The 53,538-nt window shown below is 63.1% G+C and carries 21 protein-coding genes and 2 riboswitches; of the genes, 10 read left to right on the top strand and 11 right to left on the bottom strand.

What is annotated here, in order from left to right:
• Nucleotides 1–51: 51 nt before the first annotated feature.
• The gene (locus GIW28_RS21320) at nt 52–693 is read right to left on the bottom strand and encodes an FMN-dependent NADH-azoreductase (protein WP_236447096.1); all 642 of its coding nucleotides are present in this window, start codon (nt 691–693) and stop codon (nt 52–54) included.
• Nucleotides 694–786: 93 nt separating this feature from the next.
• Here GIW28_RS21320 and GIW28_RS21315 point away from each other — a divergent pair, with 93 nt between their 5' ends.
• The gene (locus GIW28_RS21315) at nt 787–1,641 is read left to right on the top strand and encodes a LysR family transcriptional regulator (RefSeq protein ID WP_236447097.1); all 855 of its coding nucleotides are present in this window, start codon (nt 787–789) and stop codon (nt 1,639–1,641) included.
• A gap of 3 nt (nt 1,642–1,644) precedes the next feature.
• Here GIW28_RS21315 and poxB read toward each other — a convergent pair whose 3' ends face one another.
• The 3 genes from poxB to GIW28_RS21300 all read right to left on the bottom strand — a co-directional run bounded on the left by poxB (nt 1,645) and on the right by GIW28_RS21300 (nt 5,668).
• On the bottom strand, nt 1,645–3,369 hold the full coding sequence (gene poxB, locus GIW28_RS21310; RefSeq protein ID WP_236447098.1) for a ubiquinone-dependent pyruvate dehydrogenase: 1,725 nt from the start codon (nt 3,367–3,369) through the stop codon (nt 1,645–1,647).
• A 162-nt stretch (nt 3,370–3,531) separates the two neighbouring features.
• On the bottom strand, nt 3,532–4,026 hold the full coding sequence (locus GIW28_RS21305) for a DUF934 domain-containing protein (RefSeq protein WP_017136920.1): 495 nt from the start codon (nt 4,024–4,026) through the stop codon (nt 3,532–3,534).
• Nucleotides 4,010–5,668: a nitrite/sulfite reductase gene (locus GIW28_RS21300; protein ID WP_017136919.1), complete on the bottom strand. Its 1,659-nt coding sequence runs from the start codon at nt 5,666–5,668 to the stop codon at nt 4,010–4,012. Before GIW28_RS21300 ends, GIW28_RS21305 begins: the two co-directional genes overlap by 17 nt.
• Before the next feature lie 422 nt (nt 5,669–6,090).
• On the opposite strand from GIW28_RS21300, the gene GIW28_RS21295 reads away from it, so the two are divergent.
• A complete protein-coding gene (locus GIW28_RS21295) occupies nt 6,091–7,158 on the top strand; it encodes an ABC transporter substrate-binding protein (protein WP_169987678.1) in 1,068 nt (355 codons plus the stop codon).
• Here the strand turns inward: GIW28_RS21295 and GIW28_RS21290 are convergent.
• The 3 genes from GIW28_RS21290 to metH form a co-directional block, all read right to left on the bottom strand.
• Nucleotides 7,155–7,373: a DUF2970 domain-containing protein gene (locus GIW28_RS21290; protein WP_017136917.1), complete on the bottom strand. Its 219-nt coding sequence runs from the start codon at nt 7,371–7,373 to the stop codon at nt 7,155–7,157. The two genes, GIW28_RS21295 and GIW28_RS21290, sit on opposite strands and share 4 nt — an antisense overlap.
• A gap of 125 nt (nt 7,374–7,498) precedes the next feature.
• Complete coding sequence (locus tag GIW28_RS21285; protein ID WP_236459073.1) at nt 7,499–12,328, bottom strand: dermonecrotic toxin domain-containing protein; 4,830 nt, start codon at nt 12,326–12,328, stop codon at nt 7,499–7,501.
• Nucleotides 12,329–12,698: 370 nt separating this feature from the next.
• On the bottom strand, nt 12,699–16,409 hold the full coding sequence (metH, locus tag GIW28_RS21280; protein ID WP_170040251.1) for a methionine synthase: 3,711 nt from the start codon (nt 16,407–16,409) through the stop codon (nt 12,699–12,701).
• 164 nt (nt 16,410–16,573) lie between these two features.
• On the opposite strand from metH, the gene GIW28_RS21275 reads away from it, so the two are divergent.
• Both GIW28_RS21275 and nfuA read left to right on the top strand, forming a co-directional pair.
• A complete protein-coding gene (locus GIW28_RS21275) occupies nt 16,574–18,865 on the top strand; it encodes a fatty acid cis/trans isomerase (RefSeq protein ID WP_236447867.1) in 2,292 nt (763 codons plus the stop codon).
• A gap of 94 nt (nt 18,866–18,959) precedes the next feature.
• On the top strand, nt 18,960–19,544 hold the full coding sequence (gene nfuA, locus GIW28_RS21270) for a Fe-S biogenesis protein NfuA (RefSeq protein ID WP_017136914.1): 585 nt from the start codon (nt 18,960–18,962) through the stop codon (nt 19,542–19,544).
• Between the two features lie 194 nt (nt 19,545–19,738).
• Here the strand turns inward: nfuA and cobM are convergent, their stop codons facing one another.
• From cobM to GIW28_RS21250, 4 genes are all read right to left on the bottom strand, one after another.
• Entirely contained in the window at nt 19,739–20,485 is a 747-nt protein-coding gene (gene cobM, locus GIW28_RS21265; RefSeq protein ID WP_099549117.1) for a precorrin-4 C(11)-methyltransferase, read from the bottom strand.
• Between the two features lie 69 nt (nt 20,486–20,554).
• A complete protein-coding gene (locus tag GIW28_RS21260) occupies nt 20,555–20,947 on the bottom strand; it encodes a cobalamin biosynthesis protein (RefSeq protein WP_176991883.1) in 393 nt (130 codons plus the stop codon).
• Nucleotides 20,944–21,645, bottom strand: coding sequence for a CbtA family protein (locus GIW28_RS21255; RefSeq protein ID WP_236447868.1), 702 nt, complete (start codon nt 21,643–21,645; stop codon nt 20,944–20,946). Before GIW28_RS21255 ends, GIW28_RS21260 begins: the two co-directional genes overlap by 4 nt.
• A gap of 11 nt (nt 21,646–21,656) precedes the next feature.
• On the bottom strand, nt 21,657–21,845 hold the full coding sequence (locus GIW28_RS21250) for a CbtB domain-containing protein (protein WP_017136910.1): 189 nt from the start codon (nt 21,843–21,845) through the stop codon (nt 21,657–21,659).
• Nucleotides 21,846–21,942: 97 nt separating this feature from the next.
• Nucleotides 21,943–22,160, bottom strand: a riboswitch (cobalamin riboswitch).
• A gap of 42 nt (nt 22,161–22,202) precedes the next feature.
• A riboswitch (cobalamin riboswitch) is annotated at nt 22,203–22,402 on the top strand.
• 92 nt (nt 22,403–22,494) lie between these two features.
• On the opposite strand from GIW28_RS21250, the gene cobW reads away from it, so the two are divergent.
• The 6 genes from cobW to GIW28_RS21220 all read left to right on the top strand — a co-directional run.
• On the top strand, nt 22,495–23,556 hold the full coding sequence (gene cobW, locus GIW28_RS21245) for a cobalamin biosynthesis protein CobW (RefSeq protein WP_329606467.1): 1,062 nt from the start codon (nt 22,495–22,497) through the stop codon (nt 23,554–23,556).
• 3 nt (nt 23,557–23,559) lie between these two features.
• Entirely contained in the window at nt 23,560–27,321 is a 3,762-nt protein-coding gene (gene cobN / locus GIW28_RS21240) for a cobaltochelatase subunit CobN (RefSeq protein WP_236447992.1), read from the top strand.
• A gap of 129 nt (nt 27,322–27,450) precedes the next feature.
• Nucleotides 27,451–28,449: an ATP-binding protein gene (locus GIW28_RS21235; RefSeq protein WP_177032904.1), complete on the top strand. Its 999-nt coding sequence runs from the start codon at nt 27,451–27,453 to the stop codon at nt 28,447–28,449.
• 53 nt (nt 28,450–28,502) lie between these two features.
• Nucleotides 28,503–29,105 (top strand): vWA domain-containing protein, encoded by a 603-nt coding sequence (locus tag GIW28_RS21230; RefSeq protein ID WP_138449550.1) that lies wholly within the window; start codon nt 28,503–28,505, stop codon nt 29,103–29,105.
• Nucleotides 29,106–29,319: 214 nt separating this feature from the next.
• Complete coding sequence (locus GIW28_RS21225; protein WP_236447155.1) at nt 29,320–42,225, top strand: non-ribosomal peptide synthetase; 12,906 nt, start codon at nt 29,320–29,322, stop codon at nt 42,223–42,225.
• A partial coding sequence (locus tag GIW28_RS21220; RefSeq protein WP_236490411.1) for a non-ribosomal peptide synthetase occupies nt 42,222–53,538 on the top strand: 11,317 nt, incomplete at its 3' end. The genes GIW28_RS21225 and GIW28_RS21220, both read left to right, overlap by 4 nt.

Below are 53,538 nucleotides of genomic sequence, written 5' to 3'. Positions count from 1 at the left end.
CATCGCAGGCAAGCCAGCTCCCACCCTTGACCGAGTATGGCTCTGCAGGCCCTAACCCCCAGCCGACCCCAATCGATCAGCAAGCTTCAGCGCCATCCCCGCACTTTCAAGGCGCGACACCTGATCCACCTCCGCCCCCAAAATAGTTTTTTCCACATATAGCGAATGCACATCGGTCACCCCGATAAACCCCAGCCACGCCTCCATATAGGGCTTCTGAAAGTCCATCCCCTGCGCACCAGGTGCCGAAAAATCCATCCCCCGTGCATACACATTCACCGCGATCTTGTCATGCAACAACCCCCGCACTCCATGCTCCGGGCTGAACTCAAACAGCACGTCCTTCTGTGATACTACGTCGATAAAGTGCTTGAGCTTGTAGGGAATCGCGAAATTCCACAGCGGCACCGAAAACACCAGCACATCAGCTTGATGCAGGTGAGCCGCCAGCGCTGTGAGTGTCGTCCAGGCAGCGCTTTGTTCTGCGCTTAACGGCGTACCCGCGATGCCCGCGTATTTGGCGTCTATCACTGGCCCGTTGAACTCCGGCAATTCCAGCGCCCATAAATCCAAGGTCACCACCTGGGTGTCCGGGGCGTTCTGCTGATAGCGAGCGATAAACTGACGAGCGATCTCCAGGGACGCGGAGCGTTGTTTGCGCGGCGAGCATTCGATGTGCAGGAGTGTGGTCATGGTGGCCTCGGGAAAGTTGACCTGGGCATTGCAACATAGCGAGCATTGAAATATAAATCGTATTTAAATCATCTATTGATCACAAATCAGAATATGTTAGATGCCTTGTTGCTCAAAACCTTCGTCACAGTGGTCGATGAGGGCGGTTTCAGCCGCGCCGCAGAGCGCCTGCACCTGACCCAGTCGGCCGTCAGTGGGCATTTGCGCCGCCTGGAGGAACAGGTGGGCAAACCCTTGCTCACCCGCACCACCCGGTCCCAGCAATTGACGCCCGATGGTGAACGGCTGATGGCCTATGCCCGTGGCATCCTCGCGTTGAACCGGGACGCCTGGGCCGAGCTGACGCGCTCGGCGATTAAAGGCAACCTGCGCGTAGGCGTATCGGAGGAGTTCGCGGATGCGCGCCTGTTACGTGAACTGCAAAACGTCGCGGCGCAATACCCTGGCATGCACATCAGCGTGCAAGTGGGCATTCCCGGTTCGTTGTTGAGTTTGATGAAGCAGGGTGAGCTGGAGGTGGTGGTCGGCTCGTTGTGCGAATCCAGTGAGCCAGGTTTGGCACTATGGCGTGAGCCGTTAGTGTGGGCCTGGTCCGGGCAGCCGCTCGTAGCCTTGCCGAACCCGTTGCCCCTGGCCTTGTTTCCCGAGCCTTGCCCGTATCGCGAGGCGGCGCTGACGCGTCTTGCCCAAGCGGGCATCGCCCAGCGCAGCGCCATGCAGTGCAGCAGTTACGCGGCGCTGCATGCCGCCGCAGCGGCCGGGTTTGCGATTGCACCGATGGCGCAGAGCCAGGTCGGGCCGGGCTTGGCGATACTCGGCGCCGAACACGGCTTGCCCGCGTTGCCCGATGCCGAGTTCCGCCTGTTCAGCGCCCCGGAGGCGGACCCGCGCCTGGTCGAGGTCGTCACCCAGGTGGTGGTCCGCTACGGCGCTGTTCGCTGGCACTGAGGCTCAGCGCAACCAGTTGGTGCGCGCCAGTTCGATCACTTCATCGCCACGCCCGCTCATCACCGCCTTGAGCATATACAGGCTGAACCCCTTGGCCTGTTCCAGCTTGATGGTCGGCGGCATCACCAGTTCCTGGGTAGCGGTAACCACGTCCACCAGCACCGGGCCGTCATGGGCCAGGGCGCGGCGCAAGGCCGGTTCCAGGTCTTCGGACTGCTCCACGCGAATGCCGAGGATGCCCATGGCGTTGGACATGGCGGCAAAGTCCGGGTTTTTCAGCTCGGTGCCGGTGTCCAGGTAACCGGCGGCTTTCATCTCCATGGCGACAAACCCGAGTGACGAGTTATCAAACACAATGACCTTCACCGGCAATTTCAACTGCGCCAGCGAGATGAAGTCGCCCATCAACATGGCAAAGCCACCGTCGCCGGACATCGAGATCACCTGCCGTCCAGGAAATGCTGCCTGTGCACCAATGGCTTGTGGCATGGCATTGGCCATCGAGCCGTGGTTGAACGAGCCGATCAGGCGGCGTTTGCCGTTCATCTTCAAATACCGCGCAGCCCAGACGGTGGGCGAGCCGACGTCGGCGGTGAAGATCGCATCGTCGTCGGCCAGCTCGCTGAGCAAGCGCGCCACGTACTGCGGGTGAATCGGCCGGTCGGCCTTCGATGGCTGCGCCAGGTCATCCAGGCCTTGGCGGGCTTTTTCATAGTGCTTGAGCGAGGTGTCGAGGAAGCTGCGGTCGGCCTTGCGCGTCAGGCGTGGCAACAGCGCGTCAATTGTCTCGCCAACATCGGCGGCGATGCCCAGGTCCAGGGTGGCGCGACGGCCCAGCGCCTGCGGGTTGCGGTCGACCTGGATGATCCTGGCGTCGGTCGGGTAGAACTGGCGATAGGGGAAGTCGGTGCCGAGCATGACCAGCGTGTCGCAGTTGAGCATTGCGTGGTAACCGGAGCTGAAGCCGATCAGGCCGGTCATGCCCACATCAAACGGGTTGTCCCACTCCACATGCTCCTTGCCGCGCAAGGCGTGCACCACTGGCGCGCCCAAAGCATCGGCCAGGGCTACCACCTGGTCGTGGGCGCCGGCGCAGCCGCTGCCGCACAGCAGGGTGACTTTCTCGCTGCTGTGCAGGATCTCGCTTAGGCGCTGCAGGTCTTGTTCCGCCGGCAAAGTGCGCGGTGCGTGCAGGGCCGGCCAGGGCTTGAGTTTGTCTTCGACTTCCAGCAGCGAGATATCGCCTGGGATCACCACCACCGCCACGCCGCGGTTGAGGATCGCTGAACGCATGGCGCGGTGCAGCACCTGGGGCATCTGCGCAGGGTTGGTGACCAGCTCGATAAAGTGGCTGCACTCTTTGAACAGTTCCTGCGGGTGGGTTTCCTGAAAGTAGTTCAAGCCGATCTCGGAGGAGGGGATTTGCGCCGCGATAGCCAGCACCGGCACATGGTTGCGATGGCAGTCGAACAGGCCATTGATCAAGTGCAGGTTGCCTGGCCCGCAGCTGCCGGCGCATACCGTCAGCTCGCCGGTGGCGGCTGCTTCGGCGCCGGCGGCGAAGGCGGCCACTTCTTCGTGGCGCACGTGCATCCACTCGATGCTGTCCATGGTGCGCAGGGCGTCGGTGAGGCCATTGAGGCTGTCGCCGGTCAGGCCCCAGATGCGTTTGATGCCCGCCTGTTCAAGGGTGGTCGCCAACTGCTGGGCCAGGTTGATTTTCGCCATGAAGAACTCCAATCGTCAGTGAGGTTAAAGGCTGCTGATCAGTAGAGGACAGTTCCAACACCGCGGATGTTCACCCTTAAGTGTGAAGATTGCGTCACGGGGCCGACTAAACGCCGCGCATAAAAAAACCCTGGCAAGCCAGGGTTTTTCACAGCAGCAGGCTCAGCGGCGACGGAACAGCGGCAACGGTTCATCCGTGGCAGCCTGGTACGTGACCGAGAAGTCCTTGAGGCTTTCCAGCGCTTCATACGGGTCTTTGTCGGCGCGCAGGGCGAAGGCATCGAACCCGCAACGACGCAGGTAGAACAGCTGGTCGCGCAGCACATCGCCAATCGCACGCAGTTCGCCCTTGTAACCATAACGGTCACGCAGCAGGCGCGCGTTGGAATAGTTGCGCCCGTCGGTGAAGGCCGGGAAGTTCAGGGCGATGACCTGGAAGTGCTGCACGTCGTCGCCGATCTCTTCGGCTTCCTCGTCGGCGTCCAGCCACACACCCAGGCCGCCGTCGCGGGCCTTGAGGGCGTGCCCGTGTTCACGCCACAGGGCCAGCGGCACAATCAGGTCGTCACAGTTGGAGATGCCGTCGAAGCTCGCGTCCTTGGGCAGCAGGTGCCAGGTTTCGTCGAGGACTTCGTTGTTCTTAATGATTCGCTGCATAGACGCGCTCCTTGAACAGGTCGATGCCAATGCGCTGGTAGGTGTCGATGAAACGCTCATCTTCGGTACGCTGTTCGATGTACACGTCGATCAGCTTGCCGATCACCTCAGGCATGGCTTCCTGGGCGAAGGACGGGCCGAGGATCTTGCCCAGGCTCGCATCGCGGCTGGCGCTGCCACCCAGGGACACTTGGTAGAATTCTTCGCCTTTCTTGTCCACGCCCAGGATGCCGATGTGGCCGACGTGGTGGTGACCACAGGCGTTCATGCAACCGGAGATGTTCAGGTCCAGCTCGCCGATGTCGAACAGGTAGTCCAGGTCGTCGAAACGGCGCTGGATCGATTCGGCAATCGGGATCGACTTGGCGTTGGCCAGGGAGCAGAAGTCGCCACCCGGACAGCAGATGATGTCGGTCAGCAGGCCGATGTTCGGCGTGGCAAAACCGCCTTCGCGCAGTTCGCCCCACAGGGTGAACAGTTGGCTCTGCTCGACGTCCGCGAGAATGATGTTCTGCTCGTGGGAGGTGCGCAGTTGGCCGAAGCTGTAACGTTCGGCCAGATCGGCGACGGCGTCCAGCTGTTTGTCGGTGATATCGCCCGGGGCAACACCGGTTGGCTTGAGCGACAGGGTCACGGCCACATAGCCCGGCTTTTTGTGCGCCAGGGTGTTGCGCGTGCGCCAGCGGGCGAAACCTGGGTGTTGCTGGTCGAGGGCAGCCAGTTCGGCGTCCTGATTGCTCAGGGCTTTGTACTCAGGGTCGACGAAGTGCTTGGCTACACGGTGTACTTCGGCTTCGGTCAGGGTGGTCTGGCCGCCGCGCAGGTGTTCCATCTCGGCGTCGACCTTCTGGGCAAATACCTCAGGGGTCAGCGCTTTGACCAGGATCTTGATCCGGGCCTTGTACTTGTTGTCACGACGGCCATAGCGGTTGTAGACCCGCAGGATGGCGTCGAGGTAACTCAACAGGTCCTGCCACGGCAGGAACTCATTGATGAACGCACCGACTACTGGTGTACGGCCCAGGCCGCCACCGACCAGCACACGGAAACCCAACTCGCCGGCGGCGTTGTGCACGGGCTCAAGGCCAATATCATGCACTTCGATCGCTGCGCGGTCCGAGGTCGAGCCATTGATGGCGATCTTGAACTTGCGCGGCAGGTAGGCGAATTCCGGGTGGAAGGTGGTCCACTGGCGCACGATTTCGCACCACGGGCGTGGGTCGATCAGCTCGTCAGCGGCAACGCCGGCAAATTGGTCGGTGGTCACGTTGCGCAGGCAGTTACCACTGGTCTGAATGGCGTGCATCTGCACGGTGGCCAGCTCAGCCAGGATGTCCGGCACGTCTTCCAGTGCCGGCCAGTTGAACTGTACGTTCTGGCGGGTACTGATGTGGGCGTAGCCTTTGTCGAAGTCGCGGGCAATCTTGGCCATCATGCGCGTCTGGCGCGAAGTCAGTTGGCCATAAGGCACGGCAACCCGCAGCATCGGCGCAAAGCGCTGAACATAAAGGCCATTTTGCAGGCGCAGAGGGCGGAACTCTTCTTCGCTCAGTTCACCTGCTAGGTAGCGTCGGGTCTGATCACGGAACTGCTTGACGCGGTCCTCGATGATGCGCTGATCGTATTCGTCGTATACGTACATATAGGTCCTGTTCTCGGCAAATCTGCGCGCACGGCCGCGCACTCCCAACGGAGCCGGCGCACGATACCAGTTTGCGTTTATGCGCAAAAGTGATGTTTGAGTATATGTAAATAACCAAATTGACTAATGAGAACCGTTATCGCGATACCCACATTTGTCATGCGGGCAATCATGATCTTTACTGTCGTCGAGTCTTAGTGCAATCACCTATAAAACCGACAAGAGGCGATGCGATGAGCAATTCAACCAAAGCACGTAAACCTGACAGTACCGTTGATGCCTGGGCCATTCTGTTTCTGATAATTTTGGTGGTTGGAACCGCCGTGTTCTGGGTTAGCCACCAATAAAGAAGGTTGATTGAACCTCGATTGACTGTCTCATTGCCATTATGATGGCGATCAACATTCGAGGCACAAACAACCATGCTGAAGGTTCTGATTGCGTGTGTGGGGTTGCTGGGCGTGGCCTATGGGGCGATGGCCCAGGCTACCTCAGTGGTGTTTCTCAACCCGGGCACGTCCGCTGAAAGCTTCTGGGTCAGCTATGCGCAATTTATGCAGGCCGCTGCCAAGGACCTCGGCCTGGATTTGCGCGTGCGTTATTCCGAGCGCAGCGCCGCTAACACCTTGGCCCAGGCCCGCGAAGCACTGCAAGGCAGCGAGCGGCCCGATTACCTGGTGCTGGTCAACGAGCAATACGTCGCCCCGCAGATATTGCGCTTGGCCCAGGGCAGTGGGGTCAAGTTGCTGATCGTGAATAACGCACTGACCGCCGATCAGGTGCAATTGCTCGATGCGCATAAAGATGCCCGCTGGATCGGCAGCCTGGTGGCCGACGACGAGCAAGCCGGTTACCTGATGCTCACCGATTTGTTGCGCAACCACGGCCCGGTGACGCCGGGCACTTCGTTGGACCTGCTGGCGTTTTCCGGCGCCAAGAACACGCCAGCCGCACAGTTGCGTGAACAAGGGTTGCACCGCGCCTTGGCCGAACACCCCGAAGTGCGCCTGCGCCAGTTGGTCTACGGCGAGTGGAGCCGCCAGCGCGCCTTTGAACAAGCCACGCAACTGTTCAAACGCTACCCACAGACGGCGCTGGTGTGGTCGGCCAATGATGAGATGGCATTGGGCGCCATGCAGGCGCTGCAAGACAGCGGTCGTGTGCCGGGCAAGGACGCGCTGTTCAGCGCGATCAATAGCTCGCCCGACATCCTCAAGGCACGCCTGGATGGGCGCCTGAGTACTTTGGTCGCAGGGCATTTCACCCTGGGTGGCTGGGCGATGGTGCTGATCAATGATGACGCCAAAGGGCTTGATATTGGCGCCTACGGCGGGCGTGACCGTAAAGAGGCGTTATTCCAGCTGATTGATGCCAACCAATCAAAACGTTTGTCAGGGCCAATGCCAGCGGTGGATTTCCGCGCACTGTCAGCCGTGGGTAAGCCCGCGTCCTACCGTTACCCGTTCAGCCTGCAACTGCTGTTGCATTAAACCCCGGCCAGGTGCAGTACCAGCTTGACGATGCCAAATAACGTCAGCGCAAACACCGCCGTAAACACAATACCCAGTACGACAAAATGACTGGGTTTGCCATGGGTGAAATCTCGAGCGCGGTTTTTGCCGCTTTGTACACCGAAGGCCGCCGCCATGATGCTGTGCAGCATCTGCCAGAAGGTCGGCGGCTTGTTGTTGGCTGGATCGTTCATAAATCCCTCGTCCGCAAGGCTGTCCTACAGAGCATAGACAATCGGGCAGCCCGCGACTGGCTTGTATCATCCCTCTGGACTCTGCCTTTTGATCGTTCCCACGGGAGGGAACGATCAGAACAACCTTACACTTCCAGGATCAAGAACAGTTTCTGATCCAGCGGCGCCTCAATCAGGGCCTTGTCCAGGTTGATCACGGCGCGGTTGTTTGCCCTGGCTTGATCAATCAGTTCCTTGCGGGTAAAGCGCCGCTCCGCCGGGGTCTTCAAGTGGCCGAAGTCAGGTTTTGATGCCGGCGACTCGACGGATCGGTAATGGAAATGCGCGAACCACAGGTCCGCATCTTCCGACCGTTGCCCGGGCTTGATTTTGCGCTTGTCGCGTATGACATATTCGGTGAGGTAGTCGCCGGCCTTCAGCGGCACGCGTTTTTTCACCAGGTTGATGTCGACAAAACCATGAGTGTGCAGATAGTCGACCTTAGCGGCTTTGGGGCGTTGCAGCAGGTAACCTTCGGCGCACAGCTGCCGAGCCTGGGCTGTTGCGGCTCTGGCCTCTTCGCGGTAGCTATTCCTCAAGTCAATGGCGGGTTCGTCGGTCGCGCTTTTGAGTTCCTCGGCAAGTGCTTCGAATTTGGCCGCGTGCTGGCTCAACATTACATCCCAATCATGGGGATCGACTTCCTCACGTTGACTGGGCTCCAACAGTTTGCGCTGCTGGAAGCGAATGCTGGCATCAATGCCTGCGCGCTGAGCCTTGATGGCTTGGGCATCTGCCCTGATTCTTCTCAATGGGCGAGCCGCGGGCGTGGGCGCTTTGGTCGGCACGCTTGCGGGCTCGACGATTTTCCACACGCCTTCGCTGGCGTGTTCGTGGTACGTAGCGACGATGGCGCCGGTAAGCGTGTCGACAATGTCGACGTAATTGCCCGGTTCATCAGCCTGGCCGGTACGCACGTCGCCGACCAGGCTTTTCTTGTCGGCGGTTTTGATGACCCGTCGGCTGGCCGGTTTTTGTCGCTTGGCTTTGTCGCGGGCGGGCCTGGGGGCCAGCCGTTCTTCAACCAGGATCAAGTTGGCCAATTGCGCTTCGAGGCTGGTGCGGGCCTCGCTCAGTTGCTGCACAAATAGCGCGCGGTACTGCTCTCGCAGCAGCGCACAGCCCATGTCCGTCAGCGAGAGAACGGCGTTTTCCAGGCTTTCATAGTGCTGCAGCACATCCTTGAGTACGTTGATTTGCTCAGTCTCGGAGTAACCGGCAGTCCTGCGCATTTCCGTGTGTGCGTTGACAGTAGCGTAGATCTGGCGGTCGGCGAGGAGTTCCAGGAACGGACGCTCTTGGGGTTTATCGGCGTCAAGCGCGCGATTGAGCAGCACCTCGACCAGCGATAACAGGATGTGCTGCTTGATGACGAGCGAGGAAATGTTTTGGAATTCTGGATGCTCTTTCAACAAGCTTTCACGCAGTGCCGGGCTGGCTTGTTGCATGATGGCTTCGCATTTTTCTGCGCTCTCGAGCAGTTCATTGAGCGCCTCCAGTCGCTGCGTTGCGGCGCTGATATATTCGTCATAGCCATCAGTGATGTAGTTGGGCAGTTCCCTGTCGATACGTTTGAGCAACGCTGAAAAGCTTTCGCCGCGCTGGGTCTCCAGCGTGTCGGCGATTTTTTGATGCTGGTGCGCATAAGTCGCCAACCAGTGCTTGTAAATATTCGACGTCGCGTTATCGCGTGCCTCTTTGTATGTCGGCTCTGTTCTGTCCAGCTCCATCATTTCCGTCGCCATGGCTTCGCTCTGTTGCAGCCCGGTTAGAAGCCCCTGCGCATTTGTGCGGTAATTGTCGACGGCGATATCCCATTGAACTCTGGCGCGCGCCGTGGAGCGTTGGCGTTGCGCATGGCGCTCGGCGATCCGGGGTTGCAATGCCGGCAACAGTCCGGGGTTGTTGAGCATTTCCCAGTCCTTTCTGAGGGCGAGTTTCTGTTCAGCCAATTGAGTGCGCGCCATGGTCACGGCTTGAAGAAGCTGCTGCAGATGGTTCGCCATCGGCGTTAATTCACGGCTATGAACTTCCAGCATTGGGTTCAGTTGTGCCAGCCGTTGTTTCTTGCGATCGATTAACGCAGCCACTCTTTGTCTGGGCATGCCGCCCTCCAGCCTGGCATGCCGGTCCAGCCGCCAATGCCCTTGGCCGTCGCTGAGCAACCTGAAGCCGGGGCGCTGCGGGTGCTGCGGATGCACCAGGTAGACCTCGTTGAAACCCGGTACCACGCTCACCTGGAACAGCAGGCCGCCGACGCTGGCGTGCCAGGCCCCGTCAATGCGGTACAGCCCTTTAAGCGCACCGCTGAGCTGCACGGGCGGCAACGTTTCAGGCCATGGCACCCGTACTTCCAGTAACGCGTTGAGCAGCTTGGCGCCGGCCCGGGGGCTGGCAATCGAGCGGCTGAAGTCCAGAGCCGTGTGGCCGGTGGCGGGTGGCTCGCCGGGCAGCGCCACGGCGCCATGGCGCACCTGTGGCGCCGCTTGCGCCGGTGGCCGTCCCGCCGCGCGGCGCCAGGCTTCCAGTTGCAGGGCGTGCTCCTGCGCGGAGGGTTGGGACAAGGGCTGTTGGGACCGATTGGCGGGCGCGGCGGCATGCAGCAGCACCATCGCGGTATTGAGCAACAGATCGATCAGTGCCAGCTCGCGGGTGGTGGGGTTATCGCTGTCCAGGCCGGCCAGATCCTGCTCCAGACTGCTGACCAGCACCAGGAACCAGCCAGCCAGCATGGCCGGGCCCTGCACCAGCGGTAACAGCAGGGTATTGAACAGCAGCCATGCGCCTTCCATCACCACGGCCCAGCGGCTTTCATGGTTGGACACCGACTCGCGGTCCGCCAGGTCGACCAAGGCCCGTGCCGTGCTGCCGAACAGATGATTGAGCAGTTGACCGTTGACTTGCGATTGCAGCCATTCGCCTGCCCCTTCATCCACGGCCAGGGTCGCAGGTGCCGGATTTTCAGGGAGGCTGAATTCGTCCCCAGGCAGGAAGCGAATGATGTGCGGTTCCTTGATGCCGCCATGCTCGTAGATGGGGCGGACCTTGTCGCTCAGCCACGCCAGCACTGTGTCTTGCAGCGCGCCGGATGCGGCCAGTGCGTCGAGCAGGGCCTGGCGGGTCGGGTATTCATGCAGGGCGTCGGCATACAGCGGCTGGTACAGCAGGTGCGGGCCGACACTCGTATCACGCGGCTCGATAATGAACGCGTTGTTGACTTCATCCGGCGCGGCCCCGGGTTTGCGGCACAGGGCCAATGGGCGCAAAACAATCTCCTGCTCGTCGACGACCCTGTCCGAGGGCATCTCGCCCATCAACGCCTTCACATAGCGATAACCGGTGACGGTGACGCCATGCTGCCCGCGGATCTTGTATTCCAGCGCCTGCATCGGCAGCTTGACCTTGAGTTCACGGGTAAACAGGGTTTCCCGGCGCCGTGCGTCAACCGTGTCGGACAACAAGGTGTCTTTGATTTTTTGCGGGTACATGGTGCCGATATCGACGCGCTGGATCAGCCCGGTACTGCCCAACAGATAGTCTGCGTTGAGCCAGCTTGGAAGGGGCGTTGCATTTTTGGAAAACAGCGTGAGTGTGCCTTTAGGCTTGCCGGCGAGGTTCTTCAGCGCCAGTTCCGTCAGCGACATGCGCACATGCTCGATAATGCCAGCACCGCCTGGGTAGCCGGCAGCCACGGCAAAGTCCAGCACTACCTCATCGGGGTCGCAGTCGCCATGATCGGTTTGCATCTGCTTGCGCAACGCATCGCGACTGAAGCTGTAGATGTTTTCTATGCCCTCATTGAACGCCTGACCCTGGTTTTGCCGCATCACCTGTGCCATGTCTTGCAGGTGGCGATGGTAGGCAAAGCGGTCAGCGTCGTTGGCTTGAGCGAGCCACGGTGGCAGGTGCTCATCGACCTTTTGCAAGGTCGCCGTTGCGGCTGTCGGCACCTGGGTAAACAGCAGCGCCGGATCGGTGAGTTTTTCCAGGCGTCGCCCAAGGGTTACTTCGTCCTGGCCCTGAAACTTCAACGTCGCCAGGTCTTCCAGTTGCTGATTGAGGATCAGGCCGGCCTGTTGCTCGAACACGTTGCCATCGGGTTCATTGCGTCGCCAGGTGAGGCTGTCGAACTGGAACCGCGTCTGCATGCTGGTTGCCCAGGCCTGGCCGAATTCATCCAGGCCGTCAAACACCTGAATATCCCCGGCCACGCTGTACAGCAGCACCTGCTTGTCGCGCACCAGCAGCAGGTCGGGTGTCAGCAGGCGAACTTCCTGGTCGGCATTGACGAGTGTGTTCTCAACAAAATAAACATAAGTGGCGGGCGAAGATTTGGGGAGACGCTCGGTCTGTGTCGGCCAGGTGGCGACGACCCTGAGCATGTCCTGCTGGGTCGGGTTCAAGCTCGATCCGCTCGTGGCACTCGCGGTCATCCGGCCGTTGAGAAACTCGCCCAGCCACTGCCAGCGGCTGCTGCCATGGCTGTCGGTTTCGCTCCAATAGTCGGCCAGCGCCGCCTGGAAATACAGGTGAATCGATTCGGGCAGGTCATCAATGATGCTTGCGATTGCCTGCATGTCGATCAGCGTCGGGGCATCAGGCTTGAGGATCGTGGGGATCTGTTGCGTCAGATAGTACGCCAGTTCGCGTTTGGGCCGCAGGTCGAGCAACTGCGGGTTGAGCACATGGGTGATGGCGACTTCCATCAGCGGTCGGTAGGTGTACACACCCTCCGGGTGTGGAATAGCCAGCTTAAGCGTGGACAGGTCCAGTTTGAGTGTCGGATAGCGTTCCAGGATGCGGCTGCGCAGCGCATTGAACACCACGGAATACAAGGCCGGGCGCGTAGCGAAATGCGCATGGATGGCCTGGGCGGGCAGGTGGCTCAGGGCCATGGGGGAACTCGGGGTGGGCATGATGAAATCCTTTTGCCTGTTTGATGGGGAAGCAACAGGAAATCGGATTTGGTCGCGGTGAAGGCGTTACAGGAGTACCACCGACGCGCTGTACCACCCTAGGCGAGCGGCACATCCTGGCATACACCAGTCATCTACCGCTCGGACGCCAATAGCCACCAGCTGGACTATGAAGCGCTCGGGCGGTTCGAGTCGAAAAGCTTATGGCCCGCAAACAGAAATTGATGGAGGTATGCCGCACGGCGCATCAGCGTCTGGCAGGCAGTCAGCCGGGGGGCTGGTGCAATGTCCGCTTTCACCTCAACCGGTCGGTCATCACGTCCCTGAGATGACCATTACCTGGGTCGAATGGTATGCCCGCTGATTGACCTCAGTTGTCATACCCCAGGTTCGGCGCCAGCCAGCGCTCCGTCACGCTGAGGTCCTGGCCTTTGCGCGCGGTGTAGCTGGCGACCTGGTCTTTGTCGATCTTGCCCACGGCAAAGTACTGCGCCTGCGGGTGGGCGAAGTACCAGCCGCTGACGGCCGCCGCCGGGAACATGGCGTAGTGCTCGGTAAGGAATACACCACTGCGCCCGGCGTGCATTTCCTGGGCCTCGGGGTCCAACAGTTGGAACAGTTGGGCTTTCTCGGTGTGGTCCGGGCATGCCGGGTAGCCGGGGGCAGGGCGGATACCGGTGTATTGCTCTTTGATCAGTGCCTCGTTATCGAGCTGTTCGTCCCGGGCGTAACCCCAGTGCTCTTTACGCACTTGCTGGTGCAGCCATTCGGCGCAGGCCTCGGCCAGGCGATCGGCCAGGGCTTTGACCATGATCGAGTTGTAGTCGTCGCCAGCGTCTTGATAAGCCTTGGCGACTTCTTCGGCGCCGATGCCTGCGGTGGTGATAAAACCACCGATGTAGTCGGTCACGCCGCTGTCTTTAGGCGCGACGAAGTCGGCCAGGGAGAAGTTCGGCTTGCCGTCGGTCTTGATGATCTGCTGGCGCAGGTGGTGCAGCCTGGCAATCGGCTGGCCATCGTCGCCATACACCTCCAAGTCATCGTCCTGCACCTGGTTGGTCGGCCAGAAACCGAACACGGCGCGGGCGCTGATGAGCTTTTCGTCGATCAGCTTGTTGAGCATTTCCTGGGCATCGGCATACAGCGCAGTAGCGGCTTCACCGACCACTTCGTCTTCGAGGATGCGCGGGAATTTGCCGGCCAGGTCCCAGGAGATAAAGAACGGCGTCCAGTCGATGTATTCGGCCAGCACCTTGAGGTCGATATTGTCCAGCACCCTGGAGCCGGTGAAGGTTGGTTTGACCGGCGTGTAGCTGCTCCAGTCGAACTGCGGCTTCTTGGCGATGGCGGCCGGATAGCTCAGGCGCTCGGTGCGCGCACTGCGGTTGGCAGTACGTTCGCGCACGTCGATGTATTCCAGGCGGGTCTTTTCGACAAAACCGGCCTTCAGCTCCTTGGACAGCAACTGCGTGGCCACACCCACGGCACGCGAGGCGTCGGTGACGTAGATCACCGCGTCGTTGCTGTACTTGGGCTCGATTTTCACTGCCGTGTGCGCCTTGGAAGTGGTGGCGCCGCCGATCATCAAGGGCAGGTGGAAGTCCTGGCGCTGCATCTCACGGGCCACGTGCACCATTTCATCCAGCGACGGCGTGATCAGGCCGGACAGGCCGATGATGTCGCACTTCTGCTCCTTGGCCACCTGCAGGATCTTCTCCGCCGGCACCATCACACCCAGGTCCACGATGTCATAGCCGTTGCAACCGAGCACCACGCCGACGATGTTCTTGCCGATGTCATGCACGTCGCCCTTGACCGTGGCCATCAGGATCTTGCCCTTGGCCTCCGGCTTGTCACCTTTTTCCAGCTCGATAAACGGAATCAAGTGCGCCACGGCCTGCTTCATCACCCGGGCTGATTTAACCACTTGAGGCAGGAACATCTTGCCGGCGCCGAACAGGTCGCCGACGATGTTCATGCCGGACATCAGCGGGCCTTCGATCACTTCGATCGGGCGTGCGAACGACTGGCGCGATTCTTCGGTGTCTTCGACGATATGCGTGGTGATGCCCTTGACCAGCGCGTGCTCCAGGCGCTTGTTGACGTCCCAGCCGCGCCATTCCTCGGTCTCGGCTTCCTTGACGCTGCCGTCGCCCTTGTACTTGTCGGCAATCGCCAGCAGGGCGTCGGTGCCTTCCGGCGTGCGGTTAAGCACCACGTCTTCCACCGCGTCACGCAGCTCCGCCGGGATCTGGTCGTAGATCTCCAACTGGCCGGCGTTGACGATGCCCATGGTCAGGCCGTTGCGGATCGCATACAGCAGGAACACCGAGTGGATCGCTTCACGCACCGGGTTGTTGCCGCGGAACGAGAACGACACGTTGGACACGCCACCGGAGGTCAGCGCATACGGCAGCTCGTCGCGGATGTAGGCACAGGCGTTGATGAAATCGACGGCGTAGTTGTTGTGCTCTTCGATGCCGGTGGCGACCGCGAAGATGTTCGGGTCGAAAATGATGTCTTCCGGCGGAAAGCCGACTTCATTCACCAGAATGTCGTAGGAACGTTTGCAGATCTCTTTTTTGCGCGCTTCGGTGTCGGCCTGGCCGGCTTCGTCGAAGGCCATCACCACCACCGCTGCGCCATACCGCTTGCACAGCTTGGCGTGGTGGATGAACTGCTCGACGCCTTCTTTCATGCTGATCGAGTTGACGATGCCCTTGCCCTGGATGCACTTGAGGCCGGCTTCGATCACGTCCCACTTGGAGGAGTCGATCATGATCGGCACACGGGAGATGTCCGGCTCGCCGGCAATCAGGTTGAGGAAGGTCACCATGGCCTTCTTCGAATCGAGCATGCCCTCGTCCATGTTGATGTCGATCACCTGCGCGCCGGCTTCCACCTGCTGCAGGGCGACTTCCAGGGCTTCGGTGTAGTTGTCTTCACGGATCAGCCGGGCGAACTTGGCGGAACCGGTGATGTTGGTACGCTCGCCGACGTTGACGAACAACGAGCTGCGATCAATGGTGAACGGCTCCAGGCCCGACAGGCGGCAGGCCTTGGGAATATCCGGGATAACACGTGGCGCATAACCGGCCACCGCCTTGGCGATGGCCTCAATGTGGCCCGGCGTGGTGCCGCAGCAGCCGCCGACGATGTTGAGGAAACCGCTCTGGGCGAACTCTTCGATGACCTTGGCGGTTTGTGACGGCAGTTCGTCGTACTCGCCAAACTCGTTGGGCAGGCCGGCGTTCGGGTGCGCCGACACATGGGTGTTGGCCTTGTTCGACAGCTCTTCCAGGTACGGGCGCAGTTCGCTGGCGCCCAGGGCGCAGTTGAGGCCGACCGAAATCGGCTTGGCGTGCGCCACCGAGTTCCAGAACGCTTCGGTGGTCTGGCCCGACAGGGTACGGCCGGAGGCGTCGGTGATGGTGCCGGAAATCATGATCGGCAGTTCGACATTCAATTCCTCGAACACGCCTTGCACGGCGAAGATCGCGGCCTTGGCGTTGAGCGTGTCGAAGATGGTCTCGATCAGGATCAGGTCGGCGCCGCCTTCGATCAGGCCTTTGGTGGCCTCGGTGTAGTTTTCCACCAGTTCATCGAAGGTCACGTTGCGGTAGCCGGGGTTGTTCACATCCGGCGACAGCGAGCAGGTGCGGCTGGTCGGGCCAAGCACGCCGGCGACAAAACGCGGCTTGGCCGGGTTCTCCAGGGTCTTGGCATCGGCGATCTTGCGCGCCAGGCGTGCGCCTTCCACGTTCAGTTCATAGGCCAGTTCTTCCATGCCGTAGTCGGCCATGGAAATACGCGTGGCGTTGAAGGTGTTGGTTTCCAGAATGTCGGCGCCGGCATCCAGGTAAGCCTTTTCGATACCGCCAATTACGTCCGGGCGGGTAAGTACCAGCAGGTCGTTGTTGCCTTTGACGTCACTCGGCCAGTCGGCGAAGCGTTTGCCGCGATAATCCTGCTCTTCGAGCTTGTAGCTCTGGATCATCGTGCCCATACCGCCGTCGAGGATCAGGATTCGGTCCTTGAGGGCTTGATGAAGGGCTTGCAGACGAACGCTACGGTCGGACATGGGGCTACTCTGGTCAGGCATTTCGGAGGGCGTGAATCATAACAAACCTGTGCCGATTTAGAGCATGTCCTGGTTTTGCATGAATATCGTTCATGTTGGTGCAGGTCTTGGCCCGGTAGAATTGCCGGCACTTATAGCGCACGCATTGAATCGGGACCGGATACATGTCACTTCGTTTACTCACCAGCGCCGTCCTGGCACTGGTCGCCTGCGTTGCACAGGCCAACGGAACCGCCCCGGCGATTTCCTATACCCGCGACATTCAGCCGATCTTCACCGAAAAGTGCGTGGCCTGCCATGCCTGCTACGACTCCGCGTGCCAATTGAACCTGGGCAGCGCCGAGGGTGCGTCCCGTGGCGCGAGCAAAACCCCTGTGTATGACGGCGAGCGCAGCCAGGCCACGCCGACCACGCGTTTGTTCTACGACGCATTCGGCAAACAGGCCTGGCAACAAAAAGGCTTCTATTCGGTACTCGACGCCCAAGGCAGCCAGGCCGCATTGATGGCGCGCATGCTGGAGCTGGGGCATAACGCGCCGCTGCAACCCAATGCCAAGTTGCCCGATGAGATTGTGTTGGGCCTCAACCGCCAAAACATGTGCGCCATGCCCGGCGAGTTCAATGCCTACGCCGGCAGCCATCCCAAGGAAGGCATGCCGCTGGCGGTCACCGGTTTGACCGACCAGCAATACCAAACCTTGCAGCGCTGGCTCGCCTCCGGTGCGCCGATTGACGAGCAAGGCCTGGCGCCAAGTGCCAGAGAAGCCCTGCAAGTACAGCAGTGGGAAAACCTGTTCAACCAGCCTGGCGCCCGTGAAAGCCTGGTGGCGCGCTGGCTGTACGAGCATTTGTACCTGGCGCATATTTATTTCGAAAACGGTGAGCCGGGGCATTTCTTCCAATGGGTGCGTTCGCGCACGCCAAGTGGCCAGCCCATCGACCTGATCGCCACCCGTCGACCCAACGATGACCCGGGCACCCAGGTGTATTACCGCCTGTGGCCGGTGCAGGGCGTGATCGTGCATAAAACCCACATCACTTACCCGTTCAGCGCGGCGAAAATGGCGCGGATCAAAGACCTGTTCTATTCCGGCGACTGGCAGGTGAGTGCCTTGCCGGGCTATGGCCCCGGTCGTCGTGCCAACCCGTTCGAAACCTTTGAAGCCATCCCGGCCAAGGCGCGCTACCAGTTCATGCTCGATAACGCCGAGTATTTTGTACGCACCTTCATTCGCGGGCCGGTCTGTCGTGGTCAGATCGCCACGGACGTGATTCGCGATAACTTCTGGACCCTGTTCCAGGACCCGGACCACGACCTGTACATCACCGATGCACGCTATCGCGGCCAGGCTACTCCGCTGCTGGCGATGCCGGGGCAGAACGATGACGTGGGCAGTGTGCTGAGCCTGTGGCTGGCCTATCGCGACAAGCGCAACCAATATGAAGCCTTGCGCCGTGACAGCTACGCGGACGTGCCGCCGCCGAGCTGGTCGACCTTGTGGGCGGGTAATGACAACGCCTTGCTGACGATTTTCCGGCATTTCGACAGTGCTTCGGTGACCAAAGGCTTGATTGGCGAAGTACCGCAGACGATGTGGTTGTTCGACTATCCGCTGCTGGAGCGCACCTATTACCAGTTGGCGGTGAATTTCGATGTGTTCGGCAATGTGTCGCACCAGGCCCAGACCCGGCTGTATTTCGACCTGATCCGCAACGGCGCCGAGCAGAACTTCCTGCGCCTGATGCCGGCCGATACCCGCGATGACTTTATGGATGATTGGTACCAGAACAGCGGCAAGCTCAAGCTGTGGCTGGACTACGAGGCGATTGACGACGACAAGCCAAGCGGCTTGCATCTGGATGAAAAAGACCCGAAACGTGACTTTGCCAACCAGTTATTGACGCGTTACGGCAATTTGAATGCCAGCCCGGATCCGATCAACCGCTGCACGGGTGCTTATTGCTCGCGCGATGGTATCGACCCGGCGTTGCAGGACGCGGAGCAGGCATTAAGCCGGCTGACATCACGCCCGGCGGCGGGGCTCAAGGTGATTGATCAGTTGCCTGAGGCGACCATGCTGCGTATCGAGACCGCCAGCGGCAAGCGCGTGGTTTACAGCCTGCTGCGTAACCGCGCGCACAGTAATGTGGCGTTCCTGCTGGGTGAGGCTTATCGCTATCAGCCGGGGTTGGATACGGTGACGATCTATCCGGGTGTGCTTAGCAGTTATCCGAACTTCATCTTCAATATCCCTGCGCAAGAGGTGCCCGAGTTTGTGGCGGCCATGGAAAACACCAGGGATGCCAAGCGGTTTGAGAAGATTGTTGATCGGTGGGGTGTGCGGCGCAGTCATCCGTTGTTCTGGCAATACTTTCACGACCTGTCGCAGTACATCCGTGAGACTGCGCCGTTGGAAGACGGGGTGCTGGATATGAATCGGTATGAGAATCTCTGATGAGTTGGTTGGGCCTTTTCCGACAAAATTACTCGGACTTTGTACCTGCGTAATATTTTGGCGTAAACTGCCGGCAAGCCTGTGAGGAGTTTCCATGACTGCCATAACCATTACCGACGCCGCCCACGATTACCTGGCTGACCTGCTGTCCAAGCAGAACACCCCAGGCATCGGCATCCGCGTCTTTATCACCCAGCCCGGCACCCAGTACGCCGAGACTTGCATCGCCTACTGCAAGCCCGGGGAAGAGAAACCTGAAGACACCGCCCTGGGGCTCAAAAGCTTCACTGCGTACATCGACAACTTCAGCGAAGCCTTCCTCGATGACGCCGTGGTCGACTACGCCACCGATCGCATGGGCGGCCAGTTGACCATCAAGGCGCCCAACGCCAAGGTACCGAACGTCAACGCCGACAGCCCGGTCAACGAGCGCATCAACTACTACCTGCAAACCGAGATCAACCCTGGGCTGGCCAGCCACGGCGGTCAGGTCAGCTTGATCGATGTGGTCGAAGACGGTATTGCCGTGCTCAAGTTCGGCGGCGGCTGCCAAGGCTGCGGCCAGGCGGACGTGACCTTGCGTGAGGGCATCGAGCGCACCTTGCTCGAACGTATCCCGGAGCTCAAGGGTGTACGTGACGTGACCGACCATACGCAGAAAGAAAACGCCTACTACTGAGTAAGGTGTTCACTGCGAAGAAAAAAACGGCGCCCCGTGAGCGCCGTTTTTTATGCTTTAAATTCAGTGTCTTGCGAAGTCTACTTAACAAAGTAGATCAACTGTGGGAGCTGGCTTGCCTGCGATGACGGCCTATCAGCCAACAAATCCGGTGGCTGATACACCGCTATCGCAGGCAAGCCAGCTCCCACACTTCAGGGGCGATATAGGTGCGCATGGCCCGCCCGATACAGCGACGATTCGCTGAAACCATCACTGGCCAGCACCCGACCCACCACAATCAACGCCGTACGCCGAAACCCTTTGGCCGCTACTTTCTCGGCAATATCCGCCAACGTGCCCAGCACCCAATCCTGATCCGGCCACGTTGCGCGGTGTACCACGGCAATCGGGCAGTCCGCGCCGTAGTGCGGCAGCAGTTCGGCGACGATTTTCTCCAGGTGGTTGACCCCCAGGTGAATCGCCATCGTTGTGCCATGCTGCGCCAAGCTGTCGAATGCCTCACCCGCCGGCATGCTGGTTTTATCGGCATAACGGGTCAGGATCACACTCTGGGCGATGTCCGGCAGGGTCAGCTCTGTTTCCAGCAACGCGGCGCAAGCCGACACTGCAGTCACCCCAGGGATGATCTGGAACGGTATGCCCAACTCACGCAAATAACGGATTTGCTCGCCAATCGCGCCATACAGGCTCGGGTCGCCGGAGTGTACGCGCGCCACATCCTGGCCGTTGGCGTGGGCTGCCTTGATCAGCTCAATGATCTGTTCCAGGTGCAATTCGGCGCTGTTGACTACCTGTTCAGCCTGATGACCTTGCAATACCGCCGCCGGCACCAGGGAGCCGGCATAGATGATCACCGGGCAGCTGCGGATCAGCCGCTGGCCCTTGACGGTGATCAATTCCGGGTCGCCGGGGCCTGCGCCGATAAAGTAGACGGTCATGGGAATTCCTGTTGAAAAACGGGCGAGCATGAAAGTTGCTCATGATCGAGGAGGGCAATTATCGGGATTTTAGTCGGCGCACGCCAATGCAAAGGTGGCCTGGGCGGTTTTTTTGCGCGTGATCAACAGGCGGGCAGGGCGCTGGGAGAGCTGTTCAGCCAGGGCCAGGGCGGCGCTTTCGGCGATGCCATAGCAACCTGTATGCGCAAAAGCGACGGCTGACTTGTGGCTCAAGCGCTGTTCATAACCGGCCAATTGTGCAGCACTGAAACACTGCAAAGGCAGCTCCAGCAGTCGGGCCAGGGCCAGCAGGCCGGGTTCAGCGTGTTTGCGATCAATGCTCGCCAACGCGGTGATGCGTTGGCGTTCAATGCCGCCGTCGGCGAGGGCTGCGTCAAGCAGGCCGAGCAGGGTGTGAACATCACAGCCGCGCTGGCAGCCCAGGCCGACCACCAGTGTCATGCCGAGTATTGACTGTCGCGGTTGCGACGAAACAGCCATGCGCTGATCCAGCCCAAGGCCAGCCAGAAGGCCACGTTAGTCAGGTGCGAGGCGATTTTGAACTGTGCTTCCAGGGCTTCGGGTGCCAGCATCGAATGCACTTGCGGTTGCGGCGCGCCGATCACGTGGGGCACGGCCAGGATCGCCACGCCCAACACCTTGAGCAGCCAGCTACGACCAAACACCAGCAGTGCGATACCGGCGGCGGTGGAGGCCGCGGTGCCGATCCACCAGATCTGCCGTTGCGCCAGGTCGGCGGCAGCCGTGCCCGGCAACTCCGGCGGCAGCCCCAGGGTGGGCGCCAGTACAAACGTCGCGTAACCGGCCAAGCCCCAGAGCAACCCTTGAGCCGTGCGGGTCGGCGCGCGCAAGGTGTAGAGACCGGCCAGCATCAGCGCGAAACCCACCGCTACCACCAGGTTGCCGCCGGTGGTCGACAGCACACGCTGCCAGCCATTTTCCGGCTCCCAGGCTTCGGCGTCGTGGGTGTGGGCTGCGGCGCCAGCGGCGTGTTCGTGCGCCACTTCGGCGGCCGGGGCATTTTCAAAGGTTTCCGCCTGCAGAATCAGCGGGGCGACCCAAAAGCTTTGCAGCAGGGTCAGCAACAGGGCGGCCAGCAGGCCAGTGAAACCTGCGGTTTGGGCAATACGCTTGATCATGTCGGGAGGCCTCAGTGGCACGGGAACGCGGCGCTGTGGCGGGTATCGTGGGCGGCGTTGTGCACCGCTTCGATATGCGAGAAACCGGCGAAGTACACCAGGCACGCGCCGAGGATCGACGCGCCGATGGCGGCGCCCAGGCGCTGGCTCAAGGTAGTGGTGCTGCTGGCGGTGTGCGAAGTGCTGCTGATGATCGACATGGCGCGTCCCTTCAGGGGTTCAGGGTGACGCAGGCGCATGAAAACCCCGCGAGGCAGGCACGCAGGGTTCCGAACAGCGCCCGCCCACCGCGGGTTTGTTATCTGATTTTTTCGGGCCGGTCTCCGGGCTTGCGAGGGGCGCTCTTGGGAAAAGAGGTGGGCCGTATCAAGCATCTCCTTCCCATGCACAGGCACAGTGGATTTGATGCTTCGCTCGCTTACCGTTGCGGGGGCAGCACCGGACTCGTCATCACGCGATGACTCACCGGTTTCCCGTTTCACCCTGTGAAGGGCACCCGAAACAAGATGTGTAGGAGAGCATGGGCGGGCGACGGTAGTCAAATGGCGCGAGCCCCTGTAGCCTTGCACCTTCGAGGTTCTTCGGCCCACGCCGAAGCTAAGAAGGGAACGCGGTCCAAGCCGCGGCTGCCCCCGCAACTGTGAAGGGTTCAGCTGCCTGCCACGCCACTGCCATAACGGCGGGAAGGCGCAGCCAGCGCGGGTCGCAAGACCTGCAAACCCCAAGCCAGGAGACCTGCCTCGCAACCGATTTTCTACTTAACCGGGCGGGGTGATCCGGTGACGAAATCCGCTGCTGCGCGCCGTCGCAGGGTCTATCGTCCCGTCTGCCCGCCCCCAAGGGCATCCGATGAAAACACTGGCCAAACTCCCCGTCACCATCGTTACCGGCTTCCTCGGTTCGGGTAAAACCACCTTGCTGCGCCATATGCTCGACAACGCTCAAGGCCGTCGCATCGCCGTGATCGTCAACGAATTCGGCGAACTGGGCATCGACGGTGAGATCCTCAAGCAGTGCTCCATCGGTTGCACCGAAGAAGAAGCCAACGGCCGCGTTTACGAACTGGCCAACGGCTGCCTGTGCTGCACCGTGCAGGAAGAGTTCTTCCCGGTGATGCGCGAGCTGGTGGCACGTCGCGGCGACCTCGACCATATCCTTATCGAAACCTCGGGCCTGGCCCTGCCAAAACCGCTGGTGCAAGCCTTCCAGTGGCCGGAGATTCGCAGCGCCTGCACGGTTGACGCGGTAATCACCGTGGTCGACAGCCCGGCCGTGGCTGCCGGCACCTTCGCCGCCTTCCCGGACCAGGTTGACGCCCAGCGCAAACTCGACCCGAACCTGGACCACGAATCGCCGCTGCACGAGCTGTTTGCCGACCAGTTGGCCAGCGCCGACCTGGTGATCCTCAACAAATCCGACCTGATCAGCGCCGAAGACCTGGCCCGCGTGCGCCTGGAAGTCGCCGAAGAACTGCCGCCGGCCGTAAAAATCATCGAAGCCAGCAGCGGTCGCCTGCCATTGGACGTGCTGATCGGCCTGGGCGCGGGTTCCGAAGAACACATCGACGGCCGCCACAGCCATCACGATCATCACCATGAAGGTGAAGACGATCACGACCACGATGCGTTCGACTCCATCTCCATCGACCTGCCGCAAGCGGACGAAGCGCTGCTGCTCGACGCCCTGACCCAGTTGGTGGTGCAACACGGCATCCTGCGCGTCAAAGGCTTCGCGGCGATCCCGAACAAGCCGATGCGCCTGCTGATCCAGGGTGTGGGCACGCGTTTCGACAAACATTTCGATCGTGCCTGGGGCGCCGACGAAGCGCGCATCACACGCCTGGTGCTGATCGGCCAGGAGCTGTATGCGGCGGGCCTCGAAGCGCAGCTGCGCGCAGCGCTCAGCGTTTAACCCATGCACCTGCTCAGGACTCAGCCGGGTGGTTTTGTTTCGGACGACAATATTGCCGACCTTGGGCAAACCCCTGCCGAGCTGGTGATCCTGTGCAGCGGTGATTCCAGCCTTGCACTGTTGGCCGAGGCCGGCCAGCAGTTACCCGATGACTACCCCAGCTTTCGCCTGGCCAACCCCATGCAGGTGCAAAACCACGCCTCGGTCGACCTCTACGTCGACGAGGTGCTGCGCCACGCCAAGGTCATCCTGATTTCGCTGCACGGTGGCATCGGTTATTGGCGCTACGGCATCGAGCGCCTGGTGGAGTTGGCCGAGCGCGGCGTGCAGTTGATTCTGGTGCCGGGCGATGATCGCCCCGACCCGGAACTCAGCGGCTTAAGCACCGTTGGCATGGCTGAGCGCGACCGCCTCTGGCACTTCTTGCGCCAGGGCGGTTTGGGCAATGCGCTGGATTTCTATCGTTGCCTGGCCAGCAGCCACCTGGGCCGCGACTACGCCTGGGACGAGCCGCAAACCCTGGCGCGCACGGCGATTTATCACCCGCATAAACCCCACCCACGGCTGAACGACTGGCAGACCGATTGGCACGCCGACTGGCCGGTGGCGGCGGTGTTGTTCTACCGCTCGCACTTGCAGGCGGCCAATACCGGTTTTATCGATGTGTTCTGCCAACGCTTGCAGGCGGCGGGTCTTAACCCGCTGCCGATGGCGGTGGCCAGTTTGAAAGAACCCGGCTGCCTGACAGTGGTCGAGGACTTGCTGGATGCAGTGCAGGCGGCGGTGATTTTGAACACCACCGGTTTTGCTCAGTCCAGCCCTGAAGCCCCGCACCTGCGGCCGTTTCGCCGCAATATCCCGGTGATCCAGGCGATCTGCGCCCAGGACAATCAGCCTGGTTGGGAGGCCAGTGAACAGGGCCTTGGCCCGCGTGATCTGGCCATGCACATCGCCTTGCCGGAGCTGGACGGGCGCATTATCAGCCGGCCCATCAGCTTTAAAGATTTAGCCTGGCGCAGCGAGCGCAGCCAATCCGACGTGGTGTGCTACCGCGCAGCGCCGGAACGCATGGATTTTGTCGCTGAACTGGCGCGGCGTTGGGTCGAACTGGCGCGAGTACCCAATGCCGACAAACGCATTGCGCTGATCCTGGCCAATTACCCGACCCGCGACGGCCGCATCGGCAATGGCGTGGGCCTGGATACGCCGGCAGCGGCGCTGAATATCCTGCGTGCGCTGCAAGCCGAAGGTTACCCGGTGCCGAGTGAGTTGCCCGCCAGCGGCACTGCCTTGATCCATGAATTGCTCGGCGGCGTCACCAACGACCTCGACAGCCTCGACCTGCGCCCGTGCCATCAAAGCCTGAGCCTGGACGCCTACGAGGCGATGTTCCAGCGCTTGCCCGAAGCCAATCGCCAGGCCGTGTTGGAGCGCTGGGGCGCGCCGCACAACGACCCGATGTGCCGCGACGGGCGCATGATGATCGCCGGCCTGCGCCTGGGCCTGACCTTCGTCGGCATTCAGCCGGCACGCGGTTATCAGGTGGACCACAGCGCGGTGTACCACGACCCCGACCTGGTGCCGCCCCACGGCTACCTGGCGTTCTACTTCTGGTTGCGCCACACCTACGGCGCCCATGGCGTGATCCATGTGGGCAAGCATGGCAACCTTGAATGGCTGCCGGGCAAGGGTGTCGGGCTGTCGCAACATTGCTGGCCGGATGCGCTGCTCGGGCCATTGCCGAATATCTACCCGTTTATCGTCAATGACCCAGGCGAGGGCGCCCAGGCCAAGCGCCGCACCCAGGCGGTGATCATCGACCACCTGATGCCGCCGCTGACCCGCGCCGAAACCTATGGCCCGCTGCGTAACCTGGAGCTGTTGGCAGACGAATATTACGAAGCGCAGTTACTTGACCCACGCCGTGCCCTCGAGCTGCAAAAAGACATTCTCAAGCTGGTGCGCGAAACCCGAATCGACCAGGAACTTGAGCTGGATAACGACGCCGACGCGGCGGTCTGGCTGCCGCGCCTGGACACCTACCTGTGCGACTTGAAGGAGTCGCAGATCCGCGACGGCCTGCATATTTTTGGCGAGTCGCCCGAAGGCCGCCTGCGCATCGACACCTTGCTGGCCTTGCTGCGCATTCCCCGTGGCGATGGCCGTGGCCCGCAATCGAGCCTGCTGCGGGTGTTGGCCAAAGCCTTCGACCTGGGTTTCGACCCGCTCGATTGTGCCCTGTCCGAGCCCTGGACCGGGCGCCGTCCCGAGGTGTTACAGAAGATCGATGCGCAGCTGTGGCGCACCGCCGGTGACACCCGTGAACGTCTGGAACTGTATGCCGCGCGACTGATCGAGCAGGCACTGGAAGGGCCGCTCGAACAGCTCGAAGAACCCGGTTGGGAGGACGTGAAGTCGGTCATCGAAGGCCTGCGTATTGTTGTCGCGCCGCGCCTGGACGCCTGCGGCCCCGCCGAAATGCGCGGCCTGCTGGATGCCCTGAGTGGCCGTTTCGTACCTGCTGGCCCCAGCGGTGCGCCAAGTCGCGGGCGCCTCGACGTGCTGCCTACCGGGCGTAATTTCTTCAGCGTGGATGTGCGCAACCTGCCCACTACCACGGCCTGGCGCATCGGCTTTCAATCCGCCAACCTGATCCTTGAGCGGCACTTGCAAGACCACGGCGACCATCTGCGCCAGCTCGGTCTCTCTGTATGGGGCACTGCCACCATGCGCACTGGCGGCGACGATATCGCCCAGGCCATGGCGCTGATGGGCGTGCGCCCGGTATGGGCCACCGGCAGCCAGCGTGTGGATGACTTTGAAATCCTGCCGATCAGCTTGTTGGATCGCCCACGGGTGGATGTGACGCTACGCGTGTCCGGGTTCTTCCGCGATGCGTTCGCCAACCTGATCCGCCTGTTCGATGCGGCGGTGCAGGCGGTGGCGGCGCTGGATGAGCCAGACGACATGAACCCGCTGGCGGCCAAGGTGCGCAGTGAGCGTGAAGCGTTGCTCGAGTCGGGCCTGGATGAAGCGGCCGCGGCAAAGCAGGCCGGCTGGCGCATCTTTGGCGCTAAACCCGGTGCCTATGGCGCGGGTGTGCAGGGCGCGATTGACGGCTGCCTGTGGCAAAGCCGCGAAGACCTGGCCGAGGTCTACCTGAATTGGGGCGGCTACGCCTATGGGGGCGCCGACGAAGGCACCGCCGCCCGCGACCAATTCGCCCAGCGCCTGAGCCAGGTACAGGCGGTGTTGCACAACCAGGACAACCGCGAACACGACCTGCTCGATTCCAACGATTACTACCAATTCCAGGGCGGCATGCTCGCCGCCGTGGAAACCCTGAGTGGCGACAAAGCCTCCAGCTACCATGGCGACCACAGCCAGCCGGACCTGCCGAAGATCCGCACCTTGAAGGAAGAGCTCAACCGGGTGATCCGCTCCCGTGCCGCCAACCCCAAGTGGATCGACGGGGTGAAACGCCACGGTTATAAAGGCGCATTCGAGATGGCGGCCACGGTGGACAATTTGTTCGCATTCGACGCCACCACTGCACTGATCGACGATCACCAATACGCCTTGCTTGCCGACGCTTACCTGCTCGACGCCGACACCCGCGCCTTTGTGCAGCAGCACAACCCGGCGGCATTGCGCGACATGACCGAACGCATGCTCGAAGCCCAGCAACGCGGCATGTGGCAGGAGCCGGGCGCGTACCGCGAGGCGTTGGAAAACCTGTTGCTGGACATAGAAGAAGACAGCTGACCGATCGTTCCCACGCTCCGCGTGGGAATGCAGCCAGTGACGCTCCGCGTCACAAAAGCGGACGCAGAGCGTCCAGTGAGGCGTTCCCACGCGGGAGCGTGGGAACGATCCAATTTAAAGAGAGCAGGTATGACTGATATTCCCCATTTCCCGCTGTCCGCCGTGGTCGGCGCCGATGAGCTGAAACTGGCGCTGTGCCTGACCGCCATCGACCCGAAAATCGGCGGTGTGCTGATCGAAGGCCCGCGTGGCATGGCCAAGTCGACCCTGGCGCGTGGCCTGGCGGATCTGTTGGCCAGCGGCCAGTTCGTCACCTTGCCGCTGGGCGCCACCGAAGAGCGCCTGGTTGGCACTCTGGACCTGGACGCCGCGCTGGGCGAGGGCCGGGCGCAGTTTTCCCCCGGCGTATTGGCCAAGGCCGATGGTGGTGTGTTGTATGTCGATGAAGTCAACTTGCTGCCCGATCACCTGGTCGACCTGCTGTTGGACGTGGCCGCCAGCGGCACCAACCTGATTGAGCGCGATGGCATCTCACATCGCCATTCGGCGCGTTTTGTGCTGATCGGCACCATGAACCCGGAGGAGGGTGAGTTGCGCCCGCAACTGCTCGACCGTTTCGGCTTTAATGTGGCGCTGAGCGGGCAGACTTTGCCGAGCGAGCGCGGGCAGATCATCCGGCGCCGCCTGGATTTCGACAGCAACCCGGCTGCGTTCTGCCGCCAATGGGCCGAACCGCAGGCGGCGCTGCGTGAGCGTTGCACCCAGGCGCGCCAGCGGCTCGACAGTATTGAACTGGACGACCAGGCCCTGGCGCAGATCACCGAGCGGTGCTTTGCCGCTGGCGTCGATGGCTTGCGCGCCGACCTGGTCTGGTTGCGTGGCGCGCGCGCCCATGCTGCCTGGCGCGGCGCGAGTGCCATCGCCGAGGAAGATATCGAAGCGGTGGCCGAGTTCGCCTTGCGTCATCGCCGCCAACCGCAAACGCCGTCGACAAGCCCGCCCGATCCAGGCCAGGCTGCAAAACCGTCTGACCCATCACCCGGCCAGGGCCAGTGGGGCGATATGCCCGCGCCCGCATTGCCCACGGGCGCCCGCCGGGAAGTACCCACCTGGCCAAAAAAGCCCTAGGCATTCGCCCTCGACCTGACGCGGGGGCGGATGCCCGGCCCAAGGCAGGGCGACTGGAACATGGCAGGCACGGCAAGGCACGCAGCGCCCAGCGTGGCGCGATCAATTGGCCGGGCACCTTGCTCGGTGGCCGGCCGCAGTGCCGTGAGGATCTGCTTTATCACCTGCGCAGCCGCGCGGCCCATGAGTTGTGGCTGGTGATTGTCGATGCCTCGGCGTCCACCCGCCGCCATGGCGCGCTGAGCGACGCCAAAGGCCTGCTCGCCCAGCTGTTTGACGACGCCTACCGGCAGCGCGCGCGCATGGCGTTATTGACCGCCAGCGGGCACTCGCCTAAATGGCAGGTGCAGGGGCTCAAGGCCGCCAAAGGCTTGAGTGGCTGGCTGGCGCAGCTGGGCGCCGGTGGCGGCACACCGTTGCTGGCGGCGTTGTCCGAAGCTGGCCAATGGCTGCACGCGCGCCGCCGGCGTTACCCGGTCGAGCAGCAGCGGCTGCTGGTGATTACCGATGGGCGGCTCAAGGCTATCGCTGGGTTGCCCGTGCTCGATTGTCCTGGGCTACTGGTGGATATCGAGCGCGGCCCGATCAGGCTGGGCCGCGCAAAACAGCTGGCGCTTGAGCTGCATCTGGACTATCGGCCTATCGATAGTTTGTAGGCTTGATAAAACTGAACGCTGCCTGATTCCCGCTTGTCCCCGCTTCCCATGTCACCCCCTGCCTGCCAAATCCCTTAATTTTCCAAGCCTGCCGGACGCCACTCCAGGCCCTCGGCTGTGCCCGCGATTTTTTCCCGGCGCCAGCACACCCGCTTCAAACGGCAGCTGAATACGGACGTTCTACTCAACCGTGACTTATCAGGCAGGTTACCCCATGCAGTTCAGTGAATTATTGGCAGCGATTTCCACCCATGCGATCCGTCTTCAATTGGAAGAAGGCGACCTGATTATTCTCGGCGATGACGAAGCCCTGGATGACGATCTGTGGGATCAACTGATCGCGCACAAACCTCAATTGCTTGCCTTCGTGGCTGAACACGGCGGTGACTGGCTAAGCCCGGCTTACCGCATTACCCCCGACATGCTGGCACTGGTCACGCTCGACCAGCCGGCCATCGACCGCATTGTCGCCGCCATCCCCGGTGGCGCGGCGAATGTGCAGGATATCTACCCGCTGGCGCCGCTGCAGGAGGGCATGCTGTACCACCACCTATCGGCGCAGCAGGGTGACCCCTACGTGTTGCACGCGCAGTTTGTGTTCGACAGCCGCGCGCGCCTTGACGCGTTTGCCGAGGCGCTGCAATGGGTGATCGACCGTCACGATATCCTGCGCACGTCCATGGCCTGGGAGCGTCTGGACGAACCGCTGCAAGTGGTGTGGCGCAAGGCGACCCTGGCCTGCGAAGAAGCGCATTTTGCCGACGGCGACCGCCTGGCGCAGTTGCTCGCCCGCTATGACGCCCGCGCCTATCGCATGGACCTGGGCCAGGCACCGTTACTGCGCCTGGTGTTTGCCAATGACCCGGCCAACCAGCGCGTGGTGGCGATGCTGTTGTTCCATCACACCATCCTCGACCACACCGCCCTGGATGTGGTGCGCCATGAGATCCAACTGTATCTGGCCGGAGAGCACGCCCAGGCGGCCGAGCCGGTGGCGTTTCGCAGCTATATCGCCCAGGTGCGCCACGGCGTCAGCGAACAGGCGCATGAGGCGTTCTTCCGCGACATGCTGGCGGATATCGATGCGCCGACTTTGCCCTTCGGCCTGCAGGATGTACAAGGCGACGGGCACGGCATCGATGAAGTGCGTGTGCCCGTCGACAGCAGCCTGAGCCGCCGCCTGCGTGGCCTGGCACGGCCACTGGGCGTCAGCGTGGCGAGCATCATGCACCTGGCCCTGGCGCGCGTGCTGGGCGTGGTGTCCGGGCGCGATGCCGTGGTGTTCGGCACGGTGATGCTTGGCCGCATGGGCGCCGGCGATGGCGGTGAACGCGCGCTGGGTATGTTTATCAACACCTTGCCGTTGCGCGTGGACGTGGGCGAGCAGGGCGTGCGCACCGCGGTCAAGGCCACCCACGAACGCCTCACCACCTTGCTCAATCACGAGCATGCGTCCCTGGCGTTGGCCCAGCGTTGCAGCGGTGTGGCGGCGCCGACGCCGCTGTTCAGTGCGATGCTCAACTACCGTCACAGTGCCGCCACCGACATGGCGGCGGTGATCGAGGTGGCCGAAGGCATCCAGGTTCTGGGCGCCGAAGAGCGCACCAACTACCCGCTGACAGTCAACGTCGACGACCTGGGTGAAGACTTTGCGCTGACGGTCATGGTTGATGCGTCCATCGGCGCGCAACGGGTCGCCGGTTACCTGCACACGGCCCTGCACAGCCTGGCCGAGGCCCTGGAGCAGCGACCGGATATGCCGCTCTGCGGCCTGAATATCCTGCCCGATACCGAACGTCACCATCTGCTGCACCGCCTCAATCAAAGCCCCGCGCACTACAGCGACACGGCCCTGATCCACGCGCAAGTCGAAGCCCACGCCGCCGCTCAACCCAATGCCATCGCCCTGCGTTTCGACACCCAGCGCATCACCTACCGCCAACTCAACGAACGTGCCAACCAGGTCGCCCACCGCCTGCTGGCCGAGGGCATTCGCCCTGATGATCGCGTGGCGATCTGCGTCGAGCGTGGCCCGGAGATGATTATTGGTCTGCTGGGTATCCTCAAGGCTGGCGCCGGTTATGTGCCCATCGACCCGGCTTACCCGCTGGAGCGCATCGCCTATACCCTGGCCGATAGCGCGCCCGTGGCCGTGTTGGTACAAGCCGACACGCAGCATCTGGTCGGTGATTTGACCCGCATCGACCTCAACAGCCTGCGTGCAGAATCCATCGTCAACCCGCGCGTTGCGCTCAGCCCGGCCCACCTGGCCTATGTGATCTACACCTCCGGCTCCACCGGGCTGCCCAAAGGCGTGATGATCGAACACCGCCACGTGGCGCGGCTGTTCACCGCCACCGAGCATTGGTTTGGCTTCAACGCCAATGATGTGTGGGCGCTGTTCCATTCCTTCGCGTTCGACTTCTCGGTCTGGGAGATCTGGGGCGCGCTGATGCACGGCGGCCAGTTGCTGATCGTGCCGCAACTGGTCAGCCGCTCGCCGGATGAGTGCTACGCGCTGATCTGTGACGCGGGTGTGAGCATCCTCAACCAGACGCCCAGCGCATTTCGCCAGTTGATCGCGGCCCAGAGCGCCCAGGCGCATTCACTGCGCCAGGTTATTTTCGGCGGCGAAGCCCTGGAACCGGGCATGCTCAAACCGTGGTACGCCCGCGCCATCAACGCCGGCACCCAATTGGTCAACATGTATGGCATCACCGAAACCACCGTGCACGTGACCTACCGCGCCCTGGAAGCGGCGGATGCGCAGTTGGTTGGCGTCAGCCCGATTGGTGTGCGCATTCCCGACCTGCAGCTGTATGTGCTGGATGCGCGTCGTGAGCCGTTACCGATGGGTGTGGTCGGCGAGTTGTATGTCGGCGGCGCCGGTGTGGCGCGCGGTTACCTCAACCGTGACCAACTGAATGCCGAACGCTTCCTGGCCGACCCGGCCACCGGCCTGCGCATGTACAAGACCGGTGACCTCGGCCGCCTGCTGGCCGATGGCAACGTCGAATACCTGGGCCGTAACGATGACCAGGTGAAGATCCGCGGCTTCCGCATTGAACTGGGCGAAATCGAAGCCACTCTGGCCAGCGCCAACGGCGTGCGTGACGCGGTGGTTATCGCCCGTGAAGACGAGCCCGGTGACAAACGCCTGGTGGCCTACGTGATCGCCGAGCGCGAACTCGGTGCCGCTGAACTGCGCGACCATCTGCTGCTGAGCCTGGCCGAATACATGGTGCCCAGCGCCTTCGTGCTGCTGGACCAATTCCCGCTGACCACCAACGGCAAGCTCGACCGCAAAGCCTTGCCCGCGCCGGATGCCGACGCCCTCGCGCGGCGAGACTACGCCGCCCCGCAAGGCGCTGTGGAAAGCACCATCGCCGGCATCTGGCAGTCGCTGTTGAAACTCGACAACGTCGGGCGCGACGACAACTTCTTCGAGCTGGGCGGCCACTCGCTGCTGGCGGTCAAGCTGATCGAACGCATGCGCCAGGTGGAGTTGAGCTGCGACGTGCGCGTGTTGTTCGGCCAACCCACCTTGCGCGCACTCGCCGCGGCGGTGGGCGGGCAGCAGGAAGTCCAAGTGCCGGCCAATCGGATCACGGCGACCAGCGCACACATCAGCCCCGACATGCTGCCGCTGGTGGCGCTGGACCAGGCCGCCATCGACCATATCCTCCAGCACGTGCCCGGTGGCATCGCCAACGTGCAGGACATCTACGGCCTGGCGCCGTTGCAGGCCGGCATTCTGTATCACCACCTGGCAACCACCGAGGGCGACCCCTACGTGTTGCAGGTACAGTTCAGTTTTGCTGACCAAGCGGCGGTGGACGCGTTTACCCGCGCCTTGCACTGTGTGATCGAGCGTAACGACATCCTGCGCACCGGCATTCTGTGGGAAGGCCTGGATGAGCCGGTGCAAGTGGTGTTGCGCCAGGCGCCGCTGCACGTCGAGCGCCTCGACGTGCCGGCTGATGATGCGCTGGCGCAGCTGCAACAGCGCTTTGACCCACGCCATTTGCGCCTCGACCTGAGCCGCGCGTCGCTGATGCATTTCGGTTATGCGCAACAACAGGATGGCTTTGCAGGCATCCTGCTGCTGCACCATATCCTGCTCGACCACACCGCCCTGCAGGTGTTGGTGGAGGAGATGAGCGCCAGCCTGGCCGGCCACAGCACGCAACTGCCGCCGGCGGTGCAATACCGCAATTACGTGGCCCAGGCGCGTTTGGGCGTGACCCAGGCGCAACACGAAGCCTTTTTCAGCGACATGCTGGGTGATATTGACGAGCCCACGCTGGCGTTCGGTTTGCAGGATGTCAACGGCGACGGCAGCGGCATCGTCGAGGCGCATTTGCCGCTGGCCCCGGCGCTCAGCCAGGGCCTGCGCGAACAGGCGCGACAGCTGGGTGTCAGCAGCGCGAGCCTGGTGCACCTGGCCTGGGCGCAGGTGCTGGCCCAGGTCTCCGGCCAGCAGGATGTGGTGTTTGGCACCGTACTGCTGGGGCGCATGCAAGGCGGCGAGGGCGCCGACCGGGCGCTGGGAATGTTCATCAACACCTTGCCGCTGCGCGTCAGCCTGGGCGCCACCAGCGTGCAGGCCGGCGTGCGCGCCACCCATGCGCGCCTGGCGCAGTTGCTTGGGCACGAGCACGCTTCGCTGTCCCTGGCCCAGCGTTGCAGTGGTGTACCGGGTTCGTTGCCGCTGTTCAGTACCTTGCTCAACTTCCGTCACAGCGCCCCGGACGAGGCACCGGGAGACAGCCCGTTTGCCACGCACGGTATCGAGATTCTCAGTTCCCAGGAGCGCAGCAACTACCCGTTGGTGCTCAACGTCGATGACCTCGGCACCGGCTTTGCGCTGACCGTACAAGGCGTGGCCAGTCTGGATGTGCAGCGCGTGGGCGACTACATGCTCACCGCGCTCAGCCACCTGGTGACCGCGCTGCAACAAGCGCCGACCACCGCGTTGCAGGCGGTGTCGATTTTGCCGGCGGCCGAGCGTCACCAGCTGTTGGTCGAGTTCAACGCCACCGCGCGTCAATACCCGTCGCAGCTCACTGTGCACCAGCTGTTCGAAGCTCAGGCACTGGCGCGGCCCGAAGCCGTGGCGGCGGTGCAGGGTGCGTTGTCCTTGAGCTATCGTGACCTCAACCGCCGTGCCAACCGCCTGGCCCATCACCTGATCAACCAGGGCGTGCAACCGGGTGAGTGCGTGGCGATTGCGTTGCCACGCTCGCTGGATTTGCTGGTGAGCCAACTGGCGATCCTCAAGTGCGCAGCGGTGTATGTGCCGCTGGACATCAACGCGCCGCTCGAACGCCAGGCCTTTATGGTGCAGGACAGCGGAGCGCGGCATGTACTCCATACCCTGGCCGACCTGAACCTGGATAGCCTGTCGCCGCGCAACCTGGAGCTTGCGCAGTCTTCGGACGAGGTGGCGTACATCATGTACACCTCCGGCTCCACTGGCGCGCCCAAAGGCGTGCAAGTGCCGCACCGCGCCGTCTCGCGGCTGGTGCTCAACAACGACTATGCCGACTTTAACGAGCGCGACCGCGTGGCCTTCGCCTCCAACCCGGCGTTCGATGCCAGTACCCTGGATGTGTGGGCGCCGTTGCTCAATGGCGGTTGTGTGGTGGTGGTCGAGCATGCGGTGCTGCTGTCCCAGGCCGCATTTGCCGAGCTGTTGCAGGAACAGGCCGTGAGCGTGCTGTGGATGACGGCAGGCTTGTTCCATCAATACGCCGACGCGTTGCTGCCGGTGCTGCGCCAGTTGCGCTACCTGATCGTCGGCGGCGATGTGCTTGACCCGCTGGTGATCGGCCGGGTGCTCAAGCACGGCAAGCCGCAACACCTGTTAAACGGCTACGGGCCGACCGAAGCCACCACCTTCTCGACCACGTTTGAAATCACCACGCCGGGCGCGGGTGCTGTGCCTATCGGCCGACCTATCGCAAATGCACAGGCCTATGTGCTGGATGCGCGCCAGCAGCCGCTGGCGTTGGGTGTGGTCGGCGAGCTGTACATCGGCGGTGCAGGCGTGGCCAAGGGGTACTTGAACCAGCCGCAACTGACGGCCGAAAAATTCATCCCCAACCCGTTCGGTGAAGGCCTGTTGTACCGCACCGGCGACCTTGCCAGCTGGCAGGCCGACGGTACCTTGCTGTACCAGGGGCGCAATGATTTGCAGGTGAAGATCCGTGGTTTCCGCATCGAGCCCGGCGAAATCGAGAGCTGCCTGGCGACCTTCCCAGACGTGCGCGACGTTGTGGTAGTGGCCCGCGAAGACGAGCCCGGCGACAAACGCCTGGTGGCGTACTACACCGCCTCGGCAGCGTTGCCAATCGAAGCCCTGCGCGGCCATCTGCAAGGCCAGCTACCGGATTACATGGTGCCGTCGGCTTATGTGTGGCTTGAGCTGTTACCGCTTACCGCCAATGGCAAGCTGGACCGCAAGGGCCTGCCGGTGCCGGATCAGAGTGCGCTGCTCAGCCGTGGCTACGAAGCCCCGGAAGGTGAAGTGGAAACCGTGCTGGCGCAGATCTGGCAGGACGTGCTCAAGCTTGAACGCGTCGGGCGCCATGATCATTTCTTCGAGTTGGGCGGGCACTCGTTGCTGGCGGTCAGCCTGATCGAACGCATGCGCCAGGTCGGCCTGAGCGCGGACGTGCGCGTGCTGTTCAGCCAGCCGAGCCTGGCGGCACTCGCGGCGGCAGTCGGCAGTGGGCGTGAAATTGTGGTGCCGGCCAATGGCATTATGCCGGGCTGCACACAGATCACGCCGTCGATGCTGACCCTGGTGCAGCTTGATCAACCGGCAATCGAGCGCATCGTCGCCAACGTGCCCGGTGGTGCGGCCAATGTGCAGGATATCTACCCGCTGGCGCCGTTGCAGGAAGGCATTCTTTATCACCATATCAGCGCCGAACAGGGCGACCCGTACCTGCTGCAATCGCGCATGGCGTTCGATAGCCTGGAGCGTTTGCACGGCTTTATGGGCGCGCTGCAACAGGTAGTAGCGCGTCACGACATCCTGCGCACCGGCGTGGTCTGGGAAGGGTTGGACAGCCCGGTGCAAGTGGTCTGGCGCGACGCGCAACTGAGTGTGCAGGAGGTGATCCTGGACCCGGCCGAGGGCGGCATCATCGAGCAATTGCACGCACGTTTCGATGCCCGTCACTACCGCCTGGATATTACCCAGGCGCCATTGCTGCGCATGGTTTACGCCCAGGACCCGGCGAATAACCGAGTCGCAGCGATCCTGCTGTTCCACCACCTGGCGCTGGACCACACGGCCATGGAAGTGGTGGGCCAGGAGATGCGCGCGTTTCTGTTCAACCAGGCGGACGCGCTGCCCGTGGCGGCGCCGTTTCGCAACTACGTGGCCCAGGCACGCCTGGGCGTGAGCGTGGCCGAGCATGAACAGTTCTTCGGCGCCATGCTCGCCGATGTGGACGAACCGACCCTGCCGTTTGGCGTGCAGGACGTGCAGGGCGATGGCCGCGATATCGAAGAGGCCGAGCAGCACCTGGACGCGGAGCTGGCCATGCGCGTGCGTGAGCAGGCGCGCCTGTTGGGCGTGAGTGCGGCGAGCCTGATGCACCTGGCCTGGGCGCAAGTGCTGGGCCTGGTGTCCGGGCGTGATGACGTAGTGTTTGGCACTGTATTGATGGGGCGCATGCAGGCAGGTGAGGGCGCCGATCGGGCGCTGGGCATGTTTATCAACACCTTGCCGCTGCGGGTGAATGTCGCGGCGGGCGCCGCCGTGGCGGTCAAGGCCACCCATTCGCGCTTGAGCGCCTTGCTCGGGCACGAACACGCGTCCCTGGCGCTGGCCCAGCGTTGCAGCGGCGTGCCGACCAGCGTGCCGCTGTTCAGCGCCTTGCTCAATTTCCGCCACAGCCGCCCCGACGAAATGGCCCGCGATGGCCACGGCATCTGGGAAGGCGTGCAACTGCTGGGCGGTGAAGAGCGCAGCAACTACCCGCTGACCTTGAGCGTGGATGATTTTGGCACAGGCTTTGGCCTCAGCGTGCTGGCGCTGCCGCAGATCGGCGCCCAGCGCCTGTGCGGCTATATGCATAACGCCGTGGAGCAACTGGTCGAGGCCTTGGAAAACGCCGCCGATACCGCGCTCAACCGCCTGCCGATACTGCCGTCGGCCGAACGCGACACCCTGCTGCGTGAATTCAACACGACGGCTGCAGATTTCCCCACCGGGCACACCCTGCACGGTGCCTTTGAAGCCCAGGTCGAGCGCCAGCCCCACGCAATTGCGGTGCAGCAGGGCGAACGGTCGCTGACCTACCAGCAACTCAATCAACGCGCCAACCAACTGGCCCATCACCTGCTCGCGCTCGGCGTACGGCCGGACGATCGCGTGGCGATCTGCTGCCGTCGTGGCCCGCAGATGCTGATCGGGCTGCTGGGCATACTCAAGGCCGGCGCCGGTTATGTGCCGATCGACCCGGCCTATCCCGCCGAGCGTATCGCCTATCTGTTGCAGGACAGTGCGCCGGTGGCCGTGCTGGCCGAGCCCAGTACGCAAGCGTTGCTGGGGGCGTTCGCCACAGTCGACCTGCTGGGCGAAAGCTGGCAGCACCACGCGGTCAGCAATCCGCAGCTCGCAGCGCTGACCCCGGCGCACCTGGCCTATGTGATCTACACCTCCGGCTCCACCGGCCAGCCCAAAGGCGTGATGGTGGAGCACCGCAATGTGGAAAACCTGGTGCACTGGCACTGCGAAGCCTTCGGCCTGGATGCGCGCAGCCATACCAGCAGTGTCGCCGGTTTTGGCTTCGACGCCATGGCCTGGGAAGTCTGGCCGGCGCTGTGTGCCGGTGCGACCCTGCATTTGCCGCCTGTCACGGTGGGCAATGAAAACGTCGACGAACTGCTGGCCTGGTGGCTGGCGCAGCCGCTGGACGTCAGCTTCCTGCCCACGCCAGTGGCCGAATACGCCTTCAGCCAGCACCTGCAACACCCGACCTTGCGCATCCTGCTGATTGGCGGCGACCGCCTGCGGCAGTTCACCCAGGAGCGACGTTTTGCGCTGATCAACAACTACGGACCGACCGAGGCCACGGTGGTCGCCACCTCCGGCCGTGTCCGCGCCGGGCAGGCGCTGCATATCGGCCGGCCGGTGGCGAATGCCAGCACCTACTTGCTCGATGCACAGCTGCGCCCGGTGCCGGTGGGCGTGGCCGGTGAGCTGTATGTGGGCGGCAGCGGCGTGGCGCGCGGTTACCTGAACCGTGCGGACCTGACCGCCGAACGCTTCCTGCAAGACCCGTTCAACCCGGGGCGCATGTACCGCACCGGCGACCTGGCGCGCTGGTTGCCCGACGGTAATATCGAGTACCTGGGCCGCAATGATGATCAGGTCAAAGTGCGTGGCGTACGCGTGGAGCTGGGCGAGATCGAAAGTCGCCTGGCGGCAGTGGAAGGCGTTGGCGAGGCCGTGGTGCTGGTGCGCGAAGGCCGTTTGCTGGCCTGGTTCACGGAAAACTACCCGCTGGCGATTGAAACCCTGCGTTCGCAGCTACAAGCACAACTGCCCGACGCGCTGGTGCCGGTGGCCTACATCAAGCTCGACGCATTGCCCCTGACCGCCAACGGCAAGCTGGATCGCAAGGCCTTGCCGGAACCTGACCAGGCGGCGGTGCTCTCCCGCGACTATGAAGCGCCCCAGGGCGCAGTGGAAACCACCCTGGCGCGGATCTGGGCCGAGGTGTTGCAGGTCGAACAGGTCGGCCGTCATGACCACTTCTTCGAGCTCGGCGGCCATTCGTTGCTGGCCGTGAGCCTGATCGAACGCATGCGTCAAGCGGACCTCAGCGCGGATGTCCGTGTGCTGTTCAGCCAGCCGACCCTGGCCGCGCTGGCGGCTGCCGTGGGCAGTGGCCGCGAAGTGCAGGTGCCGGCGAACCGGATCGCAGCCGATTGCCTGCGCATCACGCCGGACATGCTGCCCCTGGTTGATATCGACCAGTCGACCCTCGATCACGCCGTCAGCCGCATCCCCGGTGGCGCCGCCAATGTGCAGGATATCTACCCGCTGGCGCCGTTGCAGGAGGGCATTCTTTACCACTACCTCACCGCCGAACAGGGCGACCCGTACCTGCTGCAATCGCACCTGGCCTTCGACAGCCTCGAGCGCCTGCAGGCCTTCGCCCATGCGCTGCAACAGGTGATCGACCGCCATGACATCCTGCGCACGGGTGTGGTCTGGGAAGGCCTTGCGCAACCGCTGCAAGTGGTGTGGCGCCAGGCCCGATTGCCGCTTGAAGAGCTGCAGTTGCAGGGCGATGTACTCGCCGGCCTGCACGCGCGTTTTGATGCGCGGCGTTATCGCCTGGACATCAGCCAGGCGCCGCTTATCTGCCTCAAGTACGCCAAGGACCCGGCCAACCAGCGCGTGGTGGTGGTGTTGCTCTATCACCATATTGCGCTGGACCACACCGCGTTCGACGTGGTGCTGCGTGAAATGCAAGGGCATTTGTTGGGGCACGCCGCCCCGACGGCGGCGCCGATGCCGTACCGCAACTACGTGGCCCAGGCGCGATTGGGCGTCAGTGAGCAGGAGCACGAGGCGTTCTTTCGCGAGATGCTCGCCGATGTCGATGAACCGACCTTGCCGTTCGGCTTGCAGGACGTGCGCGGCGACGGCAGCGCGATTGAGGAACACAGCCTGCACCTGGACAACGACCTCAACCGCCGCCTGCGGGCCCAGGCACGTATACTCGGTGTGAGCACGGCGAGCCTGTTCCACCTGGCCTGGGGCCAAGTGTTGGCGGCCACTTCGGGGCGCCACAGCGTGGTGTTCGGCACCGTGCTGGTCGGCCGATTGCAAGGCGGTGAGGGCGCTGATCGTGCACTCGGGGTGTTTATCAATACCTTGCCGCTGCGCCTGGATATCGACGCGCAAGGCGCACGCGATGCCGTGCGTGCCACCCACACGCGGCTCACCGCGTTGCTGGGCCATGAGCACGCGTCCCTGGCCCTGGCCCAGCGTTGCAGCGGGGTGGCGGCCCCGGCGCCGTTGTTCAGCTCGATGCTCAACTATCGCCATCGCGGCGCCGCGACGCGTTCTGCCGAGGCGCAACACGCCTGGGAAGGCATGCAGACGCTGGTCAACGATGGCCGCACCAACTACCCGCTGACCCTCAACGTGGATGACTTGGGCGATGGTTACGATATCACCGCGCTGGCGCAGGTTGACGCGCAACGGGTGTGTGGTTACCTGCAGAACGCCCTGGCCGGGCTGGTCGAAGCCTTGGAGCAGGCACCGCACCAGGCGCTCAATCGCCTGCCGATCCTGGGCGCCGAGGAACGCCAAAAACTGCTGGTAGCGTTCAACGCCACCGAGGTCGCTTACAACCTCGACCAGACCCTGCACGGCCTGTTCGAGGCTCAGGTCGAACGTTCGCCGGATGCGGTGGCGGTCAAGGCCGGTGACCAGCAGTTGACCTACCGGGCACTCAACGAACGCGCCAACCGCCTGGCCCATCACCTGCGCGAACTCGGCGTGCAGCCGGATTCGCGCGTGGGTATCTGTGTCGAGCGTGGCCTGGACATGGTGGTCGGCCTGTTCGCGATCCTTAAGGCGGGTGGCGGTTATGTGCCGCTGGACCCGGCGTATCCACTCGAACGCATCGCTTACATGCTGCAAGACAGCGCGCCGGTGGTGGTGTTGGCGCAAGACGCGACCCGCCAGTTGTTGGGCGACGTGCCGGTGCTGGACCTGGATCACCTCACCTGGCAACAGCAGAGCGCGAGCAACCCGCAGGTGCCGGGCCTGACCGCCCGGCACCAGGCCTATGTGATCTACACCTCCGGCTCCACCGGCCAGCCCAAAGGCGTGATCAATGAACACGCTGGCGTGGTCAACCGCTTGCTGTGGATGCAGGACGCCTATGGCCTCAAGGCCCATGACGCGGTGCTGCAGAAAACCCCGTTCAGCTTCGACGTGTCGGTGTGGGAATTTTTCTGGCCGCTGTTTACCGGCGCACGGTTGGTGATGGCCCGCCCGGGTGGGCACAAAGAGCCGGAGTACCTGTGCCAGGTGATCGAGGCTGAGCAGATCACCACCTTGCATTTCGTGCCGTCGATGCTCGATGTGTTCCTGGCCCATGGTGATGTCAGCCAGGCCAAAGGGCTGGCGCGGGTGATGTGCAGCGGCGAAGCCTTGCCGGGCAGCCTGGTACGGCGCTTCAAAGCACAACTGCCGGGGGTTGGGCTGTACAACCTGTATGGCCCGACAGAAGCGGCGGTCGATGTCACCGCGTGGAACTGCGCACGGCCCGACGTGCCGGACAACACGCCGATCGGCAAGCCGATTGCCAATACACGCATGTACGTGCTGGACGCCCAGTTGCAGCCGGTGCCGTTGGGGGTGGTGGGTGAGTTGTTTATCGGCGGCGTGCAAGTGGCGCGCGGGTATCTGAACCGCCCGGAGCTGACCGCCGAACGTTTCCTCAAGAACCCGTTCACCAGCGGGCGCATGTACCGCACGGGCGACGTCGGTCGTTACCTGCCCGACGGCAATATCGAATACCTGGGCCGCAACGATGACCAGGTGAAGATCCGTGGCCTGCGCATCGAACTGGGCGAAATCCAGGCGCGCTTGCTGGAGCATCCGCAGGTCAACGAGGCCGCCGTGGTCGCCCGCGAGGACCGTCTGGTGGCGTACTACACCGGCGCACACACCGACATCGACCGCTTGCGCGCCCACCTGTTGCAGCACTTGCCGGACTTTATGGTGCCCGCCGTGTTTGTGCACCTCGACGCATTGCCACTGAGCCCCAACGGCAAGCTCGACCGCAAGGCACTGCCGGTGCCGGGCATGGACGCACTGAATGTGCGCGAATACGCGGCCCCCGAAGGCGACACCGAAATCCTCATGGCAGCGCTGTGGGCCGAGTTGCTCAACGTTGAGCGCGTTGGGCGCCATGACAACTTCTTTGAACTGGGCGGGCACTCGCTGCTGGCCGTGAGCTTGATCGGACGCCTGCGCCAGGAAGGCCTGGAAGCCGATGTGCGGGCGCTGTTCGAACAGCCGAGCCTGGCCGGCTACGCCGCTATTACCGAACGAATGGAGATCGTCCTGTGAGCATTTCTGAGTTATTGAGCACGCTGAAAACCAAGGACGTGCAACTGGCGCTCAAGGGCGAGCAGTTGTCGGTGCAAGGCAACAAACAAGCGCTGATCGACCCTTTGATCCTGGCGGCGTTGCGCGAGCACAAAGCGGCCTTGATCGAACTGATCAAGGCCGGTGAATACTCGGCCTCCAAGGCCGGCGAAGTGCAGGTGCCGGCCAATGGCATCCCGCTAGGTGCCGAGCACATCACCCCGGCCATGCTGAGCCTGTCGACGTTGAGCCAGGACGAGATCGAGCGCATCGTGGCCACGGTCGACGGCGGTGTGGCGAATATCCAGGACATTTACCCGCTGGCGCCGTTGCAGGAAGGCATTCTGTTCCACCACGTCAGCGCCGAGCAGGGCGACCCGTACGTGATGCAGTCGCAATTCGCGTTCGACAGCCTGGAGCGTTTCGAGGCCTTTGCCCAAGCTTTGCAGCGCGTGATGGACCGCCACGATATCCTGCGCACCGGCGTGGTCTGGGACGGTTTGCAGCAACCCTCGCAAGTGGTGTGGCGCCAGGCACGCCTGCCGGTGCAGGCGCTGCAATTGAACCCGGCCGACGGCGATATTGCCGCTCAACTGCACGGGCTGTTCGATGCCCGCCACTATCGCCTCGACGTGACCCGGGCGCCGCTGCTGCGCCTGGTGCGGGCCGACGACCGGCTGAACCAGCGCATTGTCGCCACCTTGCTGTTCCACCATATGGCCCTCGACCACAGCGCCCTCGAAGTGGTGTGCCATGAAATGCAGGCGTGCCTGCTGGGGCAGGGCGCGGCGCTTGGCCAGGCCGTGCCGTTTCGCAATTATGTGGCGCAGGCACGCCTGGGTATCAGCGAGCCGGAACACGAAAAATTCTTCCGCCAGATGCTCGGCGATATCAGCGAGCCGACCCTGCCATACGGCTTGCAGGACGTGCAGGGCGATGCCCGTGGCATCAGCGAAGTCAGCCTGCCTTTGCCCGCAGCACTCAGCCGGCGGTTGCGCGCGCAAGCCCGGCAATTGGGGGTGAGTGCCGCCAGCCTGTTCCATATGGGCTGGGCGCAGGTGTTGGCGGTGCTGGCCGGTAAAGAGCAGGTGGTGTTCGGCACCGTATTGATGGGCCGCATGCAAGGCAGCCATGCCACGGATCGGGCGCTGGGCATTTTCATCAACACCTTGCCGTTTCGCGTCGACGTGGACGCCCAGGACCTACGCACCGGGGTCAAGGCCACCCACGCGCGGCTCACCACCTTGTTGCGCCATGAACACGCGCCGCTGGCCCTGGCCCAACGCTGCAGCGGGGTGGTGGCGCCGACGCCGCTGTTCAGCGCCTTGCTCAACTATCGCCACAGCGCCCCGGCCGTCAGCGCCGAAGCCGTGTCGGCCTGGCACGGGATCGCCGCGCTCAGCGCCGAAGAACGCACCAACTACCCGCTGACCCTGAGTGTGGATGACCTGGGTGAAGGCTTTGGCCTGAGCCTGCTGGCCAGCCAGCGGGTCGATCCGCAGCGCGTGTGCAGCTATCTGCAAACCGCCCTGGAGAACCTGGTGACGGCGCTGGAGCAAGCACCGCACACCGCGCTCAATCAGCTGTCGGTGCTGCCTGCCGCCGAGCAGCAACTGTTGCTTGAGCAGTTCAACGCCACCCACGCCGATTTCCCCCAGAGCAGTACCTTGCACGGGCGCGTCGAAGCCCAGGCCGCGCTCACGCCGGAGGCGATTGCCGCCGTGCAGCAGGGCCGCCAACTGACTTACGCCGAACTCAACCAGCAAGCCAACCTGCTGGCCCATCACCTGTTGGCGCTGGGGGTCAAACCCGATGACCGCGTGGCCATCGTCGCGCGGCGTGGCCTGGACACCCTGGCCGGGTTGCTGGCCATCCTCAAGGCTGGCGCCTGCTATGTGCCGGTCGACCCTTCGCACCCGGCCGAGCGCCTGAGCTACCTGCTGAGCGACAGCGCCCCGGTGGCGGTGCTGACCCAACAGGCACTGCTCGAGCGCTTGCCGGCGCTGGACGTGCCGGTGATCCAGCTGGACCGCTACACCTGGCAGCACCATTCAGCCAGCAATCCAAAAGCCGCGGTCAGCCCTTCGAACCTCGCCTATGTGATCTACACCTCCGGCTCCACCGGCCTGCCCAAAGGGGTGATGGTGGAGCACCACACGGTGGCCAACCTGGTGGACTGGCATTGCCGCGCCTTTGACCTGTGCGCCGGGCGCCACACCGCCAGTGTTGCCGGCTTTGGTTTTGATGCGATGGCCTGGGAAGTGTGGCCGGCGCTGTGTGTCGGCGCGACCCTGCACCTGCCGCCCGCTACGGAAGGCGCCGAAGATATCGACGCGCTGCTGAGCTGGTGGTGCGCGCAGCCACTGGACGTGTGCTTCCTGCCCACGCCGGTGGCCGAATACGCGTTCAGCCAGCACATCGAACACCCTACATTGCGCACCTTGCTCATCGGCGGTGACCGCCTGCGCCAGTTTGCGCGAGCCCAACGGTTTGAACTGATCAACAACTACGGCCCCACCGAAGCCACGGTGGTTGCCACTTCCGGCAAGGTCGAAGCAGGCCAGCCGTTGCATATCGGCAAACCGGTGGCCAATGCCACGGTGTACCTGCTCGATGAACAACAACGGCCGGTGCCATTGGGGGTAGCCGGTGAGCTGTACGTGGGTGGCAAGGGCGTGGCGCGTGGTTACCTCAACCGCCCGGACCTGACCGCCGAGCGCTTCCTGCAAGACCCGTTCAACCCGGGGCGCATGTACCGCACCGGCGACCTGGCGCGTTGGTTGCCGGACGGTACGCTTGAATACCTGGGGCGCAACGATGATCAGGTGAAGATCCGTGGCATGCGTATCGAGCTTGGCGAGATTGAAACCCAGCTCGGCCAACTGCCTGGGATCCAGGAAACGGTGGTGCTGGTGCGCGAGGAGCGACTGGTCGCCTATTTCACCGAGAGCCCGCAACTCGACCCGCTGGCGGTCGGTGATATCCGCGCCCACCTGGTTGCGCATCTGCCGGACTACATGGTCCCGGTCGCCTATGTGAAGCTCGAGGCGTTGCCACTCACCGCCAACGGCAAGCTCGACCGCAAGGCCTTGCCAGCGCCGGACATGGCCGCGGTGTTTACCCGCGAATACGCAGCGCCCGAGGGCGAGATCGAAAGCGTGCTCGCGCAGATCTGGGCCGATGTGCTGCAGGTGCAGCGTGTCGGGCGGCACGACCATTTCTTCGAACTGGGCGGGCACTCGTTGCTGGCGATGCGCATGGTCTCGCAAGTGCGCCAGCGCCTGGGGGTGGAACTGGTGCTGGGCGACTTGTTTGCCAATGCGGAGCTGGCGGCGGTCGCCGCAGTGCTGGCGCAGTCAGGGCGCAGCACCTTGCCGGATATTCTGCCGGCCAATCGTGATGAGCTCGTGCCGTTGTCGTTCGCCCAGCAGCGCCTGTGGTTTCTGGCGCTGATGGAAGGCGCCAATACCGCCTATAACATTCCCATCGGCCTGCGTTTGCGTGGCCAGTTGCATGTCGAGGCGCTGCAACGGGCGCTGGCGCGCATTGTTGCGCGGCATGAAACCCTGCGCAGCCGCTTTGCCCAACAGGGCGACCAAGCCCAGGTACTGATCGTACCGGCTGAAGACATGCTGCCCCTGCAAGTGCAGGATTTGCGCCGCCACCCGCAACCGCAGCAGGCGCTGGATGCCTTGATTCAGGGCGAAGCCTCGGCACCGTTCGACCTGGAGCGCGGCCCGTTGCTGCGTGGGCGCCTGGTGGTGATGGCCGACGATCACCATGTGCTGCTGCTGACCCTGCACCATATCGTTTCCGATGGCTGGTCGATGGGCGTGCTCACCCGTGAGTTGATGGCGCTGTATCAAGCCTTCAGCCACGGCATGCCTGACCCATTGCCAAGCCTGCCGATTCAGTACGGCGACTTCGCCGTGTGGCAGCGTTTGTGGCTGAGCGGCGAAGTGCTGCAGCGCCAAAGTACCTATTGGCAACAGGCACTGGCCGGTGCGCCGGCCTTGCTCACGCTGCCTACCGATCGCCCACGCCCTGTGCAGCAGGACTACGCCGGCAACAGCGTCGAAGTGCGCCTGGACGAACGCCTGACCGCCGGGCTCAAGGCCTTGAGCCAACGCCATGGCACCACGCTGTACATGACCTTGATGACGGCCTGGGCCTCCCTGCTGGCGCGGCTGTCCGGGCAACACGACCTGGTGATCGGCACGCCAGTGGCCAACCGTACCCGCAGCGAGGTGGAAGGGCTGATCGGCCTGTTCGTCAACACCCTGGCGGTGCGCATCGACACCTCGGGCGAGCTGAGCACCGAGGCCTTGCTGGCACGGGTCAAGGCGCTGACGCTGGCGGCCCAGGCGCATCAGGACTTGCCATTTGAGCAGGTGGTGGAAATCACCCGGCCGGTGCGCAGCCTGGCCCACAGCCCGGTGTTCCAGACCCTGCTGAGCTGGCAGGACAGCAGCGCGCCGACCCTGGCGCTGGGCGACCTGGCCCTGGAAGGCATCGTCGAGAACAGCCACTTTGCCAAGTTCGACCTGTCGTTGAACCTGGGTGAAGTGCAGGGCAGCATTCTCGGCGCGCTTGAATTTGCCGTGGCGCTGTTTGATGAGTCGACCGTGCAGCGGTACGCCGGGTATTTCACCCGCACCTTGCAGGCAATGGTCGATAACGACCAGGCGGTGTTGGAACATGCGCCGTTGTTGGATGAGTGTGAGCGTCAGCACCTGCTGGTCGATCTCAACGCCACCGCGGTGGACTACAACCTCGACCAGACACTGCACGGGATGTTTGAAGCGCAGGTGGTGCGCACGCCGAACGCGATTGCGGTGAAGGCAGGTGAGCGGCAACTGACCTACGCTGAGCTGAATGCGCAGGCTAATCAGCTGGCCCATCACCTGCTGGCGCTGGGTGTACAGCCGGATTCGCGGGTGGCGATCTGCGTCGAGCGCAGCCTGGAGATGGTCATTGGCCTGTATGCGATCCTCAAGGCCGGCGCGGCGTATGTGCCGCTGGACCCGGCTTATCCGCAAGAGCGCCTGGCCTACATGCTGCAAGACAGTGCGCCGCTGGTGGTGCTGGCCCAAGGCGCAACACGTGGCTTGCTCGGCGCAGTGGCGGTAGTCGACCTGGACCAGCCCACCTGGCAGCATCTGCCCGCAGGCAACCCTCACGTCCAGGGCGTGAGCGCCTATGTGATCTACACCTCCGGCTCTACCGGCCAGCCCAAAGGCGTGATCAACGACCACGCCGGGGTAGTCAACCGCCTGCTGTGGATGCAGGACGAATACGGCCTGAACGCGCAGGATTCGGTGCTGCAGAAAACCCCGTTCAGCTTTGACGTATCGGTGTGGGAATTCTTCTGGCCGCTGTTTACCGGCGCGCGTCTGGTGATGGCGCGCCCCGGCGGGCACAAAGAGCCCGAATACCTGTGCGACGTGATCGAGGCCGAACAGATCACTACCTTGCACTTTGTGCCGTCGATGCTCGATGTGTTCCTGGCCCACGGCGATGTCAGCCAGGCCATAGGGCTAGCGCGGGTGATGTGCAGCGGCGAAGCCTTGCCGGGCAGCCTGGTACGGCGCTTCAAGCAGCAACTGCCGGGCAGCCAATTGCATAACCTGTATGGGCCGACCGAAGCGGCGGTCGACGTCACCGCCTGGAACTGTGCCGGTCTGGTAACCCCGGACAACACGCCGATCGGCAAACCCATCGCCAACACCCGCATGTACCTGCTCGACAGCCAGTTGCAACCGGTGCCGCTGGGTGTGGTGGGCGAGTTGTTTATCGCGGGCGTACAAGTGGCGCGCGGGTATCTGAACCGGCCGGAACTGACCGCCGAGCGTTTCCTTGACGACCCCTTCAGGCAGGGGCGCATGTACCGCACCGGTGATGTCGGGCGTTACTTGCCGGACGGCAATATCGAGTACCTGGGGCGTAATGATGACCAGGTGAAGATCCGTGGTTTGCGCATCGAACTGGGTGAAATCCAGGCGCGGCTGCTCGAGCATCCTCAGGTCAACGAAGCCGCTGTGATCGCCCGTGAAGAGCAGCTGGTGGCTTACTACACCGGCACGCCGAGCGACATCGACGCGCTGCGCGGTCATCTGCTGCGGCATCTGCCGGAGTTCATGGTGCCGGCGATTTTCGTGCATCTGCAGGCGTTGCCGCTCAGCCCCAACGGCAAGCTCGACCGCAAGGCGCTGCCGGCGCCGGGCCTGGATTCGGTGGTGGTGCGCGAGTACGAAGCGCCCCGGGGCGATACCGAAATGGCCTTGGCCAGCCTGTGGGCCGAACTGCTCAATGTTGAGCGCGTGGGCCGTCACGACAACTTCTTTGAACTGGGCGGGCATTCGCTGCTGGCCGTCAGTCTGATGGGGCGCATGCGTCGCCTGGGCTTGTCGGCGGATGTGAAGGTGCTGTTCGGCCAGCCGACGCTCTCGGCGTTGGCGGCGGCGCAGGGCCGTGGGCGCGAAGTGGCGGTGCCGACCAATGGCATCGCCGAAGGCTGCGGCCACATCACCCCGGCTATGTTGCCCTTGATCCAGATGGACCAGGCTGCCGTCGACCGCATCGTCGCGTGCATTCCCGGCGGTGCGGCGAATGTGCAGGATATCTACCCGCTGGCGCCGTTGCAGGCCGGCATCCTGTATCACCATCGGGCTGTGCTTGAAGGCGATGCCTACCTGTTGCGGGCGCAGTTTGCCTTCGATAGCCGTCTGCGCCTGGACGCCTTTGCCCATGCATTGCAGGCGGTGATCCAGCGGCATGACATCCTGCGTTCCTCCTTCCATTGGGAGGGCCTGGAAGAACCGGTGCAAGTGGTTTGGCGTGAGGCCTTGCTCAGCGTTGAAACCGGTGCTGTGCCGCAGCGCCTGGACCTGACGCAAGCGCCGTTGATGCGGCTGGTCTATACCGAGGAGCCGCAGCGCGTGGTCGCCACGTTGTTGTTCCATCATTTGGTGATGGACCACGTCGCGCTGGACATCCTGCAGCATGAAATGCAGGCGTTCCTGCTCGGTAGTCAGCACACCCTGGGCGCGGCCGTGCCGTATCGAAACTATGTGGCCCAGACTGTGGCCCAGACCCGCCTGGGCGTTGACAATCACGAAACCTTCTTGCGCGAAATGCTCGGTGAAATCGACGAGCCAACCGACGTCCAATACCTGGGCGCCGATGAACACGCGCATCTGGCCATCGACCCGCAGTTGAGCCTGCGCCTGCGCACCCAGGCCCGCCAGGCAGGCGTGAGTGCCGCCAGCCTGATGCACCTGGCCTGGGCGCAGGTGCTGGGCAAGGTCAGTGGCCGCGAACAGGTGGTGTTCGGCACTGTGATGCTCGGCCGCCTGCAAGGCGGCGAAGGCGCCGAGCGCGCCATGGGCGTGTTTATCAACACCTTGCCGTTGCGCGTCGACCTGGGCGAACACTCGGTACGCACCGCACTGCGTGCCACCCATGCGCGCCTGACCCAATTGCTCAGCCATGAGCACGCGCCGCTGGCATTGGCCCAGCAGTGCAGCGGCGTGCCAGTGGGTACGCCGTTGTTCAACGTGCTGTTCAACTACCGCCACAGCGCGCCGCACAGTGGTGGCGTGGCTGAGGCATGGCAGGGGATTGCGCTGCTCAGTGCCGAGGAGCAGACCAATTACGGGGTGTCGGTGAGTGTCGATGACCTTGGTGAGGGTTTCAGCCTGACCGCCATGGGGCAGGGCGCCCGGCGTTTGTGTGATTACCTGAACATTGCCCTTGAGCAACTGGTTGAGGCGCTGGAGCACCACAGTGATAGGGGCATCAGCCGCTTGCCAATCCTGCCGGCGGCCGAGCGTCAACAGCTGGCAGGTTTCAATGCCACCACCCGTGTGTTCCCCCGCGAGCACACGGTGCAGCGCTTGTTCGAAGCCCAGGCCCACGCACGGCCTGACGCGGTGGCTGCGTTGCACGCTGACGCGGTACTGAGCTACGGCGAACTCAACACCCGCGCCAACCGCTTGGCCCATCACCTGATGAGCCTGGGTGTGCGCCCGGCCGATAACGTCGCGATCCTGCTGCCGCGTTCCCTGGACCTGCTGGTCAGCCAGTTGGCGATCCTCAAGTGTGCAGCGGCCTATGTGCCGCTGGACATAAACGCACCCGCCGAACGCCAGGGCTTCATGTTGCAGGACAGCGGCGCGAGCTGGCTGTTGACCCGCAGTGACGCGGCGCTTGAGTTCCCGGCGCGGCGCCTGGATCTGGACACCCTGACCCTGGACCCGCAACCGAGCCACAACCCTGACCTGTCGCAGTCCTCGGACAGCGTGGCGTACATCATGTACACCTCCGGCTCCACGGGCACACCGAAGGGCGTATTGGTGCCTCATCGCGGCATCACACGGCTGGTGCTCAACAACGGTTACGCCGACTTCAACGCCGCCGACCGCGTGGCGTTTGCCTCCAACCCGGCGTTCGACGCCAGCACCATGGACGTGTGGGGCGCGCTGCTCAACGGCGGCCAGGTGCAGGTGATCGACCATTCCACGTTGCTCGACCCCGCTGCATTCGGCCGTGCGCTGCACGGTGCGACGGTGTTGTTCGTGACCACCGCGTTGTTCAACCAGTACGTGCAGATGATCCCCGAAGCCCTGGCCGGCTTGCGCATTTTGCTCTGCGGCGGCGAGCGTGCCGACCCGGCGGCGTTCCGCAGCCTGCTGGCGCAGGCGCCGGGATTGCGCCTGGTGCATTGCTACGGGCCGACTGAAACCACCACCTACGCCACCACTTACGAGGTGCAGGCGATTGCCGCCGATGCTGACAGCGTGGCGGTCGGTCGACCGATTTCCAACACGCAGATTCATGTGCTGGATGCGTACTTGCAGCCACTGCCGGTGGGCGTGATCGGCGAAATCTGCATCGGCGGTGACGGCGTGGCCAAGGGTTATTTGAACCGGCCGGAGCTGACCGCCGAGAAGTTTGTCGACGCCCCGTTCAACCCAGGCGCCTTGATGTACCGCACCGGCGACCTTGGCCGCTGGACAGCGGACGGCTTGCTGGAGTGCATCGGGCGTAACGACGACCAAGTGAAGATCCGTGGTTTCCGTATCGAGTTGGGCGAGATCGAAGCGCGCCTGGCGACCTTGGCTAGCATCCAGGACGTAGTGGTGCTGGCCCGTGAGGACGTGCCGGGTGACAAGCGTCTGGTGGCGTATTTCACCTGGGCTGGCGAGCCCGTAGACGTCGACAGTGTGCGTGCGCACCTGCACGGCCAGTTGCCGGACTACATGCTGCCGTCGGCCTATGTGCCGCTGGCGCAGTTGCCGCTGACGGCCAATGGCAAGATCGATCGCAAAGCCTTGCCGGTTCCGGCGTTGGAGGCCTTGCTCAGCCGCGACTTCGAGGCGCCGGCCGATGCACTGGAGCAGTCGCTCGCCGGCCTGTGGGCCAAGGTGTTGAAACTGGAGCAGGTGGGGCGTCACGACAGCTTCTTTGAGCTGGGCGGGCATTCCTTGCTGGCGATTCGACTGGTCAACCTGATGGAGGCAGCGGGCTTGCAGGTGTCGCTGGCCGAGCTGTTCCAGCACGTCAGCGTGGCCTCGGTGGCGGCGATGTTGCGCCAGCGCACCGGCGAGCCGGTGCGCGACACCTCGCTGATTACCGTGCGCAGCAGCGGATCGCAGCCGCCGTTGTTTCTGGTGCACGAGTTCAGTGGCATGGACGTGTATTTCCCGGCGTTGGGTCAGCACTTGCCCGGCGACTATCCGATCTACGGCCTGCCGGGCGCGGCACTGGGCGAGCCGCACCTGAACACCATGGAAGGCTTGGCGGCGCGCATGGTCGGCCTGATCCGCGAGGTTCAGCCACACGGGCCTTACCGCGTGGCGGGCTGGTCGTTTGGCGGCGTACTGGCCTATGAAGTGGCGATGCAATTGCTGGGGCTGGATGAGCCGGTGGCGTTCCTCGGCCTGATCGACAGCTACGTGCCGCGCATGACCGACCAAGGCAAGGCGCGCTGGAGTGGGCCGGATGCGCTTAAGCGGCATTTGCTGTTGCAGTGCACGGCGTATTGGAACGCACAGGGAGGTGTGGATGAACTGGCGAGCCTTGAACAGCTTGAGGCGGGCATTGGACAGCTGGACTTTGCGGGTTTGCTGCAACGCTGTCGCGATCAAGGTCTGCTATACGCGCAAATGGCAGCGGCTACGGACGCGGACCTCTTGAGTTTTATCGAGCGTGAAGTCGGCCACGGGCATGCGCTGGCGCACTACAGCCTGTTCCCGCTGCCGGTGCCGGTGCATCTGTTCAGTGCCCGTGAACGGCCGACCGAGCTGTCGCGGCGCAGTGAGTCGCTGGGCTGGGAAGACGCTTTGGCGCCTGGTCAATTGCGCCGGGTCGAGGTGCCGGGCGATCACCAAAGCATGATGCAGGCGCCGCATATTCAAGGCTTGGGCGCGGCGATGGCGCAGGCCCTGGCCGCGAGTGCGCCGGTGACGGAAGCGGTGCATCAACCGGTGCTGCGCATTCAGAGTGGGCGTGCGGGGTTTGCGCCGGTGTTTTGTGTGCCGGGAGCGGGTGACAGCGTCACCGGGTTTGTGGGGTTGGGCGAGGCACTCGGGCGCGACTGGCCGCTGTTCGGTTTGCAGCCGCGCGGGCTGGATGGCGAGGCGGTGCCCCATAGCCAGGTGGAAGCGGCAGCGCAGTGTTACCTGGCGGCGCTGGCGCACGAGTGTCCGCGTGGGCCGGTGCATCTGGTCGGGCATTCATTTGGTGGCTGGGTCGCGCTGGAGATGGCGCTGCGCTTGCAGGCGATGGGCCGTGAGGTGGCGTCATTGACGGTGATCGACAGTGAATCACCGGGCGGTGCGGGCAAGCCTTATTCGACCACGGCCGCGTTGTTGCGCTTGATTGAGGCCATGCAGTTGTCGGCGGGCAAGTCGCTGGGCATTGACCGGGTGGAGTTTGCCGGGCGCGATGAGGTGGCGCAGCAGCAATGGCTGCATGCGGGGATGGTGAGTGTGGGGTTGTTGCCGGGGCGTGCCAGTGTGGATGCGATGGCGGGGCCGGCGCGTACTTATGCGGCGGCGTTGCGCACGGTGTATCGGCCGGCGCAGCGGTTCAACGGGGTGGTGCGGTTGGTGTTGGCGCAGGATCCGGCGTTGGATGCGGCGGGTAATCAGCGTGAGCAGGGGTTGATGGTGGAAGGGTGGCGGCGCCAGGGGAACGGGTTGCAGGTTTGGTATGGCGCGGGGAATCACTTTACGTTGCTTAAGGCGCCGAATGTTTTGGGGTTGGCGCGGTGGTGGCTTGAGGGGGTGGTGG

The organism is Pseudomonas sp. PA-5-4B, from assembly GCF_021606215.1.
GTDB classification, from domain to species: Bacteria; Pseudomonadota; Gammaproteobacteria; order Pseudomonadales; family Pseudomonadaceae; genus Aquipseudomonas; species Aquipseudomonas edaphica.
This window is presented reverse-complemented; position numbering and strand designations above follow the sequence as displayed.

Bases quoted from the DNA above. Each gene is read 5' to 3' on its own strand.
- GIW28_RS21320 (WP_236447096.1), bottom strand. From the start codon at position 693: ATGACCACACTCCTGCACATCGAATGCTCGCCGCGCAAACAACGCTCC.
- GIW28_RS21315 (WP_236447097.1), top strand. From the start codon at position 787: ATGTTAGATGCCTTGTTGCTCAAAACCTTCGTCACAGTGGTCGATGAG.
- poxB (WP_236447098.1), bottom strand. From the start codon at position 3,369: ATGGCGAAAATCAACCTGGCCCAGCAGTTGGCGACCACCCTTGAACAG.
- GIW28_RS21305 (WP_017136920.1), bottom strand. From the start codon at position 4,026: ATGCAGCGAATCATTAAGAACAACGAAGTCCTCGACGAAACCTGGCAC.
- GIW28_RS21300 (WP_017136919.1), bottom strand. From the start codon at position 5,668: ATGTACGTATACGACGAATACGATCAGCGCATCATCGAGGACCGCGTC.
- GIW28_RS21295 (WP_169987678.1), top strand. From the start codon at position 6,091: ATGCTGAAGGTTCTGATTGCGTGTGTGGGGTTGCTGGGCGTGGCCTAT.
- GIW28_RS21290 (WP_017136917.1), bottom strand. From the start codon at position 7,373: ATGAACGATCCAGCCAACAACAAGCCGCCGACCTTCTGGCAGATGCTG.
- GIW28_RS21285 (WP_236459073.1), bottom strand. From the start codon at position 12,328: ATGCCCACCCCGAGTTCCCCCATGGCCCTGAGCCACCTGCCCGCCCAG.
- metH (WP_170040251.1), bottom strand. From the start codon at position 16,409: ATGTCCGACCGTAGCGTTCGTCTGCAAGCCCTTCATCAAGCCCTCAAG.
- GIW28_RS21275 (WP_236447867.1), top strand. From the start codon at position 16,574: ATGTCACTTCGTTTACTCACCAGCGCCGTCCTGGCACTGGTCGCCTGC.
- nfuA (WP_017136914.1), top strand. From the start codon at position 18,960: ATGACTGCCATAACCATTACCGACGCCGCCCACGATTACCTGGCTGAC.
- cobM (WP_099549117.1), bottom strand. From the start codon at position 20,485: ATGACCGTCTACTTTATCGGCGCAGGCCCCGGCGACCCGGAATTGATC.
- GIW28_RS21260 (WP_176991883.1), bottom strand. From the start codon at position 20,947: ATGACACTGGTGGTCGGCCTGGGCTGCCAGCGCGGCTGTGATGTTCAC.
- GIW28_RS21255 (WP_236447868.1), bottom strand. From the start codon at position 21,645: ATGATCAAGCGTATTGCCCAAACCGCAGGTTTCACTGGCCTGCTGGCC.
- GIW28_RS21250 (WP_017136910.1), bottom strand. From the start codon at position 21,845: ATGTCGATCATCAGCAGCACTTCGCACACCGCCAGCAGCACCACTACC.
- cobW (WP_329606467.1), top strand. From the start codon at position 22,495: ATGAAAACACTGGCCAAACTCCCCGTCACCATCGTTACCGGCTTCCTC.
- cobN (WP_236447992.1), top strand. From the start codon at position 23,560: ATGCACCTGCTCAGGACTCAGCCGGGTGGTTTTGTTTCGGACGACAAT.
- GIW28_RS21235 (WP_177032904.1), top strand. From the start codon at position 27,451: ATGACTGATATTCCCCATTTCCCGCTGTCCGCCGTGGTCGGCGCCGAT.
- GIW28_RS21225 (WP_236447155.1), top strand. From the start codon at position 29,320: ATGCAGTTCAGTGAATTATTGGCAGCGATTTCCACCCATGCGATCCGT.